Genomic DNA, 55,093 nt, shown 5'->3' on the forward strand with positions numbered 1-55,093 from the left:
GTTATCACCCCCATGAACATCATGAGAAACAGGCTGCCGGGTATTCGTCCCAAACGTGTCCGCAAAGCTTCGGTTCACCGCAACAATCTTAGAGTCGCAACGTTTGAAGGGATACCATCGACTATTTTCCAGGTGCTGCTGCAAGGGCAGTTTTTAACTGGATTTCTGCTATATTTGGGGGCGAGTTCCAGCCAGATAGGGTTTGTACTGGCGCTTACCACGCTGGTCAACGTAGCGCAGATTGGTGTTGCTTTTCTGATCCAAAAGCTGCCAAGCCGCAAATGGGCGATGGTGACTTTTATTGGCCTGCATAGAGTGCTCTGGGCGGCGACTGGGCTTGTGCCTTTTGTCTTTCCCAAGGAACACTGGGTTACAGCTTTTATCATTATGTATACTATTGCGTTCATTGCCAATACGGCGGGAGGTATGCTATGGACCTCGGTTATTAGCGACCTGGTTCCTGCACGTGTAAGAGGCCGTTATTTCGGCATCCGCAATACATTTCTGAACGCGTTGGGAAGTCTCGTGATGTACGGCGGAGGTGTTGTGCTGGACCGGTATCCGGGCGGGCACGGATTTCTGATTTTGTATATCGTTGTATGGATCTTCTCAGTCTCTAACATTATTGTGTTCTGCTTTTATCCGGATGTTCCGTTTGAGAAGTCGGAGGAAAAAGAATTTCTGCCGATGTTTAAGAAACCGCTTCACGATAAGCTGTTTATGAAATCAACATTGTTTCTTGCCGCCTGGCTGCTGCTGCAGAACCTTACCGTTCCGCTCTATTCCTATGTCATGCTGCAGCTTATGCATATTAACTATCAGACTTTATCGCTGCTGAATGTGTCGCAGACGATCTTTATGATGGCCAGCTTCTACGTCTGGGGCAATCTGAATGCCAGATACAGCAACAAACGGCTGCTGCTCTGGACACTGCCGATTATCGCGCTATCCTCACTGATGTGGGGAATGCTGTCCATATTGCCGGTGCTGCCAGTCCTGTTTGCGGCGCATATTATGTTTGGCCTGGGCGTAGGGGGATTCAATCAGCTGGCGTTCAATTTTATTATCGGGGACACCCCCAAGAAGGAGCGGCCGATGTACATGGCGATGTATGCGGCGCTCACCGGGCTGGCAGCTTTTTTCGGTCCGCTGATCGGGGGCAAGATTTACGAATGGATTATCCGCTGGCCGGAGTGGACGCAAATCTACGGGATGCAGGTAGTCGTCGGATTACTGATGCTTGCGCTGGCGCTGCTGCTTGGCCGCCGGATTCTCAGGGATGAATAGAGATGAAGCCAGGGCATATGGCAACGCAAAGGGAGAGGTCTAAATGACAAGGGTAGCGGTAGTGCTTGGAGCTACAGGACTTATAGGCAAGGCGGTTACCCGGGAATTGCTTACCGGTGAATGGGATGAGGTGCGCGTGCTCGTCCGCCGTCCGCTCGAGCTGAACCATCCCAAGCTGAAGCAGATCCATATGGACTGGGAGCAGCTAGGGCAATATAAAGACCAATTCGCCGGGGTGAATGCCGTCTTCTGCTGCCTGGGCACAACGATTAAGAAAGCCGGTTCGCAGAAACAATTTGAGCGGGTCGATCTGGAATACCCCCTTGAAGCTGCCACGATAGCCAAAGCTTCCGGTGTGAAGCAGTTTTTGGTGGTCTCCTCTATGGGTGCAAGTTCCAAATCGCGCAACTTCTATAGCCGAACCAAAGGGCGGACTGAGGACGGGCTGACAGCCGTCGGTTTTCATGGCCTGCACATCTTTCGGCCGTCGCTGCTGCTGGGGGAGCGGGCTGAACACAGGCTCGGAGAACAAGTGGCTGCCGTTATCATGAAGGCTCTGGATTTCGCGATGGTCGGTAAGCTGGCCCGGTACCGGGCGATTCCGGGGGATAAGGTAGCAAAAGCGATGGTGAATATTGCCCTTGCCAATACGGGCGGGGTACATATCTACACGAACGAGGTTATCCATGTAATCGGCAGCCGGTAAAGCGTATGTGCGGTTTGCAATATACCGAGTCAAGGACGTACAATGGGACATAAATCATCTGTACATAATGACATGGATGTCGTGTACACCTTAGGAGGAGCTTATTATGAGTAAAAAGCAGATAGCAACCACCCAGGCGCCAGGAGCAATCGGGCCCTACAGTCAGGCTATTGCAGCCGGCAATTGGGTGTACACCTCTGGACAGCTGGGTCTGAACCCGGAAACCGGAGAATTGGCAGAAGGGGTGCAGGAACAGGCCCGGCAGTCACTTAACAATGTAAAGGCTATCCTTGAGGAAGCCGGCGCTTCGATGGACCAGGTCGTGAAGACCACAGTCTATTTGAAGGACATGAATGATTTTGCTGCTGTTAATGAAGTGTACAGCACATTCTTCACTGAGCCTTATCCGGCCCGCAGTGCAGTAGAGGTGGCTCGGCTGCCTAAAGACGGACTGGTGGAAATTGAAGCGGTCGCACGCAAGAAATAAACGGTCCTTATAATCCTTATGGCAATATCCCTCAATGACTCTGTGTGAACAGGGACGTCGGGGGATTTTTTTTGTGGAAAACAAATCGTCAAAGAGGCTGCCTTCAGTCCATGAGCAATCATGAACGGGCGGCCTCTATTCATACATGCCTGTCTATCCGCAGGGATCGTTAGTATCTCCGGCGGTGCGGTGTGAGCAGCAGCCATAGGCTATAGAGCAGCAGTAGGCCCGCCGTGACCGCTCCGGTTACGAATATGCTGCTGGTCTCCCGCTGCTCAAGAGCAATGGCGATGAACGCCCATACGAAAACCAGCGGATAGATAGGATCACGATGAGGGAAACTGACAATTACTGCGAGTAAGGTGCCCACACAGAGCATAATCACAGCCCAGGCAGGATCGCTCAGGCCAAAGCCGTCCCAATTATTTTTCTCTAGCACGACACTGACATTGACGATGGTTGCAACAGAAATCCAGCCGAGATAAATGCTGAAGGGCAGTCGGATCAGCCATTGTTCACCAGTAGTCGGGTGATCAATAGCTCGGGTCTTCCGGTAGATCACGATCAGCGAGACCAAAATCAGAACCATAGCGACCAGCGAAAGCTCGATGTATAAATAATGCCAGAGAAACAGCCAGCTCATATTAAAGATGCAATTCAGCACGAACCAGATACCGATAGATTGAACGGAGTCCCGCGACCCGGTATTTGGGCGGAACTGATAAATAACGAACCCGGCCAGCAGAAGATAAATAACCGACCAGATGGAGAACGCATAGCCTGCCGGTGTGAGGTAGGTATGGTACTTGTCAGAGATTTCACCGGTGCTGTTGCCCCCCAGCGGCAGAACTACAGACAATGTGTTGACTATGATGACACCCAGGAAAAACAGCAGGTTCCACCACTTATAAGGATTGTTTCGCAGCATAATCAATTCACTCCCTAAGCTTTATAGTGAAGACGTGACGGGCTTGACCTAATAGAATATACCCGCTTTGCCGGCAATTAAGACTATCTTTAGTAAAAAAATGACTTGCAGGTCATGAAGTTGGCGGATAGCCGTCAAGCAAGTCGGGGTAATATGTATTTAATGCAAGAAAGATGATGGCAGGAGGGGAAAGCGAAGATGGAGAGCAGTGAAGCAATACGCCCTGAAAAGATGGGGCCTCTGGTGATGACGGAGACATGGAATACCCCGGGAAGAATCGTGTCCTGGGAACGTTCAGAGAACATCTACATTGTCCGCGGGGAATGCGGGGGAATGGTGTTTGTATTTTTAAGTGATGATATGTTCCGGATGAAGGTCTTCCGGGGCGAGGTGCCGGATCTGACGACAACTGAGGCGGTGCTGGCCGAACGCTGCATTCCCCATTTATTCCCGGTTGAGGAGACGGAGGAGCAGCTGATTTTTACGACGGGTGTCATTACAGTGGTCATTGAAAAAACGACTTTCCTGCTCCGGGTAGAGAATAGGGACGGCAAAGTTATTATGCAGCAAAATATGACGAGCTGGAATCCGCGCGGCGCCAGCCATGCGGAGTATGACATGCAGCCGGACTCGCATTTTTATGGTCTGGGGGAAAAATCCAGCTTTCTGGATAAGCGCGGGGAGCATTATACCAACTGGAATACGGATGTTTTTGCGCCGCACCTGCCTGAAATTGAAGCACTGTACGAATCCATTCCGCTGATTATTCATATGCACGGCGAGCTTACCTACGGATTGTTTCTGGACAATACCGGACGGAGTGATTTTGATATGCGCTCACACGGGGTTGCCTTCACGATTGGCTGCTCCACGGGGGCTTATGATATTTATTTTATTAACGGGCCAGAGATGAAGGATGTGGTCAAAAGATACACCACACTGACCGGACGGATTGCGCTTCCGCCCAAATGGGCGATCGGTTATCATCAGTCGCGTTACAGCTATATGAATCAGCAGGAGGTGCTGCAGCTGGCCCGGACCTTCCGCGACAAGAATATTCCCTGCGATGTGATTTATCTGGATATTCATTATATGGACGAGTACCGGGTATTCACCTTCGATCCTGTAAACTTCCCGGAGCCGGAGAAGATGATTGCCGAGCTTGGCGAGATTGGGGTGCGCATCGTGCCGATTGTAGATCCCGGTGTCAAAAAAGACCCCAAATACGAGGTATATAAGGAAGGGGTGCTGAATAAGCATTTCTGCCGCAGGCTGGAAGGTGACATCTTCTTCGGTGAGGTCTGGCCGGGCATCAGCGCATTCCCGGATTTCAGCGACAGCCGGACGGCCGAATGGTGGGGGGATCTGCATAAATATTACACTGACCTTGGTATTCAGGGGATCTGGAATGATATGAATGAACCGGCGGTATTCAATGAATCCAAAACGATGGATCTTGATGTCATGCATTTTAACAACGGGCGTCCGGTGACTCATGAGGAATACCATAATTTGTACGGGATGATGATGTCCAAGGCGACCTATGAGGGGCTGGTAGAGCATATGGCGGGTGAACGTCCTTTTGTGCTGACCAGAGCGGGTTATGCAGGCATCCAGCGGTATGCGGCTGTGTGGACCGGGGACAACCGCAGCTTCTGGGAGCATATGGCGATGGCCATTCCGATGGTGCTTAATATGGGTCTGTCCGGGCTGGCTTTTGCCGGTCCGGATATCGGCGGCTTCGCCCATCATACCTCAGCACAGCTGCTGGTGCGCTGGACACAGATGGGAGTCTTTTTCCCGTACTGCCGCAACCATTCCTCTATAGGTACGCTGCGCCAGGAGCCGTGGTCCTTCGGCGAGGAAGTGGAGGGCATTCTCCGCGAGTTCATCGGCCTGCGGTACCGCTGGATGCCGCATATCTATAATTTGTTTCGTGAAGCGGAAATCAGCGGCCTGCCGGTAATCCGCCCGCTAATTCTGGAGTACCCGCGTGATCCGCGTGTAACCAATCTGTGTGACCAGTTCCTGCTCGGTGAGAACGTGCTGATTGCCCCCGTCTACCGTCCGGATACGGATCACCGCTCGGTATATTTGCCGGAAGGCTGCTGGCTGGATTACTGGGATGGAGAGATTCATGAGGGCGGGCGTCATATCCTTGCGGCAGCACCGCTGCACATCATGCCGATGTATGTGAAGGCGGGCACCTTTGTGGCTGAAGGTCCGCTGAAGCAGTATGCGCTGGAGGAAGTGCAGGAGACGGTTACCTTCCACTTGTATGGTGCGGAGCAAGGGGAAGAGTTCTCTGCCTTGTTCAACTTGTATGAGGATGACGGACACAGCTTTGGCTACCGCAGGGGTGAGTATTCGCAGCTTATCGTCCAGGCTGAAGGGACAGGAGACGGGCTGCTGCTCAACTGGTCCTATACAGCCGATGCCTATAAGCCGGTGCGGGAAATGCTGCGGTTTGCCCTGTGCTATCCTTTTTTCAAGGCTGATGCTGTAGACGGTCTGCCCGAGATCAGTCTCGAAGAGCTGGAGCAAGGCCGGAAGGGCTGGACACGCAACGGTAAGAACGGAGCGATTATTATTCAGACCCCGGATGAACGGAGCGGCGGGGGACTGCGGATCAGAGCGGCAGAATAACCTGTGAGCAAGGAGGAATGGGCTGCCCTTAGCGGGCGGCTTTTTTCTTGAAAAGTAATTACTGATTTTACCAAATTATCAAATCATCCCTATACAGCGCCGCTAGAAGGCAGGATTAACTGCTACTTCTACATAAAATTACAGAAAAAATGCAGAAACGTTTTTAAATCGCGGCTTTTTCGTATAAGATGAAGGGATGAAGAATTTGTTCCGGTTCAAAATATATTTCTCGCGGAGAAGGATACGGTCCCCCAAATGGAACGGGCTGGCTCTTTCTGTTTGCTTAAAGACAGGAGATCACCAATGATTAAGCATCTGTATGCAATATGGTTAGGGGATGTTTTATTTTGCTTCTCCGGTGAAACCTCAGAACCTAAGGTCGACGCATGGACACGCGTGATCAAGAAGCTGGAGTTCCGGGGAGGAGGGCGTCCTTTTGCGGGTGCTGCGCTGCGGCTGGCAGAAGTGAAATATCCGGTTGCCGCTCCGACGGAAGGGAGGACGGCGCGGCGCGGATTGCCTGGGCGTACGCTTGAAGGGCTTGCCCTCACGCCGAAGGATGCGTTTGAGCTGCTGCTGGCCTGGGATGAAGAGGTATGCCGTGCCCAGGGAGTGGAAGCAGGCGGTGAACTGCGCTACTGGGCGGCTGCGGCCAGGTTTGCGCTGGAGCTGATGGGCACAGGCGGGATTGTGCCTGGTGCAATGCCGCCACGCCCTATGGGTTCCCGCCGCCGCGGCGGAGAGCAGGCAGCTTCCGCCTGCTGGTCCCCTGCTTTCCGGAATGAGGCGGACAAGGAGTATTTTCTGCAGATGGCAGCCTCCATGCCAGTGCTGGCGCTCGGGACTCATGTTGCCGAGGAGGGTGATATGTCTTCGCGTGAAGATGCCGGCGGCTATGTGCTGTATTCCTTTTTGCAGGCAGTAATGACTGCGGAAATCAAAAAAATTGTTGCGGGGATAGAAAGTGAGCTCGGCCCCTATAAGGCGAATTACCGCCGCGGATACTCGCCCCTGACAGAGCTGTGGTGGAACAGTCTGCTTACAGGCAGCAGGGATATTCCGGTTCAGGGGACGCCCGCTGAGGTGACTGAACTGCTCTCAGCGGTAAACGGGACCGCAGGGAGCGAAGTGCCGCATGCCGAGGCAGAGGAGGAGCATACCGGGCAGCTTAGTCTGGGACTGCGTTTGGAGCCGCCTGCAGAGGAGAGCGAGCTGTGGCACTTGAGCTTCTGGGCAGAAAGCCGGGAGGAAGGGGAAGTCTGGCTCCCGGCTGCGGCAATCTGGAGCAGTCCCGAGCGCGAGTTCACCTTGTGGGGCAAGCGGTACCGCAATATCCAGCAGCAGCTGCTGGCTGCGCTGGGGCGGGCGGCAAGAATATCGCCGGACATTCAGCGTGCGCTGACTGTTCCGGCCCCGACGGGCGCCACACTTGAGCCGGAGCGCCTCTACTTCTTCCTGAAGGAGAGCGTGCAGCAGCTGCGTGAGTGGGGCATCACCATACAGATGCCCTCACGCTGGAGCCGTGAAGGGCGGCGGCGGATCGGGATGAGAATGAAGATGCAGCCCCCTCAAGGCACAATGGACGGCCCTGCACAACCGTCGCTGGGTATGGAGGAGCTGATCTCCTTCCGTATCGAAGCCTCGCTTGGCGACAATCCAATCACTGAAGAAGAGTTGAATGCCCTGGTGGAGGCGGGAGTGCCGTTCGTGCGCTTCCGTGGAGAGTGGATCGAAGTGGATCCCAAGGAGATCCGCCAGGTGCTTAGATATATGAAACGCCATGAAAGCGGAGAAATGTCGGCAGCGGACTGGATGCGTCTGGAGGCCGAGGATGGGGAAGAACGGCTCTGGAAAGGCATGTCCGTTACAGGCATGGAAACGTACGGGCTGCTGTCCTCACTTATGCACGGTGATATTCTGCGCAGTCTTCCGGTACGCACAGTGCCGCCTAGCCTGCATGGGACATTGCGGCCTTATCAGGAGCGGGGGTTTCAATGGCTGGCTGCACTCAGCGGACTGGGCTTTGGTGTATGCCTGGCTGACGATATGGGGCTTGGGAAGACTATTCAGGTCATTACCTGCCTGCTGGACCGGGCTTTAACAGCCCCGCCTGAAGGGAAGCGGGAGCCGGTGCTGATTCTGTGTCCGACCTCACTGCTCGGGAACTGGCAGCGTGAGCTGCAGCGCTTTGCGCCGTCGCTGAGTGTGCATATTCATCACGGGGGAAGACGGGTACGGGGTGAAGGATTCATAGAGCTTGCCGCCAGTCATGAGATCGTGCTGACTACCTATCACTTAGCCGGCCGGGATAGTGAAGATCTGGCGGGGGTGCGCTGGTCTACGGTCGTTCTGGATGAAGCCCAGTATATTAAGAATCACCGCACGAAGCAGGCGCAGAGCGTGATGAAGCTGTCGGCTCCGCACCGGATTGCCATGACGGGCACCCCGGTGGAGAACCGGCTCGGTGAGCTGTGGTCCATTTTTCACTTTCTCAATCCGGGCTATCTGGGATCGTATCACTCTTTCCGCCAGCGGTATGTTTCCGGTGAAGGCGGGGAGCGGCTGCAGGAGCTGCACCGCCTGGTTTCGCCATTCCTGCTCCGGCGGCTCAAGAGTGATCCGGATATTTCTAAGGATCTGCCGGAGAAGCTGGAGCTGAAATCCTATTGTCCGCTGACGGAGACACAGGCGGCACTGTACCAGGGCGTAGTCGACGAAATGCTTGGGGTGATCGGCGAACGTTCCGGCATGGCCCGCCGCGGGCTGGTCCTGTCATCTCTGACCAAGCTGAAGCAAATCTGTGACCACCCGCAGCTGTTCCGTAAGGAAGAAGGGCGGGGCCTGCGCAGCGAACAATCCGGCAAAATGGAAGTGATGTTCGAGGTGCTGGACAGCATCGCCGAACTTGGGGAGTCTGCGCTCATCTTCACCCAGTATGTGGCGATGGGTGAGCTGCTCGTCAGCAGATTGGCCAAAAGATACGGCAAAGCGCCGCTGTTCCTTCATGGCGGCATTCCCAAACGGGAGCGCGATGAGATGGTTCATGAGTTCCAGGAAGGCGAGGGTCCGGCATTCTTCGTGCTCTCGCTTAAAGCGGGTGGTGTCGGGCTGAACCTGACACGGGCCAATCATGTGGTGCATTATGACCGCTGGTGGAATCCGGCCGTAGAGAATCAGGCGACCGACAGGGCTTTCCGTATCGGGCAGCACAAGAATGTTCAGGTGCATAAGCTGATTTGCCAAGGCACGCTGGAGGAACGGATTGATGAACTGATCGAACGCAAGAAAAACCTCTCCGAGCAGGTTGTCGGTTCCGGGGAGAATTGGCTGACAGAAATGTCCAACCATGAGCTGCAGGAGCTTATTGAGCTTCAAGGCCAGGACTGGATGTAAATAAAGGTGATACAGAGGGTTCAGTAAAAGGAGGATTATCCATGAGTGAACAGCCGGAACTGCGGCTAGTCATCGAGCCGGGCGTTATAAAAGTGCTGGAGATGCAGGGGCTGCTCCAAGCAGCGGAAGCACCGGGGACAAGATCCGGCGGCGCAGCGGCCGCCATTCAGGAGCAAGCGGTAAAGCCGGTTCTCTCTTTGGAAGTTCCGCAGTGGTCTGCTGAACGGAAAGAGGAAGTGCTGCAGCAGCTTGCCGGACATCCGGGTGAACTCTATGAACTCCTGCAAGGCAAAGTGACTGGCGGCGTGGCCGGGCTTCAGCTGTTGCCGGCTGAACTGGATCCGGCGGGTGACGGCAGGAACCCCGAAGCACAGCAGCCGGGGGGGCTCCTGGGCTGGGTTAAGAAGCGGCTTGCTGAGGAGCCGCTGCTGATGTTTCTGCTGCGCGGAATGAGCAAGGAGGAGCTGTTGGGCGCTGTATTTGCTCTCTGGACTGAGGAGGAAACAGCCCCTCAGGATGAGGGCCGCACGGCACCGGGTGGTGTACTTGCGGCAGAGCTTGCCCGGCTGGAGCGGAAAGGCCCTGCTGTACCCACCGGGGAATGGCTGGCAGAGGCGGCAGCCGAAGGCTCGCTACACCAGCCGGGGCCTTTGTTTCATGAGATTGCCTCCCGTCCTTTTCCTGCCTCGCCGGTCGTGGCAAAAGTGACTGAGAACTGGGAGTCATTATTGCCGAATACGCCCAGGGCAAGCGAAGGGCTTACTCTGATCATGCGGCATGTGGCAGAATCCGCCGCCCGCCGGGCGGCGGGGCTGGGTAAGCTGTAACGTTAATTGTACACAGGTCCGTATCTCTAAAGGGATACGGATCTTTTTTATAAGAATACCTATGGACCACGGCAGAAGAACCAGCGGTGAAGCAGCAATAATGGAATAAATGCAGCAAGGCAGTGCCTTAAGCAGCATAGCTGCTCCGGCACTGCCTTGTTTGACTTCCGTTCTGCTATCCCCGCAGGGACGGGACTATTCTCCGGCGGGACTGTCTGCGGGGCGGCTTCCTCCGGATAGCTCAAGAATTTCGCTGCGCAGGCGGAGCATCTTCTGATCCAGCTCGTCTGCGGCACGCGCCGCTTCTTTCAGCTCCTCGGCCACATGCGGAGGCAGCTGCTTGTCGAATTTATAGTAGAGGATATGCTCCATACTGGCCCAGAAATCCATGGCGAGTGTGCGCAGCTGAATCTCTGCCTTCACCCACCGGGTTCCATCAAGCAGTACGAGCGGGATGGCTATAATGACATGAAGACTCTGATAACCGTTCGGTTTAGGCTGGGCGATGTAATCTTTGATCTCCAGTACCCTGATATCCTCGCGGACACACAAATGATCTACCAGCCGGTAGATGTCCTTTACAAAGGCGCAGACAATCCGCATGCCGGCGATATCATGAATGTGCAGCTCCATATTCTCCAGGGTGAACTCATGCCCTTTGCGTTGCATCTTTTTCAGGATGCTCTTGGGTTCCTTAATCCGTGACTTGATATGCTCGATCGGACAGTAGCCGTCGCGCACCTGCCATTCCGTTTTGATCACATCAATTTTGTTCTCAAGCTCATTCAAAGCATGGCGGTAAAGTGCCGGCAGGGTCTTGAAATCCTCAACCTGTCTGGCGAAATCCTCACTGTTCTGCCACGTCTGCAGATCCTTGACATGCACCTGCAGCTGATTCAGTGTAACTTGTGTACTATCGTCTTCTTTCACTGAGACTCTCCCGGGTTTCATTATTTGTGACTATTCCAGTTTAACCGATTTTAGGCCCTGGAAGCAAAATAACATACGGCATCCCAAGCGGGTTGCCGAAAGAACCGGACGAATTAGCACTTGAAACAGCCCGCACCAAAAAAGCGGAAACATTCTTTCCACAACGGCGTATTAGCACACATAAAGAATGATTATCCGGCGTAATTATTTGTTCGTAGGTGATCCATCACCATATCCTTTGTCCTCATACCCTGTATTTTCCAGTTTAGACAGCACACCCAGCTGCTCAATGGTTTGCTGTGTCTTAGCACTTCCAACGCGGTGCAGATACCTGTATAGCCGGATGGTTCCATCATCAAACTGTTCGGCAGCATCATCATGATCGGCGGATTTATAGGGCACGGCAGCGCGGCGGAAGGCATAATTATCTTCTTGTCCCAGATTCTGAAGCAGATCTTGAAGCACTGTCAGCTCATCCTTGGACAACAGCACCTCAAATTCGTTGGAGTCACCGGGTACATCCCGGATAATTCCGTGATTCACAGAAACGAAATAACTTGTTTTGGGTCCGTCCGGCAAAGTGAATCCCTCCCTCTTTGTTTCGGTAAGGTTCGCGTGCGGGTTATGTTTACTAATTTACACAGAACGACAAATAATGAATCTATTCGAGACTTTTGGTATGATAGAAGCACGTTTCCGGTAATGCGCGAAGCGGTAAGGGTTCATCTGATCTTTTTTGGCTAATTATCAGCCCTATTCTCACTCTGGAGAAGGAGGAAATACAATGAATATTCTGCAACGCATTAAAGACGGTGCCAGCCGGGTGAGTGAAAAAGCGCAAAGCTCGGTGGAAATAGGTAAGCTGAACGGGCATATTTCCGATATTGAACGCGAGATGGAACTTGAATTTATGAAAATGGGGAAGCTTTTCTATGACGGGTACCGTGCGAGGGATCTCTCGGTGGCTGAAGGGAAAATGGTGGAGCTGTCTAAGCTCTGTCTAAAACACCAGGAGCAGATTGATGAACTTCGCTTCAAGATCGCTGAGCTCAAAAATGAGCGGCTGTGCGTATGCGGCAATGTGGTCGCGCTGGATGCGAACTTCTGTCCGAAATGCGGACATAGGCTCGAGGCCCCGGCTCCCAAAAAAGAAGCGCCGGCCGTAACGATCCGTACGATTCATGAAGATGAGGAAGATCAATACTATGGTGAAGATGAACTGACTGAGGAAGAAAAAGAATTAGCACTGAGAACAGAACAGCGGCCAGAGCACCGGACCGTGTACACCGAAGTGCTGCATGACGACGAGGAGCTTGAGGCGGGGTATGCCGGCCAGATCCATGACAGTGAGCGGGGGCGCCGGGAAGCTGACGAGCTGGAGCGGGAGCGGGAAAGACAGCTTGAGCTGGACCGCCGCATCCGGGATTGGAAGGCCGGTGAGCACTCGGAGGAAGCGGCTGCAGTCAGCGAAGGAACCGTCCGGGACATCGTCAAATGCCAAATTTGCCGGGCGGACCTGCCTAAAGGCTCGATGTGGTGCCCGCGCTGCGGTTCAGAACAAATTTAGCAACAGAATACTTAGATTTACCGATTAAAGCTTGTAGCGTATTAGGAGGACAACATAGATGGAACAGTTGCTGCTGCATCTGCGCAATTTGGGATTCACGGAAATGGAATCCAAAATTATGGTCGAGCTGGCTACCAAAGGCGAGGCTTCGGGCTACGAAGTGGCAAAGCAGCTAGGAGTATCAAGATCAAATGTATACGCGGCGCTTCAGCGTCTGACGCAGCAAGGATATGTAAGATGCGGAGAAGGAGAGCCTGCACGTTACAGCGTGCTGGATCCGGAAGAGCTGGCGACCATGATCTCCGGCCGGGTACAGGCTTCACTGGCCTATATGGAGAGCGAAATGCCGCGCGGTGGTCCGGTCAGCCCTTCGTTCTATAATATCGAGGGTGACCGTAACATGCTGGGGGCGCTGATCCGCCAGCTGAATTTGGCCGAGAAGGAAATTGTGGTGGATGTGTGGCGGGAGGAAGCCTCCCTGCTGCGCAATGAGCTGGAACAGGCGGAGCTGCGCGGAGTGAAGCTGCTGTGGGCCTTTGACGGTGGCAATGCGGCTCCGGCTCCGTATCCGGTCTGGCCGCCGCTCGGCGGGAAGCCGCGCAGGGGCGGAGGGCGGAAATTCTCGTTCGTCATTGACCGGAGCTGGTGCATGCTGGGCATGCGTTATGAGGACGGTACGGCTCAGGCGGTAGTGACCGAGCATGAGGTGCTGATTGAGCTGCTCCTGAACCACTTCTCACAGGAAATGGTGCTGTTCGAGCTGGAAGAAGATATGGGACCTGAGCTGACCAAACGCTATGGTGAGCGTTACAGCCGCATTTACAGCAAATATGTGATGCATGATAAGGATACGGATGAGCCCGGGAAGGATCAGGCAGAATAGCTCCGGGCGGGCGCAGACGACACTAAGCTGGGAGGTGAAAAGCGTGGAATGTATTGTTCATTTTGATGTGCAGCATCCCGAAGGCTCCAAGTCACTGCGGGGTCTGCTGTTTCTGGAGGAAGGTCAAACCCCGGGGGAAAAAGAGCTGATCGACATGTTCAAGGATATGAAATTCGATGTGCGGCTGGAAGACCGTGAGAAGCTGATCTTCAAGCCGGTGAATCCGGGCGAGAAGTATTCGGAAATCCGGATTACAGGCTATGACGGGGGCAAGGCAGGCAGCAAAGAGGATCATGATCTGAAGTCTATTGTTGGTAATCTGCTTCCGCAGAAGCCAACCGGACTGTAAAAGAAGGGACGCCAGGGTCCATTTGAATCTGAGGAGAAAAGAGGGAGCACGAATGGAATTATTGAGACAGAAGGTCATTAATGAAGGTATTGTTCTCGGTCAAGGTGTGCTCAAGGTGGATTCTTTTCTGAATCACCAGATGGACCCTTTTCTGATGCGTGAGGTCGGCCGCGAATTTACCCGCCGCTTTGCCGGAGAAGAAGTGACCAAGGTGCTGACCATTGAATCCTCCGGGATCGCTCCCGGGATTATGACGGCGCTGGAGCTTGAGGTTCCGCTGATTTTTGCCCGCAAGCAGAAGTCCCTGACGCTGACGGAGGATATTTACGTGGAGACCGTCTATTCTTTTACGAAAAAAGAAAGCAATGATATTACTGTTTCCAAAAAGTTTATCGCCCCCGGCGAACGTGTGCTGATTGTGGATGATTTTCTCGCAAACGGGGAAGCGGCGTTCGGATTGGCCCGGATTGTCGAGCAGGCAGGCGGCACAGTCATCGGCATCGGCATCGTGATCGAAAAAGCCTTCCAGCCGGGCAACCGGCTGCTGAAGGAAGCGGGCTACCGTGTAGAATCGCTGGTGCGCATCGCTTCGCTGGAGGATGGGCGTATTTCGTTTGTGGAGGAAGAGGGAGAGCAGGCGGGCTGAGTTTTATACAGCTCGGGAAGCCCTCTAATCTAAAAAGTGTACACATAGTTAGTTAAAAGCCCAAGGAGGGAACATCAGCCGTTGCTGGAGTTCCTCCTTGGGCTTATTTATTTATCTGGTGCGGCTGCCATGGAGCGGCATGAATGTCTATTGCACTTTATGCAGCAGAATACGCATGTCCGGGCTGAAAATTGAATTCTATTGCATTTCATGCATTAGAATCAGGAAAATAGCAGTCAAAAGTAGATGTTATGGCAAATCTACTGTACAACCTGCAATAGAATGACCTTTGAGCTGCTGGATTGCTGCTTGTGATTGTACTAAGTGCAGCAGATTTCCATGGAGAATATCTTGCCGCCATGAGGAGGCCGGATCAGCCGCTCGCCTGGCAGGAGCCGGCTTCAGCGGCTCCGACCTGCGCCGCGGCGGCCAGCGGTGTCAGCACGCGCAGCGCGCCCGGCTCGCAGCGCACCGCCAGCGGCGCCGTGCCCAGCGGCTCGCCGTCGCCGATGGCGTGGCGGGGCTGCGCGAAGTGGACGGCTACGCTGCGTCCGCGCAGCATGGACACGAAGGGCAGCGCCACATGCGTGCCCTTCAGCAGCGTCGGGAACAGCCGCAGCACCTGCCCGCGGCTGCACCCGTGGACGACGCAGACGTCGAGCAGGCCGTCACCGGCCTCCGCCTGCGGGCAGATCAGCAGCCCGCCGCCATAGCTTGGCAGGTTGCACACCGAGACGAGCCAGGCTTGCTCGAAGGCCTGCTCTTTGCCGTCCAGGGTGACGCTGACGCGGCAGGGCTTGAAGGTCAGCAGCGTATGCAGGATGCCGATGATATAGGCCAGCTGCCCTGCACCGATGGCGTTGCACAGCCGCTTGTAGCGGCTGTTGTTCACGTTCACGGCCACCTGGGCATCGAAGCCGCTGGCGACAGCGGTCAGGGTTAGCCCGCCGCTGCCGCTGAGCAGATCCGCTTCCAGGCAGCGGTCCTGCAGCGCGGCGTCTAGCGCGGCCTCGATCGTCAGCGGGATGCCGAAGCCGCGGGCCGTGTCATTGCCCGAGCCGGCGGGGATGACCGCCAGCGGGACGCCTCTGCGCCGCAGCGCACCGAGGACGCTGTGGATCGTACCGTCGCCGCCGATAACGATCGCGGCGCGCCAGTCCTCACGGCGGGCCAGGGCATGAAGCACCTGCGCCTCCGCCTGCTCCAGGCTCCGGGTGAACAGAGCCTCATGAGCGATGCCGCGCGACTTCAGCAGGCCCTCCACCGTCTGCCAGGTCCGCTGTCCCGCACCGCCGCCGGAAGCGGGATTTATGATCAATAAATACATGGATGTTCCTCCAGCCTGTAGATTCCTGTATGTCCTGATTCCATTGTACGGAGTAGACAGGCAAAAGGGAATCTCAAAAACATGGATCTCCGCAGGTGTGCGCAATCACAGATGGCGGAGCTGGCTTTCTGCCAGATCTCCCGCCCAGGGAAGCTTATACCATCTTCCGCCCAAGGTGTGATAAATCATGAGCAGCCAGATGGCGAAGCTGCATAACGAGAGAATAGCACCGATCAGCGCACCGAGCAGGGGAATGAATCCGCTCATCACATGAATGATCATCAGCAGGCCGAACGTTATCAGCGACTGCAGTGCATGAAAGAGCACGAAGCGGCTGCGTTTCTCCAGAGCAAGAAACACGATCCCGCCGATAAAAGGGAAGAAGTAGCATACGCAAGCGGCAATATTTTCGGGTAGTCCTGTAGAAGATTTGAAAGGGGACATAGCGCTCACTCTCCTTGTACTTGGAGAAGAAGGGGGGAGCCTGGCTATAACATCGTTAGCCAGATAAGTTGCCCTGCTCCTTCTTCACTATATAGATTAAACCTGGGAAATAGGGATTAAGGGGGGAGTGGCGAAAGAGAAGTTTGGAACTGTAGGAGCGATAGCGACCGCCTTTGTCTACAGATTTTTACTACGAGCAGTGGGGATAATCAAGAAATCTGTAGACAACAGCGGCCGAAAGTCCAAACATTCTCTGTAGTCACGACCTAACCCGAAATAGAAAATCACAAGTTGAATCTATATAGGAGCCTATGATTTGCCCGTACAAAGTATGTAACCGGTTTTAGGGTTTCATTGCCGGAATGACATACTGCTCAATCAGTCTGCGCGGATTCTTCCACCGGTTTACTGCACTTTCTGCGGTGAAAATGACAGCGGCATCAAGGTCCGGCAGCAGCCAGATCTGCTGGCCCCCGTGGCCGTGGGCGAGCCGGTAGGGTTCACCGCTCATGCGTCCGTTCCAGAACTGATAGCCGTAATCCCCGTAAGCTGGATAGCCGGCAGCCTGTGCCGTGAAGGCCGCTTCCAGCCAATTCTGCGGGATGAGCTGCCGTCCTCCGTGCTTGCCGCCGTCCAGGAGGCAGATGGCGATTTTGGCGAGATCACGTGATGTGAGATATAGTCCGATGTGTCCCATGCTGTGGCCCTCCGGGCTGGGCAGCCATGCAGTATGGCTAATGTCCAGCGGCTCAAACAGATGCTGCCTGGCATAGGTGAACGCATCCTGTCCGGTGAATTCGCTGAGCATGACGGAGAGGAGATGCGAATCGCTGCTGCGGTATTGGAAACAGCCGATATTTTCGGCATCTATGGGTAAACTTAGAATATAGGACACCCAGCGGCGGCTGCGCTGCAGATTCCGGACAAGCGGCTCACCAAGCTTATTGCCAGTAATCCAGCGGAAGCCCGAGGTCATGGTCAGCAGATGATGAAGTGTAAGCTGTTCCAGCTGTGGTGCAGGGGGAGCCGCAAGATATTTACGCAGCGTATCCAGGACTTGGACATCGGTTCCCGGGATTTCTCCTCTGCCGATGGCAATGCCAGTGAGCATGGAGACGAAGCTTTTGGTGGCAGAGCGCAGATCATTCAGCATTCCCGCATGATGATTTCCGTAATACCGTTCAAATATCAGTTTCCCGTGGCGTACGACAAGCATACTATGCATCTTAGGAAATGCTTTGGTGATTTCCTTGTCAGCCTGCTCCAGCTGCCTGCTGCCGGTTCCGGTATCCTCCGGGTCAGTCTGCGGTACTGGGGGGGCCGCGCTATAAGGCGTGCTTAGCAGGGATAGCCGGTTATCCATAACGTTCTCCTTCCTGCGTTAGTGTCTATTTAAAGGATTTTGGATGTGCTGATAGTGTATTTTAACCATAAGTTTGCCCTCTCCCCTGCTGTGGAAGACATAAATTTTTTAAAAAATCCATACGCATATTTTACAAGGAAAGGTGGAACTTGGCCTTGAATATGATACAATATAACGATAAGGCCCGAAAGGAGTGATTCAGCTAGTGGCTCTTCGGGTAAGTAAAGTGTCAAGATGTCCTGCCTCAAGGCGTCTTACTCTCAGCCCAAATCACGACGAACCTGCTTCACCGGCAAGGCGGACCTCCAGAACTCTGGAATGATAGTCTAGGCGGATAATGCAAGCCACGTATGTGTTACGGTTTCTGAACTTGCATTTCGAAGGTACGGCGGACTTTTCATCATGCATTCTCTACAACGGAGCATTCATTTTCAATGTTTTGGGAGGGAACTGATCATGGCAAGCAAAGGTCATAACGAAGTCAAGGAAAGTCTACGGGAAATGACACGCATTTTCCGGCCCAAAGATCCCAAGAAATTTGTAAAGGAGTACGTCCGGAAGTATCGGATCACGGGAGGCTATGAAGAAGAGCTGACCATGGTCGTGGAGCATGAGCTGGGAAGAATCAACTCATCCGTCTCCTGATACACACAGGATAGTGTTCTGATTTTGACGGCAGTAAAGTTGTAATTACATCCATGAGGATTCTCATAAACCGTACCCGGGTGAAACGCTGCCTCTGGATGCGGTTTTTTTTGCTTACTTTTTTTTGAAAAATGGTTCAAAGGCTTTCTAATTAGTCAAATGAATTAATAGACATAATTACATATGTATGCGTTTTACTATGGAAAGGGACTGTTTGCAAAATTTTTGTAAGCGCTATTAAATACTGTAATGACAAGCCTTCTGATCAACAAAAAAGACTTTGTGAACTTGTTGTGAACGATTGACAAAACACCCCCTTAAACTTATATTAATAGTGATTGTTATAATTGACAGGAAAATACTCTACTCTACGAAATCGGGAAAAGCGGGGTTGATCTATGATGAAAACGTGGCAGGCTGGAAAGCGGCTTCTTCCCTTGACCGCAACACTTGGACTCATTCTTGCCGGATGCGGACGGGAGGACCTGTCGGTACTCAGACCGCAGGGACCTGCAGCCGAAAGCTCGTTCGATTTGATGAAGCTGGCGATCACCATCATGATTGTCGTACTGCTGATCGTCTTTTCCATTGCGGCTTATGTGCTTATCCGTTTCCGCAGAAAACCGGGGCAGCGCGAGATTCCCGAGCAGGTAGAGGGTAATTTCAAGCTGGAAGTGCTCTGGACAGTCATTCCGCTGATCCTGGTGGTTGTACTTGCCGTTCCTACGGTCAAAGCGGTATTTGCTGCCGGGAATGATCACTCGGATGATAAAAATGCGATTAAGGTTAAAGTAACCGGCCACCAGTACTGGTGGGAGTTCGAGTATACCGATTATGGCGTGAAGACGGCGCAGGATCTGGTGATCCCAGCCGGTAAGGATATTGCTTTTGAGCTGAGTACTGCGGATGTACTGCATTCGTTCTGGGTACCCTCCCTCGCGGGAAAAATGGATACCAACCCTGACGGCACGATTAACCGTTTCAGCTTCAGTGCGCCAAATGAAGGCGTTTACCGCGGCAAATGCGCGGAGCTGTGCGGGCCGTCCCACGGATTCATGGAATTCAAGGTGAAATCGGTCAGCGATGCCGAGTTTGAGCAGTGGCTGGCTTCGATGAAGTCCCCGGCTGTCCTGCCGGAAGATCCGGAGCTTGCCAAGAAATTCAGATCTGCCTGCCTGACCTGCCATGCCGTTGGGGACCAGGGTGTTGCGATGGGTCCCAACCTGACCGGGCTCGGCTCACGTGAGTCGGTAGCGGGCATTCTGCTGAATGACGATACGGGTGTAGACGGAGCCCCAATTCTGGATAATCTCAAAACCTGGCTGCATGATCCGCAAAGCGTCAAGCCCGGCAATAGAATGCCGGATCCGAAGAAGGATCTCGGATTGACCGATGAAGAGATTGACGGAATCGCAGAGTATCTGGCCGGTTACACGCTGGACTAAAAGCCTGCAGCGACAAGCGGAAGCAGCATATTTGAAAAGGGGGTAGGAACCTTGGCTCAAACAGCGCAATCTTTGAATCACGCCCGGCCGCCTGAGGCGGGTCACAGCGTCAAACGCCATACGGGGCTAATGGACTGGATCACCACCGTCGATCATAAAAAAATCGCGATTCTGTACCTGTGGGCCGGAGGTTTGTTTTTCGGGATCGGCGGGCTTGAGGCTATTCTGATCCGCATCCAGCTGATTAAGCCGATGAATACCTTTCTGGATGCCCAGACGTTCAATGAATTAATCACGATGCACGGTACAACGATGATTTTTCTCGGGGTCATGCCCGTAATCTTCGCACTGATGAATGCGGTTATTCCGCTGCAGATCGGCGCACGCGACGTTGCCTTCCCTTTTCTGAATGCGCTCGGCTTCTGGACCTTTCTGTTCGGCGGCCTTCTGCTCAATCTCAGCTGGATCATGGGCGGTGCGCCCGATGCCGGCTGGACATCATATACCCCGCTATCTACTTCAACCTACAGCGCCACTCACGGGGTGGATTTCTATACGATAGGCCTACAGATTGCCGGACTCGGCACACTGATCGGCGGCATTAACTTTCTGGCGACCATCATCACGATGCGTGCACCGGGGATGTCCTATATGCGGATGCCGATGTTTGCCTGGACCACTTTTATCACTTCCGCTATTATCCTATTTGCTTTTCCCGCCATTACCGTAGGACTTGTACTGCTTACCTTTGACCGGATACTCGGAGCGAATTTCTTCGAGGTTGGCGCGGGAGGCAATCCGGTGCTCTGGCAGCATATTTTCTGGATCTTCGGCCATCCCGAAGTCTATATTCTCATTCTGCCGGCTTTCGGCATTATTTCTGAAGTCATTCCGACCTTTGCGCGCAAAAGATTATTCGGCTACAGCTCAATGGTCTTCGCCACGATTCTGATTGCCTTCCTGGGCTTCATGGTCTGGGCGCATCATATGTTTACCACCGGCCTCGGCCCGGTAGCAAACGCGCTATTCTCCGTGTCTACGATGCTGATTGCCGTTCCGACCGGGATCAAAATCTTCAACTGGTTGTTTACGATGTGGGGCGGACAGGTGCGCTTCACCACCCCGAATCTGTTTGCAGTAGGCTTCATCCCTACCTTCACGATGGGCGGGGTAACAGGGGTCATGCTGGCTTCGGCTCCTGCTGATTTCCAGTTTCATGACACTTATTTCGTCGTCGCTCATTTTCACTATGTCATTGTCGGCGGTCTGGTGCTCGGCCTGTTCGCCGGGCTGCATTACTGGTGGCCGAAAATGTTCGGACGGATGCTGGACGAGGGCCTGGGCAAATGGACCTTCTGGACCTTTATTATCGGGTTCCATATGACCTTCTTCGTGCAGCACTTCCTTGGTCTGATGGGTATGCAGCGCCGCGTGTTCACGTATCTGCCTAACCAACAATTTGATCTCTTGAATCTGATTAGTACGATCGGCGCGGGGCTCATGGGTGTGGGAATGCTGTTTTTCCTGACGAATATCTTCCTCACTTCCAGAAAGCCTGCCGATGCGGCGGATGATCCGTGGGAAGACGGACGAACGCTCGAATGGACGATTCCCTCACCGCCGCCGGAGTATAACTTCAAGCAGACACCGCTGGTGCGCGGTATCGATGCCTTCTGGAAGGAAAAAACCGCCGGACACAAAGGCATGACGCCATCTGAGCCTGTCGGATCGATTCATATGCCGTCGGCGACGATCCTGCCGTTCCTGATGTCCGTAGGGATTTTTATTGCCGGACTTGGATTTATGTTCAGCCGCGATACATTCAGCAGTGACGCTTTAAGCTTTCTCTTTAACAATTATATTGTTACCGGACTTGGACTTCTCATAACCTTCGGATCGATGCTGATGCGTTCGCTGTTTGACGATCACGGCTGGCATATCGAGCCCGAAGAGCTGGAAGGAAGGTGAATCAGCCAATGACAACCGCACATGCTGAAGCAGTGAAGGGAACGCTGCCGCACGAACCGGAAAAAGCGACACTGGAAGGCCGCAACAAGGTGCTTGCCTTCTGGCTGTTTCTCGGCGGGGAGGCTGTACTCTTCGGTACACTGTTCGCCACATTCCTGGCACTGCGCAATCAGACGAACGATGGCCCGTCCGCGAATGAGCTGTTCCACCTGCCGCTGGTGGCAGCCGCGACGTTCCTGCTCCTGGTCAGCAGTCTGACCAGTGTGTTCGCTATCCAGGCGATGCACCGGAACCGCCCGGCTCTGCTGCGCTCCTGGCTGCTCGTTACTGTTGTGCTGGGTGCAGCCTTTCTCGGCCTGGAGATTTACGAGTTCAGTGAATATGTGAGACATGAGAAATTCGGCATGACCACCAGTGCGTTCAGCTCGGCCTTCTATACGCTGGTCGGCTTCCACGGTGCACACGTTGCCTTCGGGATACTCTGGATCTCCGTACTGATCGGCCAGCTGGTCCGCAAAGGGCTAACGGTGGTAACTGCGCCTAAAATTTATGTCTCGGCAATGTACTGGCATTTTATCGATGTGGTGTGGGTGTTTATCTTCACCGTTGTATACCTGCTTGGAAAGGTGGGCTGAAGCCATGGTAACGGAACAGCATCCGCAAGAGGGCAGTGTGAAGCACCGCCACCGGCAGGAGGGCCCTCAGCGGCATATCGTAGTGTTTATTTTCTCCGTCGTGCTGACCCTGATCGCGTTCGCGGCGGTAGCCGCGGGAGGCGTCAACGCTTCCTTTGCCGTCATTCTGCTGCTGGTCATGGCTGTCCTGCAGGTGTTTTTGCAGATGGGCTTCTGGATGCATCTGAAGGACAAGGGACATCTGATGCCAATCATATTCATGCTGGGCGGCTTTTTTATCGCCGGTACCTGTATCGTGATGGCACTTTACTGGGTCTGGTGGGATTAAGGCGGCGATGAGAAGGGGCCGGCGGCAGCCGTCGCCTCTTTTTTGATTTACGGGGAGTGGGGCGGCCGGATGGCTTCTGGATTCAGCTTCGTTTCTTCAGCGCTTTAACTAGTGGGAAATTGTCCAGTTAATTGGCGTGTTTCTGCCCAAAAATGCAGATTAGGTGGAAATACTCCACCTACTTCTCCTGGAAAGCAGTGACTTGGCCAAAATGGAGCAAATTAGTTGGAGGTAATCACACTAACTGCCTGTAGATCTAGATCAACCCAATAACTCTGCACAAGGGAGGAATTGTACGATGCTGGGATTACAATACTTTAGCTTTGCCGACCTGTGGAGCCCGCTGATACTGGCAGCAACGCTGCTGCTGGCCGCCGGGTATCTGCTGCTGGTCGGTCCGCTGGCGCAGCGTTTTCCCGGTTCTGCTATAGTTCCGGTCCGGCAGAGAGTGCTGTTTATGGGCGGGCTGCTGGCGCTTTATCTGGCCCAGGGGGGACCGGTGAGTCTGCTTGGGCATATCCTGTTTTCCTTCCATATGGTCAGCATGGCCTTATCCTATCTTATTGCGGTTCCGCTGATGATGCTGGGCATCCCGGACTGGTGCTGGCGCACCTTGCTGAAGGTTAATTCGCTGCGGCGGCTCTCCTTCCTTGCCCATCCCGTCGTGGCGGCGCTGCTGTTCAACGGATTATTCTCGCTGTATCATCTGCCGGTGATTCATGATTATGTGATGCTGCATTTTGCGGTCCACCGCCTGTATTATGGTGTGCTGTTCCTGACAGCCGCGCTGATGTGGTGGACGCTGATTAATCCGCTGCCGGAGCGCCGGAAGGTCGGGAGCCTCGGCCAGATCGGCTTCATCTTTTTGAATATGGTGCTGCTGACTCCGGCCTGCGGGCTGATTATTTTTGCCGGGGCTCCGCTTTATGCAACTTATAGTGATCCGAGTGCCTGGGCACGGGCGATGGGGTACTGTGTATCCGGTGATCCGGCCGCGCTGCTGCGGACTTTCGGCGGACCGGCGTTCTTCGGCGGACTGTCGCCCAAGGTGGATCAGCAGGTGGGCGGCATCGCCATGAAGTTCATTCAGGAATTTATTTTTGCCTCGATGCTTGCTTATGTGTTCTATCATTGGTATAAAAAAGAGAACAGGCAAGACGACGCGGACACTTCCGCGCCATCCGGCGAGTTGGGGGATGGTTTCTTGACCCGGGTATAGCAGGTAGAGCACCGAGGAGGATAATCATGGATATCTTTACAGTGTTTCCAACGATCAGTACATCTTTCATCGTCATCAGTGCGGTGCTGGTGGCTATCGGCTGGAGACAGATCATCAAGGGCAAACGTGAAGCACACAAGAAGACAATGATCGCTGCCGCAGTGGCTGCTACCCTGTTCTTCATTGTGTACATGTCAAGAACTGTGTTTGTAGGGAATACATCCTGGGGCGGACCGGATAATCTGTCGCTCTTGTACCACATTTTTCTGATTTTTCATATCGTACTGGCAACGGTGGCAGCCGTGTTCGGGATTACGACACTCACGCTGGGCTTCAAAGCCCAGTATGCGAAGCACCGCAAATGGGGCAGAGTGACTGCTGTGATCTGGTTCATTACGGCCATTACAGGGGTTGCTGTATACGTGCTGCTCTACATATTTTATCCGGGCGGGCATACCAAACCGGTCTGGGATGCAATCTGGGGTTTTTAACTGGTCTTAAAATCGGTCTGTGTACCAGCATCTTCCGTAAGGAGAGTGCTGATGCGCAGGCCTTTTTTTATGTGTGCTTGAACGAGGTGAGCGGGAAGCGCAGAGTCCTCCAAATCCGATGGAATATGAGGTATAAATACCTCCGAATCCGTAGGTATGCGGCGATTGTGCGGAATGGGAGGTATAAATGCCTCCGAATTCGCGGAAATGGGGCAGTGGCGCGGAATGAGAGGTATAAGTACTTCCGAATTCGCGGGAATGGGGCAGTGGCGCGGAATGAGAGGTATAAATACCTCTGAATTCGAAGAAAGTGTGCTACGTGGCTGAGTTAGTGGGATAAATCCCGTAGAATTTGCCGAAAACGTGCTGCGTGGCGAAATTAATGGGATAAATCCCATAGAATTTGCTGGAAACGTGCTGCGTGGCGGAATTAATGGGATAAATCCCGTGGAATTTGCCGAAAACGTGCTGCGTGGTGAAAATAATAGGATAAATCCCATAGAATTTGCTGGAAACGTGCTGCATGGCGAAAATAGTGGGATAAATCCGTTAGAATTCGCAAACAGCGCTCTGTAATAGGTACAAAAGTTAATATATTCTCCCCTGTCGCCGCTTAGCGCATCTATAAGGAATTGAACTAACTTCTAGTTAATAAGCTAACGAACAAAGGAACACACTTTCCAACCCCAACCCCGTTCATAAATTAGGTATTCCTGACGCCTCCTCCACAGAAGATTAGAATCGAATGCTGAACCCCTTAAAGGCATGGATGCCGGTACCGAACCGGATCAGCTCCCTCTCACGCAAAAAATGAACCGCAAGCTTCACTTCATCCAGAATCTCTGGCTTTAGCCCCAGCGTATTATGCGAGCCGAATACCCTCGTGACCCCCGAAATTCCGGCTATCCGTTCCAGAGAGTTGACCAGATCCGCAGGATTGGTAGAAGGATAAAAGGCATAAACAGGCGTTTGATCATACAGCAGATCACCCGTGAATAAATAACCCGAGGGCTCCTCCAAAAAGCATAAATGGCCCGGCGAATGGCCCGGAGTATGGTACACTTTCAGGCTTCGGCCTCCCAAATCAATAACATCGCCATCTTTAAGCAGTCCGGCCGGTATACCTTGAAAAGGTGTGTAGGTCTCCGGATTGAATCCTTCCGGCAATGGCTTACTCAAATCCCTTCCAATATCTTTTCGGATCTGTTCAATCGTTAAGCCTTGAATGCCGTATACGAGCCAATCCCGGTCCTCCTGATGAACATAAATATCTGCGAACATTCCGTGGCCCCCGATATGATCGGTATGAACATGGGTGGTGAACACGTCTATTGGCAAAGAAGTCAGCTCGTCGGTAACCCTCCGGATATTGCCGATTCCGAGGCCGGTGTCAATCAGGACGGCTCTCTTCTGCCCGAGCAGCAGAAAGGAATGAACCTTCTCCCAATGCCCGTATTCACTGATGGCGAAGGTGTGCTCATCAATACTCTGAACCGTAAACCAAGGATCCGTACTCATATATACCTCCCCAAGTGACTTATCTCAAGACTAGCATAACGGGCCACAAGTAACAGTTTCAAGATTTATCCAAACCAAACCTTGACACTGGAAAATACAGGACATATACTGTGTATATAGATATATACAGTAAGCACAGAGCTATACACACTGAATCGGTATATCCTCTGAATTAAAGTGAGGTTGAGACAGCATGACAACAATCAAACAGGCCTGGATCATTGTGAGGAGTGACTTCCGCGGCGACAGACTGAAGCTGGTGTGGGCATTTCTTGGGGCAGTCGTATTAATGGGGTACATGGGGACGATGACCGGAATGGTCACAGATGATGTGCTGGGCGAAGGGGAGGCTAAGGTTCTTGCCGACTTCATGCTCGTTACCGTCATCCCTATGCTGGGCTTTACCTTCTCCAGACGGACGATGAAGTATGTGATGGAAGATTCCTATACCCGGATGCTGGCCTATATGCGCAGTTTACCGGTTCCATCTGCAGTGATCCTCTGCAAAAGAAAGCTTCATACAGTGTTCTCTTTTTCGCTGAACGGAGTATTGTTCTTCGGCCTAATCTATACCCTTAGCGGGAGTATGCGGCATGAGCTCCCACTGCCGGCCTATCTGACCTTCGCCCTGACCTGGGTCGGCTATGGGCTGATCGTTGCGGGGGTGTTCATTTTCATCGAACTCCTGACCAGTGGCAAAGCCTACTGCGGATTGCTCTTTCTTTTTATGCTGCTGTCCATCATTGCTGCTCTGCTCATTAGTCTGGCTGGTGGAAACCTGTTTCTGTACACAGTGAACTACTCTAAGGAGTGGGGGCTGTTGTCTCCGCTGATGTGGGGAACGCTGCTGCTGGGAACTGCATCGGTGCAACTATTCTCTGCGTGGACAATTCAACGGCTTAAGAGCCGCGATCTCGTATGAGAGGGCGGTGGTAAAGATGTGGATACCCATTCAGATTAACGAGAATAGCGCTGAGCCGCTGTACCATCAGATTGAAACACAGCTGCGGTCACTCATTATCAGCGGCGGAATAACAGAAGGGACCCTGCTTCCTTCGATCCGCGAATTTGCCGGAGATCTGAAATGCAGTGTCATTACGGTCCGCCGGGTCTATCAGGATCTGGAGAATGAAGGGCTGCTGCGGACCCGGCAGGGTACTGGCACATTCGTCTCCCATGTGGGGGAAGGTGCCATGGAGGAATACAAGCTGGAAGCCGTCATCAAAGCATTGGAAAGCGCAGTTGATGTCGGGTTGTCCGTGCAATGCAGTGCAGAAGAGCTGACCCGAATATTTACAGACATAGTGAAGAGCAAATATAACAAACAGGGATGAAGGGTGGAGTCATTGCATGGTACAACAGGCCATAGAACTGCGGAATGTAAGCAAAAAACGGCGTAACCGGATGATCGGACCGCTTAATCTGAATCTCCCGCAGGGCTATATAACCGCACTAGTGGGCCAGAATGGCTCCGGCAAAAGCACACTGCTGCACATGCTGATGCAGCTGAGCTTCCCTGAAGTGGGCGAGATCCGCTGGTTTGAAGAGGCGCACGGGAAGGAAATGCCGCTCTCCCTGCGGCAAACCATTGCCCATGTCCCGGAGAACTCGCAGAGCGAGGAGAATCTATGGACAGCGGAAGAGGCGGCTGAGTTTCGCCGCCAGTGGTACCCGGCATGGGATCAGAAGTATTTCGAAGAATTGCTGGGCAAATTCGAGGTGCCGCAAGGAGCAAGACTCGGCAAGATGTCAAAGGGTGAGCGCCGCAAGTTCGAGATTGCCGCTGCGCTGGCAGCACGGCCCAAGCTGCTGCTGCTGGATGAGCCGTCTTCCGGTCTTGATCCTTTTGCCTGGAAGATCCTGATAGAAGCGCTGCGAAAATATATGGATGAGACTAACGCAACGGTGCTGATCTGTACCCACATCATCGAGGAAGTACGGAGGCTGGCTGATTATATTGTGCTTATGCACCATGGGCAGCTGCTCGGCATGGCCGAGAAAGACAGCCTGTTCGGCTCCTGGAATGAGGTCTGGGTAAATGCGGCAGATGAGGAAGAACTGCAGGAATTGGCGGCAGAATTGCCGGATGCCCTGAATTTCACCTGGGAGCCATCTGGAATGGTTTCATTTATTACCCAGAAATTTCATCAAAATGAGAAACGCATCCAGCAATTGGGCGTAAAGGTTATTAAGAGCCGGGCACTTGAACTGGATGAAATACTCAGCTTATGGACACAAGGGCATCATCCGATCCTGATCGACCAGAAGAGAGGGGACTAACGAATGGAAGCTTTGAAGCTGGAACAGGTAGTGAAGCAATATGGTGACAAAACGGCAGTAAACAGAATTAACCTGAAGGTGGAGCAAGGCGAAATTTATGGGCTGCTGGGGGCCAACGGCGCCGGCAAAACCACAACAATGCGCATGGTGCTTGGTCTGATTTATCCCGATGAGGGGAAGATTCTATATAACGGCAAGCCGTTCAGCAACGAGCTGCAGCATCTGATGGGCTATCTGCCGGAAGAGCGCGGCCTGTACCCGAAGGTGAAGGTCAGCGAGCAGATCATCTATCTGGCCCGGCTGCGCGGCATGGCTGCTGGCGATGCGGAGAAGAGCCTGCGTTACTGGCTGGACCGCTTTGAAGTGCCGGAATATTACAACAAGAAAATTGAGGAGCTCTCCAAGGGCAATCAGCAGAAAATGGGCTTTATCGCTGCCGTCGTACATAAGCCGCAAATTCTTATCCTCGATGAAGCCTTCAGCGGACTGGACCCGGTAAATGTGGAGCTCTTAAAGGACACCGTCAGAGAGATGCGAGATCAGGGGACGAGTATCCTGTTCTCTACCCACCGCATGGAGCATGTCGAAGAGCTGTGCCGGAATATTACAATCCTTGACCGTTCCAACACAGTCGTTCAAGGCGATATCCGCGAGATTAAAAAGGGCTATCCGCGTGAGGAGGTATTCCTGCGGACGGTTGGAGAAGTCTCCGGGCTGGAGGGCATCGCCGGGGTAACTGCAGTGCAGCGGCAGGAGCGGGGCTATGTGCTGGCGATCAGTGAAATTGGAGCAGCGCAGCGGATTTTGCAGCACGCCGTTCTTGCCGGTGAAGTTGAACATTTCGAAATCAAGGAACCGACGCTAAACCAAATCTTTATTAGAGCGGTGGGTGAATCCAATGAATAAGCTGGGACCGATTATCGCATTTACCTTCAAAAATAAGGCACGGACTAAATCCTTTACGATCACAACGCTGATCATCGTGCTGCTGATTACCATCGGTATGAACATTCCTTATTTTATCGACAAGTTTAACGGGGACGATGAAGCCGGTGCTGCACGCATCGGAGTTGTTACGGAAGCCGGAAATCCTGTATCGGAACTGCTGCTGGCTTATACGGCGCCCGAAGATTCCGAGACCCAGGTAACGCTGGAGTCCTATGCGTCTGCAGAGGACGCGGCCCTTCAAAAGGGACTCAAGGAAGGCGACATTAAGGGTTATCTCACCTTCGGAACTGCTGCTGGCGGAGGCGTACCTCCGGTCACTTACCACAGCAATAAAGGAGAGCTGGACGGAGATATCCAGAGCTATCTGCAAGCTGCCCTGCAGCAAGTCAATACGCAGCTGATTACGGAAGGAAAGCTGACGCAGCAGGAGGTGTCCGCCATATTCACGCCGGTCACGATAGCTACGCAGCAGATCGGCGGAGGAAGTGGGACTGACGGCGGCGGTCAGGATGAATCTGCACCTACGATCAATTATGTGATTGTCTATGTACTGCTGATGCTCTTCTTCTTATCGATTATGCTGACCGGTAATATGATTGCCGCTGAGGTCACAGCAGAGAAGAGTTCGCGCATTATGGAAATTCTGATTACGAGCGCTTCACCGCTGAGCCAGATGTTCGGCAAGGTGCTGGGGGTGTTCCTGGTCGGGCTGCTGCAGATTGCGATCATTGCCGCGAGTATTGCGGCGAACCTGCTGCTGCCGTATAACTCGGGTATTCTGACGGATTTCGATCTTGACTTGAGTCAATTGAATGTAGGCATTCTGGTTTACGGCCTCATCCTTTATATTCTGGGCTTCTTCCTGTATGCGCTGATGTACGCCGCTGTAGGCTCGATCGTGAGCCGTACCGAGGAGCTGGGTCAGGCAAGCATGCCGGTGATGATGCTGGGTTTTGTGAACTACTATATTCCGACCTTCAGCGTTTCTGCACCGGACACACTGCTGGTTAAGATCGCCAGCTTCGTACCGTTCACTTCACCGCTCAGCATGCTGCTGCGGATCGGTGTCGGAGATGTGGCCGTATGGGAAATCGCAGTTTCACTGGTTATTCTGCTGGTCACTATCTTCCTGTTAGGCTGGCTGGCGGCCAAAATCTACCGCACAGGTGTCCTGATGTATGGTAAACGTCCTAGTATCAAAGAGATTAGAAAAGCTATGAAGGCTTACAAAATTTAAGGAGTGGGAATTATGGATAAAAAACAACAACAAAACTTAGCGCTGTTGTTTATGTCATCTTTCTTCTCGCTGACGTCAAGCAGACTTATTCCAGATAGCGGGTCGAATCTGATGGATTTTACGCAAGGGCTTCTAACAGGTATAGGCATTACCGGAATGCTGATGGCGATCGTATATTTTGGCAAGTATCATAAGCGCAGCCATTAGGTTAGAAAGTCTTTTCAGGGGCAACGATTTAAAGGCACCTCCGCACTTAATGCGGAGGTGCCTTTTTGGATACAGCGGCTAAGGAGCTCACTAAAACTGGTGATCCGGCCGTTTATAGTGTACCTTAATAGTAAGGAGTGGTGATTTTGAAATTAAACATAAAAACCCCCGTGCTGGTCACGGTTTCTATTGTACTGATCATAGTGAGCGGTATGCTTAGGCCTGAAGGCTCAACATTGCTGGGGGCGCTGCAGACTTTGCTGCTTGGTCTTGGAATCCTGGGATGCCTGATGGCTTTTTTACGGTTTGCCAAAAGTGGCAACAGTAAGGGCAAAGACATAAACAAAGGCAAGGGCAAGAGTAAAGGCAACAGTAAGGGCAAGTAAGCCAATAAAGCCGCAGCGGATTGCTGCGGCTTTATTGGTGCATGAATCAGAAGAACAGACAGACCATTTACACAATAGACAAATTAGCCTGTGATCTCAGCGGCTTCAGCCCAGCCGTGTGCTCACGAACCCGCCGTAGTTGAGCTTTCAGCGCTGGCAGGCTCTTGCCGAGAATTGTGCCGATTTCGGGCAGCGGTAGCAGCAGTCCATACCATAGCGCTTTTACGAGCTGATCGTCCCAGGACAACTCTTTTGAGGTGCGCAGATTCCGGCTCTTTGCGGATTTTGTACATTGCAGGATGCACTCCCGGTAGGCTTCTACCGAAAAGTCGGCTGCTTTGAGCTTTCCTTTGCAATACAGCACATATAGCTTGTTGAAGGTTCCGGCCGTCACCCGCTCAGCTTCACTGCCCTTCCCGAGCAGAATGGAGCTGAGCGCAAGGACACCTCCGCTGTACTCCCGGATATATTGCTCAAATCCGGCGGCAGCGGCCGGCTGCGGGGATAAAAGGTCAGGCATGTCAGCACGTTCCTTCCTGGATTAAGAGATGGATTAAGGTATAGCGGTGCGCAAAAAACCGCAGGCAGAGGAGAACCTCTGCTGCGGTCTGGATACAGGCTGAAACAGGCCTGACGCCAAAACGTGGCGGATCAAGGGGCTCTCTCTATACGCTTACGAGGTTAGCTGCAGGATTCGGGCGGTGAGAGTCGCCCTACCTGGTAAGAATGCGGGAGCCGCAGTCTCCTCAGGATTCACCCCATGGCCGTATCAGCCGGATGGTTCCCCCGTTTCCCGCTGGGCGGGAATTCAGCGTTCGAATATCATCATTTTTGCGAATCGATTCAACACGAATCATACTCTTTCCGGCATGTCTTTGTAAAAAAGCAAAGGGATTCTCTAATTGCGGATTAGCAGGGAATTGCGGCGGGAACAAGGCTGCGCTAGTCGAAAAGACTATTTATCAGCGATTATCAGGTCATTTTCTCGCTCAGGCGTCATCTTTTGATTTTTACTGGAAAAAAGCAAGGAATGCTGTAAATCCCGCGGAAGATACACGGACCGGCATTCTTTATCTGTTTTTGCTAACCCCTCAGAAAAGCGGGGAAATAAGAGGATTAGGGAGAATAAGGCTTAAGTAAGCGTTATCTGGCCGGTAATCATCCCTTTTAATGCATTATTTTGGCGCTATTAGGGTTTTACAAGCGATCATCACAGAAGGTATGATTACATCTGTTTAAGCGCAATTGAATAAGTAATCCGCTTAATCTCCGTTTACGGAGAGCGGGGGAACCAAACAACCGGAGGCCGATCGTGAGAGGCGGAGCCGGTTATGGGGTGAATCCTGGAAAACTGCGAGAGCTGATAAAAGTCTCGTATGGATAACAGGTAGGGCGACTCTCAACGCCCGAATCCGGCAGCTAACCTCGTAAGCGTAGTGTAGAGAGGATAGGCGCATTGTGACCGATTATTGGACCACAAAGGGAATCCTTTGTGGTTTTTTGCTGCGTTCGTATAGATGAATGCCGGCTATAACGCGGAACAGGAGGGGGGAGACATAGATGGACAGCCAGGAGGATTATGTGCTCATTAGCGCTCCGACGAAGGCAGGGGAACAGTTTGTTAGAATGCTCCAAATAAAAGGCTGCCGGATAGCAGGGCTTGCCAACAATCCGGCTGAGCACGCGCGGCTCCGGGAGCTGGGGGTTGAGGTTATTTTTGAGGTGGATACCCGGCATTTGAACACTTGGCTCAGGCCGCCGTTTGCCGTAGGCAGAATTTATCTATTCGAGAGCAGTGTGGCATTATGCTGCCGTTATGTGCAGATGTGCCGGACGTGGACCACGAAGCCGATCTTTGTCATTACCACCTCCATGAATCCGAGATTGGTATACAAAGGGCTTGGGGCGGACCATGTCATTTATACCCATAGCGGGAATGTGGGTCATCTGGCAGCAGAGTGCGAATATTGAACCAGAAAGTTATAGGTTTATAGGGGGATAAAAAACGCCGGTGACCCTAAGCAGGTGACCGGCGTTTTCATATTAGCGTTTCGGCATTTTGCTCTCATCCATGTACAGTAGGTTCCAGCGGTGACCGTCCAGGTCGGCAAAGCCGGCGCCGTACATCCAGCCGTCCACTTCACTCGGCTTGCCAAAGATACTTCCTCCGGCAAACTCTACCTTTTGAATAAAGGCATCTACTTCTTCTCTGCTGTTAGCACCAATGGAAAAGATGACTTCTGCGCTATGGGAAGTATCAGCGATTTTTGAACCTGTGAATTTCTCAAACGCCGCATCCGGGAACAGCAGAATCGTCGTTTGCCCTATGGCAAGCTTGGATCTCTCGTTACCGACGCTCACCGCATGGAATCCAATCTCGTTGAAAAAGGCAGTTGACCTCTCAACATCTTTAACCGGCAGGTTAATCCAGATTTCCTGTGACATGGCTGTAGCCTCCTGGAATCATTCATGAATTTATTTCGCTGCAGCAATAAGTTCCTTAAGCTCAGGAAGGTTGAAGCCTTTGACGGCATATTCTCCCGATACAGTGACAGGTACGCCCATGAAGCCGAGCTTCTCTACTTCCTCCTGATAGACTGTACTGGTCATAACATCGCGTACCTCGAACGGAATGCCTTGTTCTGTGAGCAGCTGTTTTACCTGATTGCAGTCGCTGCAGCCGGATGTAGAGTAGACAATTACAGACTGGCTCATTTGCTTACTGCCTCCTTGATGGCATCGCGAGTGATTTTCCAGTGGGAGGTATTCCAGCGGACTTCGCCGTCTTCAAGCAGGAAAATTTGCGGAGATTCGTGTTTGATGCCGAATTCTTCAGCAATCTGGTTCGAGACCGGACGGTCTTCAATCACATGGACAATGGCTGCCGGCGTATCGGAGCTCTGTGCAAAGGCCAGAAACTCTTCGTTGGCTTTGGCGCTGATGGGGCAGGTTGTGCTGTGCTTGAAAAGCAGTTTCTTGCCGGGTTGCCCGACATATTGGTGCAGTTCATCCAGAGTATGGAGTTGTTGAATAGACATCGGTAAATCACCCTCCTGGGATTCTATATTTTTGTAATTAAGATTGTAGCATAGTTCAAAATTAAAGCAAAAGATACGGCGGAAATAAAAGCCTTGACCCTGACACTGGTGTCAGGGTTTATACTGGAGGCAGACCATTTCTCATGAACCCCGGGGAGAATGCCATGAAAATAGGTGAACTTGCAGCGCGGACAGGTGTCAGTGTCCGTTCCCTGCGATATTATGAGCGTCAAGGATTGCTTACACCGCTCCGGGAGGCCAACGGCTACCGTGAGTATTCGCCGCTGGCCGTCGAAACGGTAGAGACGATTAAGCTGTATTTGAATCTGGGGCTGTCGACAGAGGAGATTGCCGGATTTCTGCATTGTGTACTGAAGAATAAAGAGGCCTTCTGTGCAGAGGTGATGCCGCTCTACCGCAGCAAGCTGGAGGAGATTGAGCGCCAGATTGTAGAACTGAGCCAGATCAGGCTTAATCTCCAGCAGCGGATGGCTGCAATGCAGCAGGAGCAGATGGAGAGCGGGACTACTGAGCGCGGAACTGCTGAATTGGAAAATAGTTAAGCGTACGGTCATAGAGTCACGGGAGGGAAGAATAATGGCAATTATGAATGTGGAGCATGCGGAAACCCTGCGGGCGGAATTAAACCGCAGCGGAACGGTGCTGGTTGATTATGGTGCGCCAAGGTGCGGGCCCTGCAGAACGCTGCTGCCGATTCTGGAGGAACTGGATGATGAGTATGACAGCGTGTCTATCGTTAAGGTGAACTGTGATGAGCTGCCTGAGTTGGCGTCAGAGGCTGGCGTCATGGGCCTGCCTACTGTGGTCGTGTACAGCGGAGGACAGCCGGTGGAGAAGCTGGTCGGTCTGCGTCCGAAATCCGTCTATCAAGGCGTATTGCGAAAGTATGCCGCGGTGAGCAGCAGTACCAGTTAACGCATAGAGGCGGGAAGCAGCATGCCAGGCATGCGCTTCCCGCCTTTTTTACATATCAGAAAGTAGCTATTTGGGGTTTACAAGAGTTATAAGGGCTTATTGTTCATTCGGCACTGCTGTAGGCCGTTCGGCAAAAGCGGCCGGAACCGGGACAACCTCGTTCTGGTGCAGGGCATCCAGTATCTCATCTCTGAGACTGCCGGTAAATGCGCTCCAGGCCTTTTTGCCGACGCCAAGCTCATCGCGTCCAATGGACTGCAGGGTGTCCAGCCAGACCCGCTTGTCATTAATTACTCCCAGCTGCTCCTGAATGTTCTTATAGATTTCTTCATGCGCATGAAATTTCTGATTAAGTGCAAAACTTGCGGCGCTCGCGGTATACCGCAGCTCCTTAGCCGATATTCTTAGCTCATGCAGGGCTTCGAAGGCGGCCTTGGACTCCGCTTCAGGATCTTTAAACAACGTTTTGCAGGCCTTTTTCTTCTGTTCGAAGGCTACCTCCAGCTCACGCATGACGACGTTTGCGTCCCGTTTGGCGATCAGGGCTTCCAGGGGTCCGGCGAGAAAGGCCGTCCAGAGCCTGTCCAATTCCTTGCCGGTCAGCTGAGCAAGCCCGCTTTCCAGCTTCTTGCGGTGCTCCTTCCGCTTCTCCTTCTGATGCTTAATGACGGCCTTCAGCAGCTCCGCTGTCTTGGCATCGCCGTCTTCCTTCGCCAGTTTGCGCCGCTCTTTGAAGGAATTAATCAGTACATCTGCATCCCTTACCTTGCCGAGCATCTTCTGGGCTTGTTTAAAAGTGCTATATAGCTCTGCGGTGGAGGAATGATCGGGATCAAGAATCGACAGCAGTGTCAGCAGCTTGCGGCTGTTTACCCTTGCCTGATGAATATCCTCATCTCCGAAATCCTTCAGCGCGTCCTTGCTGTAATCACGGAAATTGACATAGAGCTTAATCATCGCCTGTTCCCATTGACGGGTCTTGTTGGTTTGCTTGTCCTTCGTTAGCTGTTCGACGGTCATGCGGCATCACTCCTAAAGGTTGTGTGTGTATTGCATGAACTTCAGCACATTCTGTCTAGCACGGGGAGTATCTTCTTTAGTATAAGGATAACGCTTGGATGAAGCGATTTCAAATGCTTTAGGTGTCCTTGCCTTCGCGCCGGGAGGGGAATGGGTTACAATAGGAGCAGTATATATTTCACGGAAATGAAGAGCGGGCTGCCGGGTAGGCGGACAGTCCATTATTCATCTTAGAGGAAGAGGGTAATCATCAGTGGTTTCTCATGAGGGCTTGGGGCTATTAAGTAGACTCTTTGACGGGCAGGAGCAGAGAACGGCCAGCGTTCTTCCTGCGGAAATGGCAGTTTTTGAGCATTTTGCCGGAGAACAGCTGGGCGCGGAAGCGGAGGATATGCTAATTCCGTTCGCTTATGAAGAGACGCTGTGCCGGGACATCGGAGCGGGAGCGGTTCCTCCGTCTCTGCATCTTTGGAGTCATCCCGGAGGGGTTGCGCTGGGTCTGCGGGACAGCAAGCTGCCTCTGGCCGCTGCAGCGATGGCGGAGCTTGAAGGGGCGGGAATCCGCACGGCAGTCCGGCACTCCGGCGGTGCAGCCGTGCCGCTTGACGCGGGGATTGTCAATGTATCCCTGATTCTTCCGAAAGCTCCGGGCAAGCTGGACTTTCACGATGATTTCCGGCTGCTGGCTTCGCTGATTGCCGAAGCTGCAGCCGTAAGCCATCCGCAGGCCGCGGCAAGGATCAGGGCCGGAGAAATCGCCGGCTCGTACTGCCCGGGCGATTTCGATCTGGCGATCGGCGGCCGCAAGTTCTGCGGCATTGCCCAGCGCAGGCAGAGCAGCGCGTACTTCGTGCACGCGTTTGTGGTCGTCTCCGGCTCCGGACAGGAGCGCGGGGAGCTGATCCGCGGATTCTATGAGACTGCGTCCGGAGGGGACGAGTCTCTGGTCTATCCGCGGGTCCGCCCGGAGACGATTGCCGCGCTTGGCGAGCTTGGCGGGCCGGATGCAGCGGCGGTGTTTGCTGCAGGCATCCGGCAGGCGGCCGCCAGCCGGGGTGTGCAGCTGACCTCCGCCGCGCAGCTGCGGCAGGAGACGGGGTATGATCTCCAGTACAGCGATCACCGTGTGCTGGAGGCGGCGGAGATCCTGCGGGAGCGGTACGCCCGCTGAATGAGCTTGTAGCATTAAGCTATAGATCCATAAACCTTGATGAGTTAGGCACGATTGTGCCCTAAGCAAATAAGCGCAACGAGAAGAGCAGTGATTCTCCCGTGACGGGAGGATCACTGCTCTTCTTCTGCCAGGCCTAGCCGCTTAGTCCGAACATTTTCACTTGCTGATAACAGCAGCTTCTTGGCTACAAGTACAGCTCAGGCCGCCGGTCAGTGAAGATAGGAATCTGCTGGCGCACTTCGCGGACCTTTTGCAGATCAATGCTTCCGCTCAGAATCATCTCGCTCTCTGCAGCTTCACCTATTACGTCCCCCCAAGGATCAATAATCATCGAATGTCCGGCAAAGACGTTCGCCGGATCGGCTCCGGCACGGTTGCAGGCGATCACGTAGCATTGATTCTCGATCGCCCGGCTGATCAGCAGGGCACGCCAGTGGGAAAGCCGCGGCATCGGCCATTCGGCACTGACGAATAGCACCTCGGCACCAAGCGCTGTGTGGGCGCGGACCCATTCCGGAAAGCGGATATCGTAGCAGATCAGCCCGGCACATAAAGCCCCGTCCAGGGTGAACAGCCCCTTGGCTTCCCCCGGCTGCAGATACAGATGTTCATCCATCAGCCGGAACAGATGCAGCTTGCTGTATTCGCCGGCCAGCCCGCCTTCACGGTTGAAGACGAACATGCTGTTGGTAATCCCGGCAGGCTGCTTGCTGGCAACAGAACCGGCCACAATGTTGATGCTGTATTCCCGCGCGAGTGCAGAGATCATGGCCTTTGTCTGTGCGCCGTGAGGATCAGCAATCTGTTCCAGCCGGGTCAAATCGTACCCGGTCGTCCATAGCTCAGGCAGGATGAGGCAATCGGGCTTAGCTGCGGCAGCCCTGCGGATAAGCTGTTCCGCCGCAGCATAATTTGCCCCGGGATTGCCAAATGCTATATCGAGCTGAATCAGGGATATTTTCATGCGTCAGCCTCCTTTATAGTATGAAATTATAGTGTAATCTGCCGGTAAAGCAATCCGAAGGAGGCACTAAAAAGGAATATAAAACAAATGGTTGACGGGTCAATTAAATTGGAGTAAACTAATTTTCGTCAAGAAGATTTTGCACAATCTATTTATTTAATCATTAAAGCTCACTACATTTTAAGGAGGTTAACATTGACGGGACATCAGCCTGACGAAGAACGCATATTTGAACTGCTGCAGGCGCTGAACAAGGGAATAAGCCCGAAGTTCGAACGATGTGCCGGCATCAGCCCCACAAGGCTCCGCCTGCTCCATGAGCTGTTCCAGGTTGAAGAGATCAGCCAGATTGCGCTGCAGAAGGAAATCGATATCGATGCCGCAGCCATTACCCGACATTTGAAGGGTCTGGAAGAGAGCGGAATGGTCAACCGCCGTAATAACCCTGTAGACAATAGAGTTACCTTGGTCTCGCTGACCCAGCAAGGGCGCGATAAGGTGCATTCCTACAAGGAAGAGAAGAAACGTTTTATCAGCAGTTTACTTACCGGATTTGACGAGCAGGACCGCAAGTCACTCGTGGATAAGCTTGCCCGGCTACAGCATAATATCAATCTACTGTAGCCTTCACCCATATACCAACCCTCAAAGGAGATTATTTCAGATGAATGCAACGAAAACAAATGATTTCACATCGATTATTACAGGCCGCCGCTCCGTGCGCCAATATGATCCAAGTGTCAAAATCAGCAAAGAAGAAATGACCGAAATTCTTACAGAAGCTACCCTGGCTCCATCCTCAGTAAACATGCAGCCTTGGCGCTTCCTGATCATAGAAAGTGCCGAAGCTAAAGCCAAGCTGGCGACGATCGCCAAGTTTAACCAGCAGCAGGTTGAAACCTCTGCCGCTATGATCGCTGTGTTCGGCGATTTGAACAACTTCGAGTATGCTGAAGAAATCTATGGTACTGCAGTGGAGCGCGGCTTGATGCCGAAGGAAGTGAAAGAAGGCCAGCTGTCCCGTCTGGCAGTACATTTCGCCAATCTGCCTGCGGATATCAACAGAGAAACCGTAATGATTGACAGTGGTCTGGTCTCCATGCAGCTGATGCTGGCTGCCCGTGCCCATGGATATGACACCAATGCTATCGGCGGATTCGAAAAGGACCAGATTGCCGAATTGTTCGGTATGGACAAAGAACGTTACATTCCGGTAATGCTGATCTCCATCGGGAAAGCTGCAACCGAAGGCTACCAATCCGTACGTTTGCCGATCGATAAGATTGCGGAGTGGAAATAATCTACTAACCAGGAGGAATGAACAATGATTATTATTCATGCAACACTTCAAGTAAATCCCGAACGCGAGGAGCAGTTTCTGGCAGAAGCCGAGACGCTGCTGAATGCTACACATGAGGAAGAAGGCAATATTTCTTATGAGCTGTACAAGCATGTCTCCCGGAGCAATGTCTATATTATGGTGGAGGAATGGCGTGATGCCGAAGCTGTTGCCGGTCATAATGCAAGTCCGCACTTCACCGGCTTCGCAGCCAAAGCAGGCGAATTTCTGACAGCACCGCTGGATGTTAAGGTATATAACGGAGAACTGTTCAGCAAGTAAGAGCAAGTTGTTGTGAAAAAAGCTCGCAGGAGCCTGTGTTTACATCACGCCGCCATGGCTAGGGTAGTTACCCTTCATGGGTTGGCGGTGTAAGCAGGCTTCTGCGAGCTTATTTGTGCTAGAGAAGGATGGGGCCCGGTGTGGCCCGTTTGGCAGCATTGGTTTCTGCCCCGGATCGCCAGCCTCCTCAGCTGGTTTCGAATTTTCTGCGCAGGGAATGGGTGAGCTCCTGGAGGTCGATGATTTTGTCGTTGACCTGTTGGGAGGAGGTCATTTGATTTTCACTGCCTGCAGACAGCTGCTCCATGGAAGCCACATTCTCCTCGATTACAGCGGAGATATTCGTCATATCATTGGATATTTCCTGTGAGGCGGCCTCAATAGTCTGAATGGATCCATTAAGATCGTTAATAGCTGTCACCAGCTGGCTGATGGTTTGATACACCAGGTCAAAATCTGACATGAATTCTTTGGCAGAGTTAACAGACTCCTCTGAGGTCTGTTTTCCGGTCTCCATTTGCGATACAGAAGTGGCACTTTCTTCCCGTACTTTATTGAGAATGAGCCTGATTTCTTCGGTGGAATTATTGCTCCGCTCGGCCAGTTTTCGGATTTCACTTGCTACCACGGCAAACCCCTTACCGTGTTCACCGGCTCTTGCGGCCTCGATCGAAGCATTAAGGGCCAACAAATTGGTCTGGGTAGCCACGTCCTGAATTAATGAAATGATGCCTTCGATTTTTTGAGTGGACTCATTCAGGGATACAATGGTTTCAGTAGCTGTCGTAATCGTTTCAGATACGAGGGAAACCTGATCGTACAAAATTCTCGTATTATGCTGGTTATCCGCCAGGGCCTGCTCGGTAGCTGCCGTTCTTTTTTGCATGGTTGAAGAGGTCTGTGAGGTCTGTTCGATCATCTTAGTGATAGATTGCACGGAATTCTCCATGCTGACCAGTGACTCGCTTTGATCATTCAGACCGGTGGATACCTCCCTGAACGATTGCAGCATCTCTGTATTTACGCGGATGTTGCCTTCCGACAGCTGAGAGACGGCAGAAGAGGTGTGGTCTAGCTCATCCGAGAGCTGCTTCACTGTCTCTAAGAGCACGATAACTTCGTTCTGCTTTTTGGTCTTCTCCCCTTCAAGCTGTAAGGTGATTTTTTGCTTAGAGTTGATCTGCAGGATGGTAGCCGCTGAGGTCATAAGCAGGAACAAGGCATGAATAAGCATCATTGTAAAAGGATAACTGGACACTCCGAACACCAGCTCCGGGACGAGCAGGAAACCAAGGATATGCTGCAGCGCAAACAAAACGGTCATTATCAGAGTAAGCATGATATTTTCGTAGTAGGCAACAATTGCAATCGCCATGAAAATGGAAAAGTGAAACTCTACCGTTCCGCCCCCGCCAGCGATCATGGAGAAGCTCCCGAAGGTTATGGCCAGAGTATTAAATAAAGGGATGTACTTATTTTCCCTGTTCTTGCTGTATAACCAAATGTTAATAACCAGGAAGATGACCGGAAGGGCCAGCAGCACATTCATAGAAAAAGCAAAGTCCCGGGCAATCGTTAAGGCTTCCTCTTCGTTGTGGCTCATGCCCAGGCTCAGTAAATCAAATTGCCTATGCAGCAGGTGAATCAAAATACTGATGGCAATCGTTGCGGCTGACATCCAAATCATTAATCTGTTTTTTTGCTGGATCATGGTTCATCATCCCCTCATATGCAAAGCAAGTATAGATCCTATGAACCTTCTAAACTACTAATCATTTAGTACATATTCGCCAAAACGCATAGTTTTCTTGGTTCGATTAATAGGTCTATACTGCTATATAACGGTCTTTTGGCATCATATTTTTATAACATCCTATGTGAAATTATGAATCGGCTGGCTTTGGGTTTCCTGAACCGCTAGAATAAATACAATATGTAATGCTATTAACGAGAGGGTGACCCGGCAATGAATATTTTCGAACCTTCCCAAGTGCTCAATGCTTTGCCTAACCAGTTCTTTGCTGCGCTTGTTGCCAGAGCCGGCCAGGTAGCGGCTGAAGGACATGATGTCATTAATCTCGGGCAAGGCAATCCTGATATGCCTACCCCGTCTCATATTGTAGAAGCCTTGCAGAGGGCGGCGGTAGACCCTCTGAATCATAAGTACCCGCCTTTTCGCGGGCACGGCTATCTTAAAGAAGCTGCGGCAGCTTTTTACAAACGGGAGTATGGTGTAGAGCTGGACCCGCAGCGGGAGATCGCAATTCTGTTCGGCGGGAAAACCGGACTGGTTGAGGTAGTGCAGTGCCTGCTGAATCCGGGGGATACCGCACTCGTGCCGGACCCGGGTTATCCGGATTACTGGTCTGGTATTGAGCTGGCCCGGGCTGTTATGGAGATGATGCCGCTCAAGGAGGAGCACGGGTTCCTGCCTGACTATGCGGCTATTCCCCCGGAAACGGCGGCCAAGGTGAAGCTGATGTTTCTTAACTACCCGAACAATCCAACCGGAGCGGTGGCTGACGGTGAGTTCTTTTTGGAGACGGTCAGGTTTGCGGAGAAGCATAACATATGTGTGGTGCATGATTTTGCCTATGCTGCGATTGGCTATGAGGGGCAGCGGCCGGTCAGCTTCCTCCAGACACCAGGGGCTAAGGAGACCGGCATCGAAATTTATACCTTGTCGAAGACCTATAATATGGCCGGCTGGCGGGTGGCCTTTGCCGCAGGAAATGCCAGTGTGATCGAGAGCCTGAATCTGCTGCAGGATCATATGTATGTCAGCTTGTTCGGGGCCGTACAGGAAGCGGCTGCTGCTGCGCTGCTGGGTCCGCAGGATTGTGTCCGCGAGAACGTAGACCGCTATGAAGCCCGGCGCAACACGTTGATCAGCGGCCTGCAGCAAATCGGCTGGCAGGTGGAGGCTCCGCGCGGCTCCTTCTTCGCCTGGCTTCCTGTTCCGGAAGGCTATACCTCACAGAGCTTTGCGGACCTGCTGCTGGAGCAGGCACATGTGGTCGTCGCTCCAGGCATTGGCTTCGGTGCTTATGGCGAAGGCTATGTGCGGATTGGTCTGGTAAGTGATGAAGCCCGGCTGGCGGAAGCTGTGCAGCGGATCGCGGGATTGAAGCTGTTTACTGTGGAAGAAAGCTGTAATTAGCATAAGTGATATTAAGAAGAGGCGGAGCACAGAGATGAAGATAACCCTATTGAAGCATGGGATCAGGAAGAATGAGGTGTGGTTTTCTGCCGACTGCGGTGAGGGCAGGGGAATCTGGGGCGGCGGGTCTTTGCCAGAGCCCGGAGCTGTGCTTGAGGCAGAATTTGAGCTGCCCGCTCTTATTATGCGCTGGGTAGATCTGGTGCTGGTCAATAGCAGTGACTGCGGGATACGCATAGACGGGGAACAGGTGATATTAACCGGTATACTGGAGAATATTGAGGCAGACGGAACGGGGTATCTGCGGATTGGGCCGGAACTGATCATGTTCGAATGCCTGGGTGAACCAATGGCACTGGGCGGCTGGGTGGAGATACGGACCCGGGAGCTGGCGGTCTATCCGGCAATTTAATAAGCGGAGCGAAAGTGGCGTTAATCCTATAATTATTGCATCTGCATAGCCACTCCTGAGAAAATAGGCTAAGATAAAACAACAGGTTTGAAGTACAGCTATGTATGCTGAACTAAAGAACTACATAGAGGTAAAAGCAGCGGAGGGGAAATTTGGAACTGTAGGAGTGACAGCGTCCGCCTTTAGGTTTGGATTCTACCGCGAAAAGCGGGTTAAATCAGGGAATCCAAACCTAACAGCGGCCGGAAGTCCAAATATTCCTCGCAGCAGCGTACAATGCCGATTGGGTTAATCTAAAGTTCAACATATATATAAGGAGCAGAAGTCCAATGAACAGCGATATTCAACAATTTAAGACGGAGTTTTTCAAGGCGCTGGCTCATCCGATGCGGATCCGCATCCTGGAACTGCTGAGCGAAGGCGAGAAGAATGTGAATGAGCTGCAGGCGATTCTCGGTTCGGAAGGCTCTGCGGTATCCCAGCAGCTGGCCGTCCTCCGTGCCAAGAATGTGGTAGCCAGCGTCAAGGAAGGGACTACGGTTATCTACTCTCTGCGTGATCCCCTGATTAAGGACCTGCTGGCGGTGGCCAGACAGATTTTCGATAACCATCTCGTGAATGCAATATCCCTCCTGGAGGGCATCCGCAGCGAATAAAATCCGCCCTCAGCAGGGTGGATTTTCCGTTGACAAGAACGGCAGGCAGGAGTATTGTTGCTCATATATTCAAATAATCAGATATTTAAAGAAAAGAAGGTTAGATGATGACAGGGTGGGGCCGTTTTCAAGGCTACAACATTGCTTCTCTGCGGAAGGATATCATTTCAGGGACAATCGTCGGCGTTATTGCCATCCCGCTCGGGATGGCATTTGCTATTGCATCCGGTGTAAAACCGGAGTATGGGATTTATACGACCATAGTAGCCGGGATACTGATCTCCTTATTCGGCGGCTCGAAATTTCAGATTGGCGGACCGACAGGCGCGTTCATTCCGATTCTATTCGCGATTGCCATGGAATACGGCTATGAGAATCTGCTGATTGCAGGGATGATGGCCGGAGTTATTCTTGTGGTTATGGGCCTCTTAAGGCTTGGTGTTCTGATAAAATTTATTCCGAAGCCGGTAACCATCGGCTTTACAGCCGGGATTGCCGTCATTATCTTTACCGGGCAGATCGGGAATTTCCTCGGGCTTAAGGGAATTAAACGCCATGAAGCCTTCATCGACAATATGAAGGAACTTGGCATGCATATCTCGACGGTGAACCTGTATAGTGTGCTGACCGCTGCAATATGCTTTGCGGTAGTTGTGCTGGGGCTACGCTTTGCCCCCAAGATACCGGGATCACTGGTCGGGCTGCTGTGCGCCAGCGTGGTTGCGGCGTTGTTCTTCAGCGGTAAAGTCACTACCATTGGCTCCGCTTACGGCGATATTCCGAACACGCTGCCGAGCTTTCACTTTCCGGTGATTACCTGGGAGCGGATCAGGCATCTGCTCCGCCCGGCGTTTGTGATCGCCATGCTGGGTGCGATTGAATCGCTGCTGTCAGCGGTGGTTGCTGACGGAATGTCCGGCAGCCGCCATAACAGCAACCGGGAACTGATCGGTCAGGGCATTGCGAATATTGCCGCGCCGATGTTCGGGGGAATCCCGGCAACAGGCGCGATTGCCAGAACGGCAACGAATATCCGCAGCGGGGCGGCTTCTCCGCTGTCTGGTGTGATTCACGGAGTTGTTGTATTCCTTATTCTGCTGTTGTTTGCACCGTATGCTTCCAGCATTCCGCTTGCGGCCATGGCGCCGATTCTGATGGTGGTTGCCTGGAATATGAGCGAGCGCAAGCAGTTCCTGCAGCTGCTGAAGCTGGGAACCGGCGATTCTCTTGTACTGGCCATTACCTTCCTCTTAACGGTATTCGCGGATTTAACGGTAGCCGTGGAAGTAGGGCTGGTACTAGCCGTAATCCTGTTCGTCAAACGGATGGGTGAGACCCATCTGGTCGCCAAGGTACTGCCTGATCCTGCATCGGTCAAGGTAGCGGCGCATATGGTGACAGACAGCCATGATTGCCCGCAGATCGGAATTTATAATGTGGAGGGTCCATTATTTTTCGGGGCTGCTTACAGGTTTAATGATACGATGCCGGAGCTTGGCCCCGGCCAGGCGAAGCTTATTATCCTTCGTATGGGCAAGGTGCCGTTTATCGACACCACAGGTGAGGCCAATCTGGCGGAGCTTGTGAAACAGCTGCAGGCAGATGGGGGCAAGCTGATGATTACCGGTGCCCAGCCTCAGCCGTATGATCTATTGAAGAGAACAGGCCTGTACGACAAAATCGGAGCCGAGCATTTCTTCGATCACACTGGAGATGCCATCAATGCAGCACTCGGAATGATCCATACAGACCGCTGCGCAGGCTGCAGACATGCCGCGTTCCGGGAATGCGCAGCGTTGTCCGGAATTGAGGAAGTGCCGGGCAGAGGCGTCTTCAAAGGCAGAAAGCCGGCAGTGTCGGGAAAGCTCAGCAGCGGAATCCAGTAGGGCAGATCTTCCATAATTTCAAATAAGTATAACAGCCTGGGTGCATCCTGTTGCCCGGGCTGTTATATTTATAATGGACTGGTGAATACCCTATTTGTACATAACTAACTGTACTCTATGTAATCTGGATAAGGAGATTGTACCCTGATGAAGGAACTTAATTATGGCAAGGTGTTTATGCTACTCGCTGGACTGTCCCTGGCTACTCTGGGTGTATACCGCGTAGTTTCGCTGCGGACCGATACATTTTATGATTTTTTGCTCTGGAATTTTTTCCTGGCCTGGATTCCTTTTTTGTTCTCAAGTGCCGCATATATGCTGGATAAGCGGAAGGTCGGCGGGCTCCTGCTGCTGCCGCTGGGGATTGCCTGGCTGCTGTTTTTTCCAAACGCGCCGTATCTGATGACAGATCTCCTGCACCTAACCGCGAGAAAAAGCATCTATATCGTCGGCGGAGAAGTGCAAAGCCGGTTCTGGTATGATCTGGTTACCCTGCTTCTGTTCACTTGGAGCGGCTGGCTGACGGGATTCTTCTCACTATACCAGTTTCAGAACGTGATCTGCCGCAAAAGCAATCTTGTGTTTTCCTGGATTTTTGTATTCGCCGCATGTGCACTAGGGGGATATGGTGTGCTGCTTGGCCGGGTATACCGGCTGAACAGCTGGGATGTACTCACAGACCGCCATCAGCTGTATCAGCTGGTCGAAGACAGTCTGAACCGGCAATCGCTGTTCTTCAGCCTGTTTGTGGCGGTTGTTCTGCTCGTGATTTATACTACACTGTACTTCCTGCTGAACGGGCTGGGCAGCGGCGGCAGCCGGAGGGCTTATGCCAGAGGCGGCAAAAGCTGATCCTCCGGATCAGGCTGCGGACGAAACTGGAACCTCTCCAGGTCGATCCCGCCATTGACCTCAAAGTGCACCCCTTCACCAAGCAGATATAGCTTCTGTAGGGAGCCGGATTCATCGTCCAGAGCGATTCTTCCTTTGGCGTTGACGACCCTATGCCAGGGCAGCTTGTATTTCCGGCTCATGGAATGCAGAATCCGCACAACCTGTCTGGCAGCCCTAGGGCTTCCGGCAGCACGGGCCACTCCTCCGTAGGTCATTACTTTTCCCTCGGGTATGGCTTGAATAATGGCAATAACCCTCGCAGTAAATGGTGTCATAGGTTCTCCTTTAAGTTTCAGTAGCTGTAGTAACTCATTAACTAATTATATCAAAGGATGTGTATGCTTTGGGAAAGCTTATCCCCGGACAACAAGGGATGAGACTGTCGCCTGATCACCCGAAAGGGCTTGGCGGCTGGCTGGTGCTTGTGCAAATCGGGCTGTACCTTACGCTTATCAGCACCGTTTTAACGATTTTTCAATTTTTCACCACTACATTTGGCAGTGAGACCTGGGATAAGCTGACTACTCCCGGAGAGGGGGATTATCATACCCTGTGGAGGCCTACGCTGTTGTTTGAAGTGATCGCTAACATCGTGATAGTCCTGCTTGTAGCTTACCTGCTTATTCTGCTGTATAACAAAAAATCTGTGTTTCCGCGTTGGCTGATTTTCTTCTACCTCGGTAATCTGCTTGTGCTAATCGTTGATGCTGTGCTGCTCTCGAATATTCCTTCCTCAGACGAGTGGGTCAGCGGCAACAGAGTCCAGGACATTGCGCGGACCCTGCTAACCTGTTTAATCTGGATCACCTATGTTTTACGCTCCAAGAGAGTCCGTAATACGTTTGTCGAATAGATAGGCCGTTATCATTCTTTCGTAAGAGAGCCGCAGCTGCGGCTTTTTTTGCTTTTTCGGAAGCCTCCCGGAAGGTTTTCCTCAAGTGCAAAATATTGGCGAATAGGAGTGAGGATAGCAGGGGATAATCAGGACAAAAGCATGGACAGGAGTGACGGCTGTGGCAAAAACAGAAATTACGGAAAACAGCGACCGTTCTGCCCTGAAAATAGATTCTTCGCAGCCCCTCAGCCGCTCACTGGATGACACGATTGCGCTGTTCCGGCGGATATTCAGTAGTGACGGCACACTTAGAATACGAGTGATAGAGAATGCCCATGATAAGCGTATCCGCTGCGGAATCATCTATGTTGACGGAATGATTGACAGAGACCTGATTCAGAACGGGATTACGAAGCCGATCATGACCTATGAGTTCACCGATGAGGATGGAAGCAATCCGGCAGAGCTCATGGAAACGATCCGTACCCGGGTGATTAACATCTGCGACATTATCGCTTCGACGAAGCTGGATGAACTCATTGGCGCCGTGGTAGGCGGTAAAACAATCTTTTTCCTGGATGGCTATGCCGGTGCGCTGAATATTAATGCTCAGGGCTGGGAGACGCGGGCAATAGAAGAACCATCTACCGATAAAGCGATCCGGGGGCCAAGGGAGGGCTTTAATGAGTCGCTGCTGACCAATCTGACCCTGATCCGACGCAGAGTGCAGAATTCCGATCTGAAGTTTGTGTTTACCGATATCGGTACGCGGTCGAAAACCCAAACCTGCATTTGTTATCTGGAGAGCCTGGCCTCCCCGGATATTCTTAAGGAGCTGCAGGGACGGCTGGCACGGGTGGAGATAGACCATCTGCTGGATACCGGGTATCTGGCCGAGCTAATCCGGGATGAGCCCTACTCCCCTTTTGAGATGATTGGAAGTACGGAACGGCCGGATTCGGTTGTCAGTAAAATTATGGAGGGGCGGATTGCCCTGCTGATTGAAGGCAGTCCGTTTGCTTTGACCCTGCCGTATGTATTTGTGGAGAATTTCCAGGCCAGTGAGGATTACTATATCAATTATTCCTTCGCCACGTTTAACCGGCTGCTCCGGGTAATCGGTGCCTTTATGTCGATCAGTATTCCTGCCGTTTATGTTGCCCTTGTGACGTACAGTCAGGAGATGGTACCTACGCTCCTGCTGCTCAGTATAGCGACTGCTCGGCTGTCGGTTCCTTTTCCGACCATTGTCGAGGCCTTTCTCATGCTGACCATCTTTGAGATTCTGCGTGAAGCAGGCGCACGGATTCCCAATTCGATCGGCCAGGCGGTCAGCATTGTTGGAGCGCTTGTACTGGGCCAGGCTGCTGTAGATGCGCGGATCGTTAGCGCCCCGATGGTCATAGTTGTCGGCCTGACCGGGATCACGACTCTGCTCAACCCCCGGCTCACCGGGCCTTTGATTATCGTGCGGATTCTGCTGCTGCTGGCGTCATTTTTCTTCGGAATCTACGGGTATTTCTTCGGGCTGCTGGGACTGGTAATTCATCTGATGAGCCTGCGCTCGTTCGGTGTATCCTATATGCTTGGCGTAGGCTCCATCCGGCCACAGGACATCAAAGATACGGCCGTCCGTGCACCGTGGTGGGACATGTATCTGCGTCCGGCGGTTATCGGTGCGAGAAACATGAGACGGAAGCAGCCTAAGAGACAGGCCAAACGATGATGAAGACCTTGTCCAAAGTCTTGTCTGCCCTGCTCTCTGCCGTTATGCTGATCAGCCTGTCCGGCTGCTGGAACTATTCGGAGATCGATGATATGAACATTGTCGCCGGTGTGGCAATCGATAAGAATAAAAAGGAGAACAACCTGCAGCTAACCGTGGAAATGGTCGATACCCAGGAAGGGATGCAGCAGAGTCAGGCCAGCTTCAAAATGATCAGCCTCAGCGGTAATACGATATTTGATATTGCCCGCAACATGATCTCTTTGACCGGCAAAAAGCTGTTGTGGAGTCATGCCAAAGTCATTATCCTCAGCGAGGAGGTAGCCCGGGAGGGCTTGATTAAGGTCATTGACTGGTACAGCAGGGATACGGAGACCCGGGCGGATGTATTTCTTTTTGTATCGAGTGAAAAGAATGCCCACGAGGTGCTGAATCTGAACAGCGAGACAAAAACGATTATTTCCTATGAACTGGCCCAGATGATGAATGACGAGACGTTTACCAGTACTGCACCAGTTGTGCAAATCTGGGATTTCATCGACAAGCTGGAGTCATCTGGGGACAATGCGATAGCGCCGCTGATCTATATGTATGAGAAGAACGGCCAAAAAAATGAGCACGTAAACGGAACCGCGGTATTCGTGAGGGACCGGATGGTCGGAAAATTAAATGGAGATGAAACCAAATATGCTCTTTTTGCCAAAAATAAAATCAAAGGAGGTGTCCTGGAGGTGGAAAACGCAAAAGGTACGCCCACCTACTCTCTGGAGATTTTATCGAGCAGAACGAAGGTAAAGCCCAAATGGGTGGACGGCAGGTTAGAAATGCAGATCCATACGGTCACACATACTGGACTGGACGAGGCGATGAGCGCTGAAGGCTTTGCCGGCGAAGAAACGATCCAGGCCATTGCGGAACGTGCGGGCGAGTCCTTGCAGCAAAATATTCTCTCCGTCATCCGTAAGATGCAGCGGGAATATCATGCCGATATTTTTGGCTTTGGCGAAATTGTACATGAAGAGATGCCTAGAACCTGGCGCAAGCTTAAGGACAAGTGGCCCGAGGAATTTACCGGTCTGGACGTGAAGGTCCGTTCGGAAATCATCATCCAGAGCACAGCCAAATCTTCCAGAACAATTAAGTTAGGAGATTAATACAATTGCCCATTTACATCGTGCTCATTTATGCGGTTATCGTGTTATTCGATCCTTACGGGCTGCTGAAGCAAGGGAACAAGCGGGATTTCTATGTATGCTCTGCATTATGCCTGGTTTCCTTTTCCCTAGCCTTTGCGTTATCGATGCACTGGGAGATTCCAAGTCCCTCACCGCTGATTGTTCATGTAGTTAAAATGTTATTCTAGTGTGGTCTGAGAGGAGGGGGAGCGGGCGTGGGCAAAGAGATTATACCCGCTGGACAATCGACCAGCATCGTCATTCTGTTCATTATCGGCAGCTCCCTGTTTATGGGGGCCTCCGGGCAATCGGGCAACAGCAGCTGGATCGCTTTGATCATTGCTATGGCACTGGCGGTCCCTCTTATACTCGTCTATGCGAGACTGCATGTGCTTTTCCCGGGAAAAGATCTCTACGATATGCTGATCTCCGTATTCGGGGCATATTTCGGCAGGGGGCTCTCCTGCCTTTACATTTGGTATACCTTGCATTTGGGGGCACTGGTGCTGCGTAATTTTGGGGAATTCAGCAAAACGGTTGCTTTGACGTCCACGCCAATGATCGCACCGATGCTGATTATCGGTCTGCTCTGTATTTGGGTAGTGAATGCGGGAATGGAGGTGCTTGGACGAAGCGCCAAATTTCTGCTGTTGTTCACCCTGGCGGTTATTTTTGTTGTCCAGCTGCTCTCCGTTCCCAAATATGAAATTCATCATTTGAAGCCGCTTTTGGACAGCGGGTGGGGACCGGTCTTTGCAGATGCCGGCGGTACGGTTACCTTCCCGTTTGCGGAGATTGTGGTTTTTCTGGGAGCATTCACCGTTCTTCCCAAAAAAGGCTCGGCGGCCCGGGTTCTGCTCCGCGGCGTACTCGTCGCGGGGACCATAATAACAGGGATCTCTGTGCGGAATTTGCTTGTGCTGGGTCCTGATATTGTATCCTCCCTGTATTTTCCTTCCTATGTGGCGGTCAGCCGAATCAATGTAGGTGATTTCCTGACCCGGATTGAAGGTTCGGCGGCCATTGTATTTGTAACGGCGCTGTTCATCAAAGTGAGTCTCTGTCTGTATGTATCCTGCAATGGGATAGCGAAAGTGTTCAAGCTGAAGAGCTACCGCTCCGTGGTGCTGCAGATGGGGCTGATCATGGTCTACCTGTCTGATTTCATCTACATGGACATTATGCAGATGCAGTATTTTGCCTATCATATCTATAAAATTTACGCACTTCCATTTCAGGTGTTCATTCCGCTGACGTTGTGGGCTTCGGCTGAGGTTATGGCTAAAAGGTCCAGCCGGAAGGCGGAGGCCTCTCAGCAATAAATATGCGTAAGAAGAACTACAACTTCCTGGTGCAGTACTTACAGGGAGTTTTTTTGACATTTCCAACCTTTGCCGAAGATCGCTATAATGGTAAACATAGCAGATGCCTTCGCAGGCGGTTTGCAGCATGAACGTTGGAAAGGAGGAAGCCTAGTGAGCGTTTCCAGTATCATGATGTCCTCCCACTGGGGCAGAGAGGTCAGACATAAGTATCTTGTTCAGGAATCCAAGGTGCTGGCTGTTGTCTTTCCGGGGCAGAATTATTCCGCCGAGCGCTCCCTGCTTGATTACGCCGGCAAAGTAGCGGCGGAATACGGCTGTGATCTTCTGATCCTGGAGTATGGTTATCAGAGTGCGCGGGCAGGATTCAAACGGGAAGAGCTGGATATTGTCGTAGAGGAATGCAAGGCTGCGCTTGCCGCAGTTCCGGAGTATGAGCAGCTGCTGTTCATCAGTAAAAGCATGGGGACGGTCATCGCCGGACGGCTGGCGGCTGAGATGGGCGTGCAGCAGAAGACATCACATCTGTATTTGACCCCGATCGCCGAGACTCTTCCATGGATCCAGCAGAGCCGGGGCAGTGTCATCTATGGCGGCAGCGATCCGATGTTCAGCGGACAGTATGCTGCCGAGATCAGCGGACTGCATAATATCAGGGTGTACCGGATTGACGATGCCAATCACGCATTGGAAGTGGGCAGTGTGAATGAGTCGCTGGCGGTCCTGCTGGTGATTATCAATTTCTATCATGAGTTTTTTCGCGATGCACTCCAGGGTTAAATGGGCCGTGGGGAAAAATATAAGTTACTAGGAGTGGATCAGATGGTATTGGAAGCAGCCATGCTGCAGGTAAAGCCGGGGCTTACCGCAGCGTTTGAAGCCAGTTTTAAGGAAGCGTCTCCGCTGATCGCCTCGATAGAAGGCTACCTGGGACATGAACTCCAGCACTGTCTGGAGGATGACCACAAATATCTACTGCTAGTAAAGTGGCGTACTCTTGAGGATCATACGGTAGGCTTCAGAGGATCAGCACAGTATCAGGAATGGAAGGCCTTGCTGCACTCCTACTACAGCCCATTCCCGGTGGTAGAGCATTTCACCAGTATCAATCTGGATTAAACGGGAGGAAGGTTATGCAGGGGAACCGAATTGGAGTTGGACGGACAGCAGAGGTATGGGAACATGGGGATGGCACCATTTTGAAGCTTTATCTGGAGGACTTTCCCGCTGCGGCTGTGGAACAGGAATTCAAGGTTAGTACATATGTCTATGCCCAGGGTATCCGGACTCCCCGGCCGCTTGAGCTGATTGAGTCAGAGGGGAGAAGTGGGATTGTATTTCAGCAGATTCATGGCCGTTCCCTGCTGAGCATGATTAGCGAGAAGCCTTGGAAGTTGGCTGAATATTCTAAGAAACTGGCTGCCCTGCATTACAATTTGCATCAGCTGGAGGGCAATCCGGAACTTGGACTGTATAAGGAGCAGCTGCGAAAACATATCATTTCCGCACCCATGCTCACGATGGAGGAGAAATCGGCAGTTCTGGAGCAGCTGGAGAAGCTGCCGGAGGGCAGCAGACTGTGTCATGGCGACTTCCATCCCGACAATGTGCTGCTGGATAAGGAAGCATGGATTATCGACTGGATGACAGGTATTACGGGGAATCCTGCGGCAGATACGGCACGGTCGGTGCTGATGTTAAGTATAGGGGCGATGCCTCCGGGAACCTCTCTGCTTACCAGAGTGGTCACAGGCTTTATCAGGCAGAGGCTGACAAAAGGTTATATCCGGGAGTATCTCAGCCTATCGGGGGGAAGCTACGCCGAAATCAATGCCTGGATACTGCCGGTAGCCGCAGCGCGCTTAATCGAAGGCGTTCCGGTAGCAGAGAAGGAGCAGCTTGCCAAGGAAGTCCGCAAACGTCTGAGATCTGTCCGCAAGGCCTAACCTGTTCGGGAAAGAGGTGCATCATGCCCACATATATTGCGCTGCTGCGCGGCATTAATGTCGGAGGCCATAAAATTATTAAAATGCAGGATCTAAAGGCGATGTTTGAATCGCTCGGGTGTGGGAATGTCCGCACCTATATCCAGAGCGGTAACGTTGTGTTCGAGAGTGGGGAACCCTCAGAGGAAGGCCTGGTCCCGATAATTGAAAAGCGGATCAGAGAGACCTTCGGCTTTGAGGTTCCCGTAATCCTTCGTACTGCGGAAGAGCTGGAGTCAGCTATCAAGGCGAGCCCTTTTCAGCTGGAGACGGAGGAGGATTACAAGCGGCTGTATGTTTCATTTCTCGATCAGGCGCCGTCTGCCGGCTCTCTGGAGAAGCTTATTCCCTATGGGGACGGAGCTGATAAGCTGCAGGTAGTCGGTAAAGAATTGTACATATTGTATGAGGTAAGCGTCAGCCAATCGCCGCTGTTTAAGGTTTCCCTGGACAAGCTGCTCGGTGTGCAGCTCACTGCCCGTAACTGGAACACGGTGAACAAGCTGGCTGCACTTTGCCGGAAAGCCTAAGTCTTAAGGAAATGGGCACGCTATAAAAGCCACTCTTCAAGAATCACAGGTCATAGCATGTAGTACAGGCCCCGCCATGCGGGGCTTTTTTGCGCGCGGTTGTCCTGGTGGCTGTAAGGATTCGCTGAACTACATTCTCCGGAATTCCTTAGATTTGAGCATTCAGCTAACATTCAGCTTGATTTCATTATCCGTTAAGGTAAGGGTGCCATAATACACCTAGGCAAAGATTGACACTGGGGATAGAGCACTGCCGGATTAAAGGATAATTGAACGATGGGAGTGGGGGACAATGAGTTTCATTAAAAAGCTGAGTTCTGACGTAGTATTGCTGATCATACTGCTGCTCGCTGCATTTTTATACGGCTACGGAATTTGGAATGACCACTATGTAAATACGTACTATACAACAGCGGTGGGGAGCATGATGCAGAGCTTCCATAATTTCTTCTTCGCCTCACTGGATTCTGCCGGTTCGGTAACGGTGGATAAACCGCCGGTGACGTTCTGGATTCAGACGCTGAGCGCCATAATCTTCGGTCTGCACGGCTGGAGCGTGATTCTGCCGCAGGCCCTCGGCGGCGTGGGTTCGGTGTTGATTGTATATCTACTGGTAAAGCCCGGCTTTGGCAGAACTGCAGCACGCCTGGCCGCACTGGCAATGGCTTC

General features: G+C 52.4%; 62 protein-coding genes and 2 riboswitches (1 of these 64 running past the window's edge). Of the genes, 47 read left to right on the forward strand and 15 right to left on the reverse strand.

The genetic code is table 11. The annotated features are described in order from the left end of the window. Window positions 1–12 precede the first annotated feature (12 nt). The 3 genes from L6H70_RS19685 (at window position 13) to L6H70_RS19695 (ending at window position 2,480) form a co-directional block, all read left to right on the forward strand. Window positions 13–1,287 (forward strand): MFS transporter, encoded by a 1,275-nt coding sequence (locus tag L6H70_RS19685; protein WP_236335760.1) that lies wholly within the window; start codon window positions 13–15, stop codon window positions 1,285–1,287. Window positions 1,288–1,330: 43 nt separating this feature from the next. Beyond that, on the forward strand, window positions 1,331–1,993 hold the full coding sequence (locus tag L6H70_RS19690) for an oxidoreductase (RefSeq protein ID WP_236335761.1): 663 nt from the start codon (window positions 1,331–1,333) through the stop codon (window positions 1,991–1,993). 106 nt (window positions 1,994–2,099) lie between these two features. Next, window positions 2,100–2,480 carry a RidA family protein gene (locus L6H70_RS19695; RefSeq protein ID WP_236335763.1) on the forward strand — a complete coding sequence of 127 codons (381 nt, stop codon included), beginning with the start codon at window positions 2,100–2,102 and terminating at the stop codon, window positions 2,478–2,480. 169 nt (window positions 2,481–2,649) lie between these two features. Here L6H70_RS19695 and L6H70_RS19700 read toward each other — a convergent pair whose 3' ends face one another. Beyond that, on the reverse strand, window positions 2,650–3,408 hold the full coding sequence (locus tag L6H70_RS19700; protein ID WP_236335764.1) for a TspO/MBR family protein: 759 nt from the start codon (window positions 3,406–3,408) through the stop codon (window positions 2,650–2,652). 198 nt (window positions 3,409–3,606) lie between these two features. On the opposite strand from L6H70_RS19700, the gene L6H70_RS19705 reads away from it, so the two are divergent. From L6H70_RS19705 to L6H70_RS19715, 3 genes are all read left to right on the forward strand, one after another. Beyond that, window positions 3,607–6,054, forward strand: a complete 2,448-nt coding sequence (locus L6H70_RS19705) for a glycoside hydrolase family 31 protein (RefSeq protein WP_236335766.1) — start codon at window positions 3,607–3,609, stop codon at window positions 6,052–6,054. Window positions 6,055–6,357: 303 nt separating this feature from the next. Beyond that, window positions 6,358–9,447, forward strand: coding sequence for a DEAD/DEAH box helicase (locus L6H70_RS19710; RefSeq protein ID WP_236335768.1), 3,090 nt, complete (start codon window positions 6,358–6,360; stop codon window positions 9,445–9,447). Window positions 9,448–9,488: 41 nt separating this feature from the next. Next, on the forward strand, window positions 9,489–10,274 hold the full coding sequence (locus tag L6H70_RS19715; RefSeq protein ID WP_236335770.1) for a hypothetical protein: 786 nt from the start codon (window positions 9,489–9,491) through the stop codon (window positions 10,272–10,274). Window positions 10,275–10,469: 195 nt separating this feature from the next. On the opposite strand, the gene L6H70_RS19720 is transcribed toward L6H70_RS19715, so the two are convergent. Together L6H70_RS19720 and L6H70_RS19725 are read right to left on the reverse strand one after the other, a co-directional pair. Beyond that, window positions 10,470–11,204 (reverse strand): GTP pyrophosphokinase, encoded by a 735-nt coding sequence (locus tag L6H70_RS19720; RefSeq protein WP_279306776.1) that lies wholly within the window; start codon window positions 11,202–11,204, stop codon window positions 10,470–10,472. A 204-nt stretch (window positions 11,205–11,408) separates the two neighbouring features. Further along, the gene (locus tag L6H70_RS19725) at window positions 11,409–11,783 is read right to left on the reverse strand and encodes a hypothetical protein (RefSeq protein WP_236335771.1); all 375 of its coding nucleotides are present in this window, start codon (window positions 11,781–11,783) and stop codon (window positions 11,409–11,411) included. Between the two features lie 205 nt (window positions 11,784–11,988). On the opposite strand from L6H70_RS19725, the gene L6H70_RS19730 reads away from it, so the two are divergent. From L6H70_RS19730 to L6H70_RS19745, 4 genes are read left to right on the forward strand one after another with little or no spacing between them, the layout of a single operon-like run. Next, window positions 11,989–12,771 (forward strand): zinc ribbon domain-containing protein, encoded by a 783-nt coding sequence (locus L6H70_RS19730; RefSeq protein WP_236335772.1) that lies wholly within the window; start codon window positions 11,989–11,991, stop codon window positions 12,769–12,771. 58 nt (window positions 12,772–12,829) lie between these two features. Beyond that, entirely contained in the window at window positions 12,830–13,654 is an 825-nt protein-coding gene (locus L6H70_RS19735) for a TrmB family transcriptional regulator (RefSeq protein WP_236335773.1), read from the forward strand. A 43-nt stretch (window positions 13,655–13,697) separates the two neighbouring features. Continuing rightward, window positions 13,698–14,003 (forward strand): hypothetical protein, encoded by a 306-nt coding sequence (locus L6H70_RS19740; protein WP_236335774.1) that lies wholly within the window; start codon window positions 13,698–13,700, stop codon window positions 14,001–14,003. Between the two features lie 52 nt (window positions 14,004–14,055). Beyond that, entirely contained in the window at window positions 14,056–14,649 is a 594-nt protein-coding gene (locus tag L6H70_RS19745) for a xanthine phosphoribosyltransferase (RefSeq protein ID WP_236335775.1), read from the forward strand. Between the two features lie 373 nt (window positions 14,650–15,022). On the opposite strand, the gene L6H70_RS19750 is transcribed toward L6H70_RS19745, so the two are convergent. From L6H70_RS19750 to L6H70_RS19760, 3 genes are all read right to left on the reverse strand, one after another. Beyond that, a complete protein-coding gene (locus L6H70_RS19750) occupies window positions 15,023–15,976 on the reverse strand; it encodes a diacylglycerol/lipid kinase family protein (protein WP_236335776.1) in 954 nt (317 codons plus the stop codon). Window positions 15,977–16,081: 105 nt separating this feature from the next. Continuing rightward, window positions 16,082–16,420: a DUF4870 domain-containing protein gene (locus L6H70_RS19755; protein ID WP_236335777.1), complete on the reverse strand. Its 339-nt coding sequence runs from the start codon at window positions 16,418–16,420 to the stop codon at window positions 16,082–16,084. 343 nt (window positions 16,421–16,763) lie between these two features. After that, window positions 16,764–17,783, reverse strand: a complete 1,020-nt coding sequence (locus L6H70_RS19760; RefSeq protein WP_236335779.1) for a serine hydrolase domain-containing protein — start codon at window positions 17,781–17,783, stop codon at window positions 16,764–16,766. A 456-nt stretch (window positions 17,784–18,239) separates the two neighbouring features. Between L6H70_RS19760 and L6H70_RS19765 the strand changes: the two genes are divergently transcribed. The 8 genes from L6H70_RS19765 to L6H70_RS19800 all read left to right on the forward strand — a co-directional run bounded on the left by L6H70_RS19765 (window position 18,240) and on the right by L6H70_RS19800 (window position 25,090). Then, window positions 18,240–18,428 (forward strand): hypothetical protein, encoded by a 189-nt coding sequence (locus L6H70_RS19765; protein WP_038585388.1) that lies wholly within the window; start codon window positions 18,240–18,242, stop codon window positions 18,426–18,428. A 398-nt stretch (window positions 18,429–18,826) separates the two neighbouring features. Continuing rightward, window positions 18,827–19,873: a cytochrome c oxidase subunit II gene (gene coxB, locus L6H70_RS19770; RefSeq protein ID WP_236335780.1), complete on the forward strand. Its 1,047-nt coding sequence runs from the start codon at window positions 18,827–18,829 to the stop codon at window positions 19,871–19,873. 129 nt (window positions 19,874–20,002) lie between these two features. Beyond that, entirely contained in the window at window positions 20,003–21,841 is a 1,839-nt protein-coding gene (ctaD, locus tag L6H70_RS19775) for a cytochrome c oxidase subunit I (protein WP_236335911.1), read from the forward strand. 8 nt (window positions 21,842–21,849) lie between these two features. Beyond that, window positions 21,850–22,476, forward strand: coding sequence for a cytochrome (ubi)quinol oxidase subunit III (locus L6H70_RS19780; protein WP_236335781.1), 627 nt, complete (start codon window positions 21,850–21,852; stop codon window positions 22,474–22,476). Between the two features lie 4 nt (window positions 22,477–22,480). After that, window positions 22,481–22,804 carry a cytochrome C oxidase subunit IV family protein gene (locus L6H70_RS19785; RefSeq protein ID WP_206102929.1) on the forward strand — a complete coding sequence of 108 codons (324 nt, stop codon included), beginning with the start codon at window positions 22,481–22,483 and terminating at the stop codon, window positions 22,802–22,804. 298 nt (window positions 22,805–23,102) lie between these two features. After that, window positions 23,103–24,023, forward strand: a complete 921-nt coding sequence (gene ctaG / locus L6H70_RS19790; RefSeq protein ID WP_236335782.1) for a cytochrome c oxidase assembly factor CtaG — start codon at window positions 23,103–23,105, stop codon at window positions 24,021–24,023. A gap of 26 nt (window positions 24,024–24,049) precedes the next feature. After that, window positions 24,050–24,514, forward strand: a complete 465-nt coding sequence (locus tag L6H70_RS19795; protein WP_236335783.1) for a DUF420 domain-containing protein — start codon at window positions 24,050–24,052, stop codon at window positions 24,512–24,514. Between the two features lie 363 nt (window positions 24,515–24,877). Further along, a complete protein-coding gene (locus L6H70_RS19800) occupies window positions 24,878–25,090 on the forward strand; it encodes a hypothetical protein (RefSeq protein ID WP_236335784.1) in 213 nt (70 codons plus the stop codon). A 159-nt stretch (window positions 25,091–25,249) separates the two neighbouring features. On the opposite strand, the gene L6H70_RS19805 is transcribed toward L6H70_RS19800, so the two are convergent. Then, entirely contained in the window at window positions 25,250–26,032 is a 783-nt protein-coding gene (locus L6H70_RS19805) for an MBL fold metallo-hydrolase (RefSeq protein WP_236335785.1), read from the reverse strand. Between the two features lie 193 nt (window positions 26,033–26,225). Here L6H70_RS19805 and L6H70_RS19810 point away from each other — a divergent pair, with 193 nt between their 5' ends. The 7 genes from L6H70_RS19810 to L6H70_RS19840 all read left to right on the forward strand — a co-directional run bounded on the left by L6H70_RS19810 (window position 26,226) and on the right by L6H70_RS19840 (window position 31,090). Further along, a complete protein-coding gene (locus tag L6H70_RS19810; protein ID WP_236335786.1) occupies window positions 26,226–26,954 on the forward strand; it encodes a hypothetical protein in 729 nt (242 codons plus the stop codon). A 16-nt stretch (window positions 26,955–26,970) separates the two neighbouring features. Next, entirely contained in the window at window positions 26,971–27,366 is a 396-nt protein-coding gene (locus L6H70_RS19815) for a GntR family transcriptional regulator (RefSeq protein WP_236335787.1), read from the forward strand. 16 nt (window positions 27,367–27,382) lie between these two features. Further along, entirely contained in the window at window positions 27,383–28,312 is a 930-nt protein-coding gene (locus tag L6H70_RS19820) for an ATP-binding cassette domain-containing protein (protein WP_236335788.1), read from the forward strand. 3 nt (window positions 28,313–28,315) lie between these two features. Continuing rightward, window positions 28,316–29,218, forward strand: coding sequence for an ABC transporter ATP-binding protein (locus L6H70_RS19825; protein ID WP_236335789.1), 903 nt, complete (start codon window positions 28,316–28,318; stop codon window positions 29,216–29,218). Then, on the forward strand, window positions 29,211–30,497 hold the full coding sequence (locus L6H70_RS19830; RefSeq protein ID WP_236335790.1) for an ABC transporter permease: 1,287 nt from the start codon (window positions 29,211–29,213) through the stop codon (window positions 30,495–30,497). The genes L6H70_RS19825 and L6H70_RS19830 overlap by 8 nt, the downstream gene beginning before the upstream one ends. Window positions 30,498–30,509: 12 nt before the next feature. After that, the gene (locus L6H70_RS19835; RefSeq protein ID WP_236335791.1) at window positions 30,510–30,704 is read left to right on the forward strand and encodes a hypothetical protein; all 195 of its coding nucleotides are present in this window, start codon (window positions 30,510–30,512) and stop codon (window positions 30,702–30,704) included. 146 nt (window positions 30,705–30,850) lie between these two features. Beyond that, on the forward strand, window positions 30,851–31,090 hold the full coding sequence (locus L6H70_RS19840) for a hypothetical protein (protein WP_236335792.1): 240 nt from the start codon (window positions 30,851–30,853) through the stop codon (window positions 31,088–31,090). 67 nt (window positions 31,091–31,157) lie between these two features. Here L6H70_RS19840 and L6H70_RS19845 read toward each other — a convergent pair whose 3' ends face one another. Beyond that, window positions 31,158–31,610, reverse strand: coding sequence for a hypothetical protein (locus L6H70_RS19845; protein WP_236335793.1), 453 nt, complete (start codon window positions 31,608–31,610; stop codon window positions 31,158–31,160). Window positions 31,611–31,746: 136 nt separating this feature from the next. Next, window positions 31,747–31,914, reverse strand: a riboswitch (cyclic di-AMP (ydaO/yuaA leader). 425 nt (window positions 31,915–32,339) lie between these two features. Continuing rightward, a riboswitch (cyclic di-AMP (ydaO/yuaA leader) is annotated at window positions 32,340–32,541 on the forward strand. Between the two features lie 109 nt (window positions 32,542–32,650). Here L6H70_RS19845 and L6H70_RS19850 point away from each other — a divergent pair. Next, entirely contained in the window at window positions 32,651–33,061 is a 411-nt protein-coding gene (locus L6H70_RS19850; RefSeq protein ID WP_236335794.1) for a hypothetical protein, read from the forward strand. A 72-nt stretch (window positions 33,062–33,133) separates the two neighbouring features. Here L6H70_RS19850 and L6H70_RS19855 read toward each other — a convergent pair whose 3' ends face one another. The 3 genes from L6H70_RS19855 to ytxJ are packed head-to-tail and all read right to left on the reverse strand — an operon-like array spanning window position 33,134 to window position 34,128. Continuing rightward, window positions 33,134–33,535 (reverse strand): VOC family protein, encoded by a 402-nt coding sequence (locus L6H70_RS19855; protein ID WP_236335795.1) that lies wholly within the window; start codon window positions 33,533–33,535, stop codon window positions 33,134–33,136. A 30-nt stretch (window positions 33,536–33,565) separates the two neighbouring features. Then, entirely contained in the window at window positions 33,566–33,805 is a 240-nt protein-coding gene (locus L6H70_RS19860; RefSeq protein ID WP_206102952.1) for a glutaredoxin family protein, read from the reverse strand. Next, on the reverse strand, window positions 33,802–34,128 hold the full coding sequence (gene ytxJ, locus L6H70_RS19865) for a bacillithiol system redox-active protein YtxJ (RefSeq protein ID WP_054943084.1): 327 nt from the start codon (window positions 34,126–34,128) through the stop codon (window positions 33,802–33,804). The genes L6H70_RS19860 and ytxJ overlap by 4 nt, the downstream gene beginning before the upstream one ends. 164 nt (window positions 34,129–34,292) lie before the next feature. Here ytxJ and L6H70_RS19870 point away from each other — a divergent pair, with 164 nt between their 5' ends. Together L6H70_RS19870 and L6H70_RS19875 are read left to right on the forward strand one after the other, a co-directional pair. Then, window positions 34,293–34,691, forward strand: coding sequence for a MerR family transcriptional regulator (locus L6H70_RS19870; protein WP_236335796.1), 399 nt, complete (start codon window positions 34,293–34,295; stop codon window positions 34,689–34,691). Between the two features lie 34 nt (window positions 34,692–34,725). Next, window positions 34,726–35,064, forward strand: coding sequence for a thioredoxin family protein (locus L6H70_RS19875; protein WP_236335798.1), 339 nt, complete (start codon window positions 34,726–34,728; stop codon window positions 35,062–35,064). A 96-nt stretch (window positions 35,065–35,160) separates the two neighbouring features. Here the strand turns inward: L6H70_RS19875 and L6H70_RS19880 are convergent, their stop codons facing one another. Beyond that, window positions 35,161–36,084 carry a CHAD domain-containing protein gene (locus L6H70_RS19880; RefSeq protein ID WP_236335799.1) on the reverse strand — a complete coding sequence of 308 codons (924 nt, stop codon included), beginning with the start codon at window positions 36,082–36,084 and terminating at the stop codon, window positions 35,161–35,163. 337 nt (window positions 36,085–36,421) lie between these two features. Here L6H70_RS19880 and L6H70_RS19885 point away from each other — a divergent pair, with 337 nt between their 5' ends. Then, window positions 36,422–37,255, forward strand: coding sequence for a lipoate--protein ligase family protein (locus L6H70_RS19885; protein WP_236335801.1), 834 nt, complete (start codon window positions 36,422–36,424; stop codon window positions 37,253–37,255). Between the two features lie 187 nt (window positions 37,256–37,442). Here the strand turns inward: L6H70_RS19885 and L6H70_RS19890 are convergent, their stop codons facing one another. After that, window positions 37,443–38,222 (reverse strand): carbon-nitrogen family hydrolase, encoded by a 780-nt coding sequence (locus tag L6H70_RS19890; protein WP_236335803.1) that lies wholly within the window; start codon window positions 38,220–38,222, stop codon window positions 37,443–37,445. Window positions 38,223–38,417: 195 nt separating this feature from the next. Here L6H70_RS19890 and L6H70_RS19895 point away from each other — a divergent pair, with 195 nt between their 5' ends. Genes L6H70_RS19895 through L6H70_RS19905 form a run of 3 tightly spaced genes read left to right on the forward strand, consistent with a single transcriptional unit; the run spans window position 38,418 to window position 39,843 of the window. Continuing rightward, window positions 38,418–38,846 carry a MarR family winged helix-turn-helix transcriptional regulator gene (locus tag L6H70_RS19895; RefSeq protein WP_236335805.1) on the forward strand — a complete coding sequence of 143 codons (429 nt, stop codon included), beginning with the start codon at window positions 38,418–38,420 and terminating at the stop codon, window positions 38,844–38,846. 40 nt (window positions 38,847–38,886) lie between these two features. Next, a complete protein-coding gene (locus L6H70_RS19900; protein WP_236335806.1) occupies window positions 38,887–39,522 on the forward strand; it encodes a nitroreductase family protein in 636 nt (211 codons plus the stop codon). Between the two features lie 24 nt (window positions 39,523–39,546). Further along, a complete protein-coding gene (locus L6H70_RS19905) occupies window positions 39,547–39,843 on the forward strand; it encodes a putative quinol monooxygenase (RefSeq protein WP_054943077.1) in 297 nt (98 codons plus the stop codon). A gap of 187 nt (window positions 39,844–40,030) precedes the next feature. On the opposite strand, the gene L6H70_RS19910 is transcribed toward L6H70_RS19905, so the two are convergent. Continuing rightward, on the reverse strand, window positions 40,031–41,530 hold the full coding sequence (locus L6H70_RS19910) for a methyl-accepting chemotaxis protein (RefSeq protein WP_236335808.1): 1,500 nt from the start codon (window positions 41,528–41,530) through the stop codon (window positions 40,031–40,033). A 279-nt stretch (window positions 41,531–41,809) separates the two neighbouring features. On the opposite strand from L6H70_RS19910, the gene L6H70_RS19915 reads away from it, so the two are divergent. The 5 genes from L6H70_RS19915 (at window position 41,810) to L6H70_RS19935 (ending at window position 46,809) form a co-directional block, all read left to right on the forward strand. Next, on the forward strand, window positions 41,810–43,003 hold the full coding sequence (locus L6H70_RS19915) for a pyridoxal phosphate-dependent aminotransferase (RefSeq protein WP_236335810.1): 1,194 nt from the start codon (window positions 41,810–41,812) through the stop codon (window positions 43,001–43,003). A 34-nt stretch (window positions 43,004–43,037) separates the two neighbouring features. Beyond that, window positions 43,038–43,415: a hypothetical protein gene (locus L6H70_RS19920; protein ID WP_236335812.1), complete on the forward strand. Its 378-nt coding sequence runs from the start codon at window positions 43,038–43,040 to the stop codon at window positions 43,413–43,415. 329 nt (window positions 43,416–43,744) lie between these two features. After that, window positions 43,745–44,071 (forward strand): ArsR/SmtB family transcription factor, encoded by a 327-nt coding sequence (locus L6H70_RS19925; protein ID WP_038585474.1) that lies wholly within the window; start codon window positions 43,745–43,747, stop codon window positions 44,069–44,071. 107 nt (window positions 44,072–44,178) lie between these two features. Continuing rightward, on the forward strand, window positions 44,179–45,957 hold the full coding sequence (locus tag L6H70_RS19930) for a SulP family inorganic anion transporter (RefSeq protein ID WP_236335813.1): 1,779 nt from the start codon (window positions 44,179–44,181) through the stop codon (window positions 45,955–45,957). A 147-nt stretch (window positions 45,958–46,104) separates the two neighbouring features. After that, the gene (locus L6H70_RS19935; protein ID WP_236335814.1) at window positions 46,105–46,809 is read left to right on the forward strand and encodes a DUF1361 domain-containing protein; all 705 of its coding nucleotides are present in this window, start codon (window positions 46,105–46,107) and stop codon (window positions 46,807–46,809) included. Here L6H70_RS19935 and L6H70_RS19940 read toward each other — a convergent pair. Then, window positions 46,785–47,126, reverse strand: a complete 342-nt coding sequence (locus L6H70_RS19940; protein WP_236335815.1) for an MGMT family protein — start codon at window positions 47,124–47,126, stop codon at window positions 46,785–46,787. The genes L6H70_RS19935 and L6H70_RS19940 overlap by 25 nt on opposite strands. 68 nt (window positions 47,127–47,194) lie before the next feature. On the opposite strand from L6H70_RS19940, the gene L6H70_RS19945 reads away from it, so the two are divergent. The 10 genes from L6H70_RS19945 to L6H70_RS19990 form a co-directional block, all read left to right on the forward strand. Beyond that, a complete protein-coding gene (locus L6H70_RS19945) occupies window positions 47,195–47,704 on the forward strand; it encodes a DUF2569 domain-containing protein (protein WP_236335816.1) in 510 nt (169 codons plus the stop codon). Between the two features lie 160 nt (window positions 47,705–47,864). After that, the gene (locus tag L6H70_RS19950; protein WP_236335817.1) at window positions 47,865–49,412 is read left to right on the forward strand and encodes a spore germination protein; all 1,548 of its coding nucleotides are present in this window, start codon (window positions 47,865–47,867) and stop codon (window positions 49,410–49,412) included. Continuing rightward, window positions 49,409–50,566 (forward strand): Ger(x)C family spore germination protein, encoded by a 1,158-nt coding sequence (locus L6H70_RS19955; RefSeq protein ID WP_236335818.1) that lies wholly within the window; start codon window positions 49,409–49,411, stop codon window positions 50,564–50,566. Before L6H70_RS19950 ends, L6H70_RS19955 begins: the two co-directional genes overlap by 4 nt. A gap of 5 nt (window positions 50,567–50,571) precedes the next feature. Beyond that, a complete protein-coding gene (locus L6H70_RS19960; RefSeq protein WP_236335819.1) occupies window positions 50,572–50,775 on the forward strand; it encodes a hypothetical protein in 204 nt (67 codons plus the stop codon). Between the two features lie 27 nt (window positions 50,776–50,802). After that, window positions 50,803–51,909, forward strand: coding sequence for a GerAB/ArcD/ProY family transporter (locus L6H70_RS19965; RefSeq protein WP_236335820.1), 1,107 nt, complete (start codon window positions 50,803–50,805; stop codon window positions 51,907–51,909). Window positions 51,910–52,062: 153 nt separating this feature from the next. After that, window positions 52,063–52,689: a BTB/POZ domain-containing protein gene (locus L6H70_RS19970; protein WP_236335821.1), complete on the forward strand. Its 627-nt coding sequence runs from the start codon at window positions 52,063–52,065 to the stop codon at window positions 52,687–52,689. A 42-nt stretch (window positions 52,690–52,731) separates the two neighbouring features. Continuing rightward, a complete protein-coding gene (locus L6H70_RS19975; protein ID WP_236335822.1) occupies window positions 52,732–53,028 on the forward strand; it encodes an antibiotic biosynthesis monooxygenase family protein in 297 nt (98 codons plus the stop codon). 14 nt (window positions 53,029–53,042) lie between these two features. Further along, window positions 53,043–53,855: a phosphotransferase family protein gene (locus L6H70_RS19980; RefSeq protein ID WP_236335823.1), complete on the forward strand. Its 813-nt coding sequence runs from the start codon at window positions 53,043–53,045 to the stop codon at window positions 53,853–53,855. 23 nt (window positions 53,856–53,878) lie between these two features. Then, window positions 53,879–54,424 (forward strand): DUF1697 domain-containing protein, encoded by a 546-nt coding sequence (locus tag L6H70_RS19985; RefSeq protein WP_236335824.1) that lies wholly within the window; start codon window positions 53,879–53,881, stop codon window positions 54,422–54,424. A gap of 292 nt (window positions 54,425–54,716) precedes the next feature. Continuing rightward, window positions 54,717–55,093: the beginning of a glycosyltransferase family 39 protein gene (locus L6H70_RS19990; protein WP_236335825.1), read on the forward strand. 1,744 nt of this gene lie beyond the right edge of the window; only the first 377 of its 2,121 coding nucleotides appear in the window; it begins with the start codon at window positions 54,717–54,719; its stop codon lies beyond the right edge, outside the window.

The organism is Paenibacillus auburnensis, assembly GCF_927798115.1.
Taxonomy (GTDB): Bacteria; Bacillota; Bacilli; order Paenibacillales; family Paenibacillaceae; genus Paenibacillus_AQ; species Paenibacillus_AQ auburnensis.

What these genes read in the sequence shown, in the direction of transcription:
- L6H70_RS19935 (WP_236335814.1), top strand. Translation starts at nt 46,105, where the DNA reads ATGAAGGAACTTAATTATGGCAAGGTGTTTATGCTACTCGCTGGACTG.
- L6H70_RS19795 (WP_236335783.1), top strand. Translation starts at nt 24,050, where the DNA reads ATGGATATCTTTACAGTGTTTCCAACGATCAGTACATCTTTCATCGTC.
- L6H70_RS19815 (WP_236335787.1), top strand. Translation starts at nt 26,971, where the DNA reads ATGTGGATACCCATTCAGATTAACGAGAATAGCGCTGAGCCGCTGTAC.
- L6H70_RS19690 (WP_236335761.1), top strand. Translation starts at nt 1,331, where the DNA reads ATGACAAGGGTAGCGGTAGTGCTTGGAGCTACAGGACTTATAGGCAAG.
- ctaD (WP_236335911.1), top strand. Translation starts at nt 20,003, where the DNA reads ATGGACTGGATCACCACCGTCGATCATAAAAAAATCGCGATTCTGTAC.
- L6H70_RS19845 (WP_236335793.1), bottom strand. Translation starts at nt 31,610, where the DNA reads ATGCCTGACCTTTTATCCCCGCAGCCGGCCGCTGCCGCCGGATTTGAG.
- L6H70_RS19900 (WP_236335806.1), top strand. Translation starts at nt 38,887, where the DNA reads ATGAATGCAACGAAAACAAATGATTTCACATCGATTATTACAGGCCGC.
- L6H70_RS19750 (WP_236335776.1), bottom strand. Translation starts at nt 15,976, where the DNA reads ATGTATTTATTGATCATAAATCCCGCTTCCGGCGGCGGTGCGGGACAG.
- L6H70_RS19785 (WP_206102929.1), top strand. Translation starts at nt 22,481, where the DNA reads ATGGTAACGGAACAGCATCCGCAAGAGGGCAGTGTGAAGCACCGCCAC.
- L6H70_RS19735 (WP_236335773.1), top strand. Translation starts at nt 12,830, where the DNA reads ATGGAACAGTTGCTGCTGCATCTGCGCAATTTGGGATTCACGGAAATG.
- L6H70_RS19695 (WP_236335763.1), top strand. Translation starts at nt 2,100, where the DNA reads ATGAGTAAAAAGCAGATAGCAACCACCCAGGCGCCAGGAGCAATCGGG.
- L6H70_RS19830 (WP_236335790.1), top strand. Translation starts at nt 29,211, where the DNA reads ATGAATAAGCTGGGACCGATTATCGCATTTACCTTCAAAAATAAGGCA.
- L6H70_RS19905 (WP_054943077.1), top strand. Translation starts at nt 39,547, where the DNA reads ATGATTATTATTCATGCAACACTTCAAGTAAATCCCGAACGCGAGGAG.
- L6H70_RS19915 (WP_236335810.1), top strand. Translation starts at nt 41,810, where the DNA reads ATGAATATTTTCGAACCTTCCCAAGTGCTCAATGCTTTGCCTAACCAG.
- L6H70_RS19885 (WP_236335801.1), top strand. Translation starts at nt 36,422, where the DNA reads ATGGCAGTTTTTGAGCATTTTGCCGGAGAACAGCTGGGCGCGGAAGCG.
- L6H70_RS19835 (WP_236335791.1), top strand. Translation starts at nt 30,510, where the DNA reads ATGGATAAAAAACAACAACAAAACTTAGCGCTGTTGTTTATGTCATCT.
- L6H70_RS19925 (WP_038585474.1), top strand. Translation starts at nt 43,745, where the DNA reads ATGAACAGCGATATTCAACAATTTAAGACGGAGTTTTTCAAGGCGCTG.
- L6H70_RS19920 (WP_236335812.1), top strand. Translation starts at nt 43,038, where the DNA reads ATGAAGATAACCCTATTGAAGCATGGGATCAGGAAGAATGAGGTGTGG.
- L6H70_RS19875 (WP_236335798.1), top strand. Translation starts at nt 34,726, where the DNA reads ATGGCAATTATGAATGTGGAGCATGCGGAAACCCTGCGGGCGGAATTA.
- coxB (WP_236335780.1), top strand. Translation starts at nt 18,827, where the DNA reads ATGATGAAAACGTGGCAGGCTGGAAAGCGGCTTCTTCCCTTGACCGCA.
- L6H70_RS19705 (WP_236335766.1), top strand. Translation starts at nt 3,607, where the DNA reads ATGGAGAGCAGTGAAGCAATACGCCCTGAAAAGATGGGGCCTCTGGTG.
- L6H70_RS19955 (WP_236335818.1), top strand. Translation starts at nt 49,409, where the DNA reads ATGATGAAGACCTTGTCCAAAGTCTTGTCTGCCCTGCTCTCTGCCGTT.
- L6H70_RS19860 (WP_206102952.1), bottom strand. Translation starts at nt 33,805, where the DNA reads ATGAGCCAGTCTGTAATTGTCTACTCTACATCCGGCTGCAGCGACTGC.
- L6H70_RS19930 (WP_236335813.1), top strand. Translation starts at nt 44,179, where the DNA reads ATGACAGGGTGGGGCCGTTTTCAAGGCTACAACATTGCTTCTCTGCGG.
- L6H70_RS19985 (WP_236335824.1), top strand. Translation starts at nt 53,879, where the DNA reads ATGCCCACATATATTGCGCTGCTGCGCGGCATTAATGTCGGAGGCCAT.
- L6H70_RS19975 (WP_236335822.1), top strand. Translation starts at nt 52,732, where the DNA reads ATGGTATTGGAAGCAGCCATGCTGCAGGTAAAGCCGGGGCTTACCGCA.
- L6H70_RS19910 (WP_236335808.1), bottom strand. Translation starts at nt 41,530, where the DNA reads ATGATTTGGATGTCAGCCGCAACGATTGCCATCAGTATTTTGATTCAC.
- L6H70_RS19730 (WP_236335772.1), top strand. Translation starts at nt 11,989, where the DNA reads ATGAATATTCTGCAACGCATTAAAGACGGTGCCAGCCGGGTGAGTGAA.
- ctaG (WP_236335782.1), top strand. Translation starts at nt 23,103, where the DNA reads ATGCTGGGATTACAATACTTTAGCTTTGCCGACCTGTGGAGCCCGCTG.
- L6H70_RS19980 (WP_236335823.1), top strand. Translation starts at nt 53,043, where the DNA reads ATGCAGGGGAACCGAATTGGAGTTGGACGGACAGCAGAGGTATGGGAA.
- L6H70_RS19810 (WP_236335786.1), top strand. Translation starts at nt 26,226, where the DNA reads ATGACAACAATCAAACAGGCCTGGATCATTGTGAGGAGTGACTTCCGC.
- L6H70_RS19805 (WP_236335785.1), bottom strand. Translation starts at nt 26,032, where the DNA reads ATGAGTACGGATCCTTGGTTTACGGTTCAGAGTATTGATGAGCACACC.
- L6H70_RS19855 (WP_236335795.1), bottom strand. Translation starts at nt 33,535, where the DNA reads ATGTCACAGGAAATCTGGATTAACCTGCCGGTTAAAGATGTTGAGAGG.
- L6H70_RS19715 (WP_236335770.1), top strand. Translation starts at nt 9,489, where the DNA reads ATGAGTGAACAGCCGGAACTGCGGCTAGTCATCGAGCCGGGCGTTATA.
- L6H70_RS19880 (WP_236335799.1), bottom strand. Translation starts at nt 36,084, where the DNA reads ATGACCGTCGAACAGCTAACGAAGGACAAGCAAACCAACAAGACCCGT.
- ytxJ (WP_054943084.1), bottom strand. Translation starts at nt 34,128, where the DNA reads ATGTCTATTCAACAACTCCATACTCTGGATGAACTGCACCAATATGTC.
- L6H70_RS19685 (WP_236335760.1), top strand. Translation starts at nt 13, where the DNA reads ATGAACATCATGAGAAACAGGCTGCCGGGTATTCGTCCCAAACGTGTC.
- L6H70_RS19890 (WP_236335803.1), bottom strand. Translation starts at nt 38,222, where the DNA reads ATGAAAATATCCCTGATTCAGCTCGATATAGCATTTGGCAATCCCGGG.
- L6H70_RS19850 (WP_236335794.1), top strand. Translation starts at nt 32,651, where the DNA reads ATGGACAGCCAGGAGGATTATGTGCTCATTAGCGCTCCGACGAAGGCA.
- L6H70_RS19745 (WP_236335775.1), top strand. Translation starts at nt 14,056, where the DNA reads ATGGAATTATTGAGACAGAAGGTCATTAATGAAGGTATTGTTCTCGGT.
- L6H70_RS19870 (WP_236335796.1), top strand. Translation starts at nt 34,293, where the DNA reads ATGAAAATAGGTGAACTTGCAGCGCGGACAGGTGTCAGTGTCCGTTCC.
- L6H70_RS19700 (WP_236335764.1), bottom strand. Translation starts at nt 3,408, where the DNA reads ATGCTGCGAAACAATCCTTATAAGTGGTGGAACCTGCTGTTTTTCCTG.
- L6H70_RS19825 (WP_236335789.1), top strand. Translation starts at nt 28,316, where the DNA reads ATGGAAGCTTTGAAGCTGGAACAGGTAGTGAAGCAATATGGTGACAAA.
- L6H70_RS19760 (WP_236335779.1), bottom strand. Translation starts at nt 17,783, where the DNA reads ATGGATAACCGGCTATCCCTGCTAAGCACGCCTTATAGCGCGGCCCCC.
- L6H70_RS19940 (WP_236335815.1), bottom strand. Translation starts at nt 47,126, where the DNA reads ATGACACCATTTACTGCGAGGGTTATTGCCATTATTCAAGCCATACCC.
- L6H70_RS19780 (WP_236335781.1), top strand. Translation starts at nt 21,850, where the DNA reads ATGACAACCGCACATGCTGAAGCAGTGAAGGGAACGCTGCCGCACGAA.
- L6H70_RS19820 (WP_236335788.1), top strand. Translation starts at nt 27,383, where the DNA reads ATGGTACAACAGGCCATAGAACTGCGGAATGTAAGCAAAAAACGGCGT.
- L6H70_RS19755 (WP_236335777.1), bottom strand. Translation starts at nt 16,420, where the DNA reads ATGTCCCCTTTCAAATCTTCTACAGGACTACCCGAAAATATTGCCGCT.
- L6H70_RS19765 (WP_038585388.1), top strand. Translation starts at nt 18,240, where the DNA reads ATGGCAAGCAAAGGTCATAACGAAGTCAAGGAAAGTCTACGGGAAATG.
- L6H70_RS19710 (WP_236335768.1), top strand. Translation starts at nt 6,358, where the DNA reads ATGATTAAGCATCTGTATGCAATATGGTTAGGGGATGTTTTATTTTGC.